The organism is Flagellimonas amoyensis (assembly GCF_003058265.1).
Lineage (GTDB): Bacteria > Bacteroidota > Bacteroidia > Flavobacteriales > Flavobacteriaceae > Flagellimonas > Flagellimonas amoyensis.
Map to the genome: position 1 here is coordinate 57,672 of NZ_QBUK01000014.1, position 57,168 is coordinate 114,839.

The window sequence follows — 57,168 nt, forward strand, 5'->3', positions numbered from 1 at the left end:
GGATTGCCACCATTGTGGGGAATTCCGAGGCCAAAAACCTTTGGATGGGTACATTCCACTCCGTTTTTGCCAAATTGCTCCGATTTGACGGGGACAAACTGGGCTTCCCCAGCAATTTTACGATCTACGATACCCAGGACTCCCAACGCTTGATCGCTTCCATCATCAAGGAAATGGGGCTGGACAAGGATATTTACAAGTACAAGCAGGTCCAGAACCGGATATCTTCCTACAAGAACAGTTTGATCACCGTCAAGGCCTATCTGCAAAACCCTGAACTGGTGGAGGCGGATGCCATGGCCAAACGACCACGGATGGGGGAAATCTACCAAAACTACGTGGACCGCTGTTTCAAGGCCGGGGCCATGGATTTTGACGACCTGCTGCTGCGTACCAACGAACTGCTGACCCGTTTTCCGGATGTGTTGATGAAGTATCAGGACAGGTTTCGATATATTTTGGTGGATGAGTACCAGGATACCAACCATTCGCAATACCTAATTGTAAAAGCGCTGTCCGATCGGTACCAGAACATTTGTGTGGTGGGTGACGATGCGCAGAGTATTTATTCGTTCCGGGGAGCCAACATCAGCAATATCCTGAATTTTCAACGGGATTATGACGATGTGGCCGTGTATCGTTTGGAGCAGAACTATCGATCAACCAAAAATATCGTGAACGCTGCCAATTCCATCATTGCCAACAACAAGAACCAGTTGGAAAAAAATGTATGGACCTCCAATGACGATGGGGGACAGATCATTATACACCGAAGTGTGACCGATGCGGAGGAGGGAAGGTATGTGGCGGGTTCCATTTTTGAGAACAAGATGCAGCACCAACTCCAAAACGGGGATTTTGCCGTGCTCTATCGCACCAATTCACAGTCAAGGGCCATTGAAGATGCCCTGCGGAAGCGGGACATTCCCTATCGGATCTATGGTGGACTCTCTTTTTATCAGCGTAAAGAGATCAAAGATGTGTTGGCCTATCTGCGGTTGGTGATCAATCCAAAGGATGAGGAAGCATTGAAGAGGGTCATCAATTTTCCTGCACGGGGCATTGGACAGACCACTATTGACAGGCTCGTTGTGGCGGCCAACCAATACGGACGTTCCGTTTTTGAGGTGATGGAGCATTTGGACAAACTCAACCTCAGCATCAATGCAGGGACCAAACGCAAGTTGGATGACTTTGTCACCATGATCAAGAGTTTCCAGATCATGAACGAAGGGGTGGATGCCTTCACGCTTTCGGAGCATGTGGCCAAGAAAACAGGGCTGTTACTGGAGTTCAAAAAAGATGGTACGCCCGAGGGCATTGCCAAAATGGAGAACATTGAGGAACTCTTGAACGGAATCAAGGATTTTGTGGAAGGCCAAAAGGAACTTGCGGATGCCACGGGAAGTCTTACCGAATTCTTGGAAGATGTGGCCCTGGCCACGGATATGGACAAGGAGGTGGGCGATGATGACCGTGTGGCTTTGATGACCATCCATTTGGCAAAGGGTTTGGAGTTTCCGTATGTATATGTGGTGGGGATGGAAGAAGATTTGTTCCCATCTGCCATGAGCATGAACACCCGTAGCGAGCTGGAAGAGGAGCGAAGATTGTTCTATGTGGCCCTTACCCGTGCCGAGAAACAGGCCTACCTTACCTACACGCAAAACCGCTACCGATGGGGCAAGCTCATTGATGCCGAACCGAGCCGTTTTTTGGAGGAAATCGATGAAAAATACGTGGAAAACCTCACTCCGGTCAATGACGGGTATCGGTACAAGTCCATGATCAATGTTGATATTTTCGGAGATGTGGACAAGAGCAAGCTACGCCAGGTGAAGCCCCAAAATGGGACACCGCCGTCCGTCCAACGACCCAATGAAAACCAGCTGCGAAAGCTACGAAAGTTAAAACCCGAACTTTCCGCCCCAACAAAAAGCGGGAGCGACATAGACCCGGGACTGGTAGAGGGCACCTTGGTGAACCACACTCGGTTTGGAAGGGGCAAAATACTCAACATCGAAGGCATGGGCAGTGACAAAAAGGCTGAAATCCTATTTGAGCAAGGTGGCGTAAAGAAATTATTGCTTCGTTTCGCCAAGTTGGAAGTATTGGGAGATTAGTTCTTCTTCGGTTCGGGCAAATATTTTTTTCCATTAAATGCAAGGGAGTGTCCGGCTCTAGGGACATCCTGTATTTCAGGCAACAGTATCCGAATTCCATTCATTTCCACCTTAAATCCAAGAGAATTGGACAACTCAGGGTTGTTGGAGATTTGGGCAAAGGACAGGGAACTTTCACTATTGGGGAAAATGGGAGCCTCTTCCATGTAACCATTTCTCAGGGTATATGCATTCAGGCGGAAATAATGACTGTCCCCAGAATTCAAATGTCCATGTAGAATATATAAATCTTTGCCTTTGTGTGATTTCACTTGATGTATTTTTTCATAGGTAATGGGCGTGTCATACAGAGAGGTGGGTTCAATGTCATTTCCATTATTATAGAGCGCAATGTTTTTGATCCTATTTCCTGTGGCATCCATTTTGGTGTGCCAAGAAAACACCCCTATTTTTTGGTCTTCGGAGAGGGTAAAAGTGAAAGCATGCTTCTGATACGCATAAATTTCAGCGATTTCAGTCAATAGATGGGGAGTGCGAATGCTTTCGACAGTCCTGCGCATATCCTCATTTACTTGGATCACTTCTTCCGAACCAATGGGTGATTTATTTGCAGACAATCTGTACGAAAGACTGTCCAAGGTGGCCAGTACGTCTTCCCCTGTTATGGTGGTATTTGTTTTTTCGGGAGCCATGTTTTCACAACCAATGATGGCCGACCCTAGTATGAAGATGGTCAAAAGGGAATATTTGAAAATCATTTTGGGGGCTTTTGATGTGTTTTTATAGGACAAAATTGAAAGTTTTAAATTTGATTTTTCAGAGCAATTCACGAATGGCCTTTTTGGATTGACCAATGGGCCATTTCAAGCAATAGATGCGGCAAAGGAGTCGTGGTTGGGTCTATTAAAGAATATTTAACGTACCACGACAGTTTACCATAATATTTGTTAATTTGTTGGGAGGAGGCATACGGCCTTCCATATGTGACATGGCGGAACTTATACGACTTTACGAAGAAAACCCTAACCCACGGCAGGTGGAAAAGATAGTGGAGGTGCTCAGAAGGGGCGGCCTTGTGATCTATCCCACCGATACCGTATATGGTTTAGGGTGTGATATTACCAATTCCAAGGCCCTGCAGCGCATTGCCCGCATAAAGGGAATCAAGTTGGAAAAGGCCAACTGGTCCTTCGTGTGTGCAGATTTGAGCAACCTGTCCGATTATGTTCGGCAGATAGATTCCTCGACCTTCAAAATCTTGAAAAGGACATTGCCCGGACCTTACACCTTTATCCTTCCGGGAAACAACAACCTCCCCAAGGATTTTAAAAAGAAAAAAACAGTGGGTATCCGGGTTCCCGATAATGCAATAGCACAGGCCTTGGTGAACGGATTGGGCAATCCCATTGTTTCCACGTCCATTCGGGATGATGACGATATTTTGGAATATACCACGGATCCCGAGCTCATTTTTGAAAAATGGCAGAACTTGGTGGACATTGTCATTGATGGGGGGTACGGGGGCAATGTCGCTTCTACGGTGATAGACCTTTCGGAAGGCGAGCCCTTGGTCGTCAGGGAAGGAAAGGGAAGTTTGGAAATATTATAGAACAAAAAAAGCGGCCTTTTGGGCCGCTTTTCTTATCTATGTTTTACTGGATTATTTGCCAGTACCTCCTATGGATGGATCTTTCATTCCTTCCTCGATCATGTTATAGAACTGGTCGATTTTTGGAAGTACAACGATACGGGTCCTTCTGTTCTTGGCCCTGTTGGCAGATGTGTCATTGTCAACAAGGGGGATGTAGTAGCTACGTCCGGCAGCAGTCATCCTAGCAGGATTCACGCCGAAGTCATTTTGAAGGATTCTAACCACAGCGGTAGCTCTCTTCACACTCAAGTCCCAGTTGTCTGCAAGTTCAGAAGTTTTGATCGGCACGTTGTCCGTGTGTCCTTCTACCATGAATTCAAAATCAGGCTTGTTGTTTACCACTTTGGCCACTTTGCCCAATACTTCTTTTGCAGCGTTGGTCACATTGTAGCTTCCGCTTCTGAACAATAGTTTGTCGGAAATGGAAACAAATACAACTCCTTTTTCCACGCTGATTTCGATGTCCTCATCATCCAAGTTTCCAAGCACACCTTTCAAGCTCTGTACCAAAGAAAGGTTTACAGAGTCCCTACGGGTAACGGCATCTTGCAATTTTCTGATGGTAAGGTCTTTTTCTTTAAGACTCTCCAACGATTTTTCAAGGTTTTCAGCACCTTTGGTGGTAAGGGTTGTCAAGTTGCCCATGTTGTTGATGAGCTCTTGGTTGTTGGCTTTCAAGAAAGCATTTTGGTCTTCAAGGGTCTTCAACCTTGAACTTGCGGTCGCTTTTTCTTCCAGACAGTCGTTAAGTTTTACTGTAGCTGAATTCAATAGGTCTTGAGTTTCTTTGTGTTTGGCCTCCAGTTCAGCATATTTTTTTTGTGATACACATGAAGACAATAGAATTGTCAGTGCCAATGTTCCTAGAAAAGCTTTTTTCATAGTTCTGATTATAATTTAAGGATTGTTAGATATGTCAATGTAAATCAATGTTGGCCAAAATTAGATAAAAAGCAAGGTTTCCATATTTCGGCTTCGTTAATCTTTTACTAAAATGTTAAAATTCTTTACTTGATGTACGAAATAGGACCAAACTATGGATGTCACCACATGGTACTTTAATATAAAATTAGCTTTTTCGCGCTTTCTGTACATCTTCCTAAAGTTACCATAAAAACTGATATGGGCATGTAGAATGGCCAGGCAATGGTTGATTTTCAGTTGGAAAACAAACCTTGCAGCGGCTATGCCATCTAGTATCAGACGTAAAAAGACAATGGGCAAAGCTTTTTTACGGGGAAGGTTCTTGGTGATGGAATACAGGGAGTTCCTAAAGTTCAGGAAGGTCTTCTTTGGGTTCATGTTGGATAGGGTGGAACCTCCCAAGTGGAATATGTGGCTCTTCCCCACATAATACACTTTATGTCCGGCATTTTGTGCCCGCCAACAAAGGTCTATCTCCTCTTGATGGGCAAAGTAGTCCTCATCAAAACCGCCCAGTGCCCAAAAAGTTTCGCTTTTGATGAACATACACGCGCCCGTGGCCCAGAATATTTCCCTAACATCATCGTATTGGCCCTTGTCCTTTTCGATGGACTGAAAAATCCTTCCCCGGCAGAATGGATAGCCCAATGCATCCAAGAATCCGCCTGCAGCACCTGCATATTCAAAATGATCCCGTTGTTTCAAATCCAAAATCTTGGGCTGTATGATAGAAACTCCGGAGATGGTTTCAAAACCTTCCTTGATGGGACCTAACCAGTTAGGCGTGACCTCCACGTCGGAGTTCAAAAGGCAGTAGATGTCGGCTTCGATGTGCTTCAGGCCATCGTTATAGCCTTTGGCGAAACCTCCGTTGGACGTGTTGCGCACAATACCGATAGTGGGGTAATTTGCTTCCAAAAAGGCAACAGATCCATCGGTACTGGCATTGTCCACCACATAGATATCGGCACCTTCGGAATGTTCCATGACGGTGGGCAGGAACCTTTTGAGCAAGGCTTCCCCGTTCCAGTTGAGTATGACTACGGCGACTTTCAAAACGGTGGCAAATTAACGGCTAAAATCAGGAATTTCCTTTAAAAACCTATATTTTTCATTCTCATGGTCCATTTCGCAACAGTAGTGCTCCAAACCATTGGTCACCATCAGGTATGCTGATTTCAATTGGTAGTTGTAGCGTGCGATCTGGTCAAAAACGGCTTGCTCCACCTTCACTTCCGGGGCCTTGCATTCCACCAAAAGAAAAATGGTGCCATCAGGATTGAAGACCACCACATCGTAACGTCTTTTCAACCCGTTCACCATCAATTGTTTCTCTACGTTGATGAGGCTTTTGGGGAAATTTTTCGTAAAGACCAAGTAATGCAGCACGTGTTGCCTGACCCATTCCTCCGGCTGCAGCACTACAAATTTTTTACGGATGCCATCAAAGATGTACTGTCTATTTTGGCTATTTTTGATTCGGAAGGTATAGTTGGGAAAGTTCAATGCTTGCATTCCACAAAATTGATGATTTTTTCTGAATGGACAGGGTAAAAGAGATTGTATCGGAAATAAACAAAGGGGCGCCCAAGCCCATCTACTTCTTGATGGGGGAGGAACCTTATTATATTGATAAGATTTCCCAATACATTGCAGAAAATGTGCTGACGGAAGATGAAAAGGGCTTCAACCAAATGGTGCTCTATGGAAAGGACACCAGTGTGGAAGAAGTGGTCTCCAACGCCAAAAGGTATCCTATGATGGCCAACCATCAGGTGGTTATCGTGAAGGAGGCCCAACATCTGTCCCGCAACATCGAAAACTTTCTTTCTTACGCCGAGAACCCACAACCCACCACAATACTGGTCATCTGTTTCAAATACAAGAAACTGGACAAGCGAAAGAAACTCTACAAGGCCATCCAGAAAACCGGAGTGCTTTTTGAAAGCAACAAGTTGTACGACAACCAAGTGGCGGATTGGGTGCGAAGGACCTTGGCTGGAAAAAATTATAACATATCGCCCAAATCCTGCGTAATGCTCGTGGAATTTTTGGGGACCGACCTGAGCAAAATCAGCAATGAACTGGACAAATTGGCCCTAGTGGTGCCGCCTACGGAGGAGATTACGCCTGAGCTGATTGAAAAGCACATAGGAATCAGCAAGGACTTCAATAATTTTGAGTTGAAGAAAGCAATTGGGGAAAGGGATGTGAAAAAGGCCTCCCGGATCATCGATTATTTTTCGCAGAACCCGAAGGACAACCCTTTTGTGGTGACAGTCACGCTCTTGAACACCTTCTTCACCCAACTATTGCAATATCACGGCCTCAACGACCATTCTCCAGGCAATGTGGCCAAGGTACTGGGCGTCAACCCTTACTTTGTAAGCGAGTTTTCCGTAGCCGCAAAAAATTATCCTATGAAAAGGGTGAGCGGTATCATTTCAAGCCTTAGGAGCTTGGATCTAAAAGGAAAAGGGGTCGGGGCCAATAATATGGACCAATCCGATTTACTGAAGGAACTGCTGGCGGAAATTATTTGAACTAGCTTTTGTCCACGCTATATTTTCCGGGTCCCAATAGCATGACCACTACAAAAACGGTCAAATAGAGCAAGGCCATTTCCTTTGTTCCAAAAGGGTCGGAACCGTGTATCATGAATCCGGCGACCAACATGGTAATTGCAGGCGGTATGGCGGCCCATCTCGTCTTGAATCCGATAATGATCAAAAGGGGACAAATAAATTCACCAACAACGGCCAAAAACAGGGTAGGAGCCGGTCCAATACCAAAAGGATCGGCAAATTCGGTTTTTCCGTTGATAAGGTTCATGAGTTTTGGATAGCCATGGCTCAGCATGAATGCAGAAGGAACAATTCTTAAAAGTGCCAAGCCCAAATGTACCAAGGTATTGTTTTTCATTCACAGGGGATTTAGTTGTCGTGAAATTAAAAATTAAGTTCCGAATAACACAACATTAATTGACGAAATGCGGTTCTGAATTGACGGATAAGGGAAAACTACCTTAACTGTGGGTAGGATTCTGGGTCTGCCTCGTGCATGATGCCGTACACTTTTTCAAAAATATCCTCTGCGTTGGGTTTGGAGAAATAGTCCCCGTCCGATGCATAAGCAGGTCGATGTGCCTTTGCAGTCAAGGTTTGTGGTGCACTGTCCAAATATTGGTATCCACCTTGCTTTTCCATGATTTCTTGAAGTAGGTAGGCTGAACATCCACCTGGGACATCCTCATCTATGATGAGCAGTCTGTTCGTTTTTTGAAGGCTCTTCACCACATCGTGCTCCAAATCGAAGGGTAATAAGGACTGTGCATCGATGACTTCGGCATCGATCCCAACTTCCAAAAGTTCCTGGGCCACCCTTTCCACGATACGCAGGGTAGAGCCATAGGACAGCAAAGTAATGTCCGTTCCTTCCTTCAGGGTCTCCACTTTTCCGATAGGGGTATGGAACTCGCCAAGGTTGGAAGGTTTCTTTTCCTTTAATCGATATCCGTTCAAGCTTTCGATGACCAACGCCGGTTCATCGCTCTTCATCAAAGTATTGTAGAAGCCGGCTGCCTGTGTCATGTTTCTTGGGGTCAAGATGTACATTCCACGTAACAAATGGATAAGTCCGCCCATCGGTGATCCGGAATGCCAGATGCCTTCCAACCGATGGCCCCGTGTACGGACAATAAGGGGTGCTTTTTGCTTGCCGACGGTCCGGTAGGTCAAGGTGGCCAAATCGTCGCTCAAGGTCTGGATGGCATATAGAATGTAATCCAAGTATTGTATCTCGGCAATGGGCCTTAGTCCCCGAAGGGCCATCCCAATACCTTGTCCTATGATGGTGGTTTCCCGGATTCCTGTGTCGGCAATCCGTAGTTCACCGTATTTTTTCTGGAGACCCTCCAATCCTTGGTTCACATCGCCGATGTTCCCGGTGTCCTCGCCAAAGATCAATGCTTCTGGATATTTCTCAAAGAGCACATCAAAATTGTCCCTCAGAATGATCCTGCCATCCACTTCCTCTGCATCATTGGAATAGGAGGGGGGCACGGCTTTTATGTTGGTAGCCTTATTATCCAGTTCGCTGTAGAGATGGGAACTGAATTTATATTCGCTATCGTCCAAAAACCGGTTGATCCATGCCTGCAGTTCTTTTTTCTCGGCGGAAGCCTCCCCGATCAGAAACCTGAGCGCTTGGCGGGACTTGGCGGCCAAATCCTTTTTCAAAGGTTCTTCAATGGCAATCAGGTCATTTTTGATCTTTAGGATAAAATTGCGGTTGGGACTGCTGTTCGCTGCCTTATCAAGCAATTGCACAAGCTGCTTCTTCGCTTCCAAATGGGGTTTGAGAAACTCGGCCCATGCTTCTTTTTTGGCGGACCTGACCTTATGTTTTATCTCCCTGTCGAGTTTTTTGAGGTCTTCTTCCGTGGTGATGCCATTTTCCAAGATCCATTCCCTGAACCTTTTGTTGCAGTCGTTCTCGCGTTCCCACTCCAAACGTTCGGCAGATTTGTAACGCTCGTGGGAGCCGGAAGTGGAATGTCCCTGCGGTTGGGTAAGTTCCGTTACGTGGATAAGTACGGGTACGTGGCCCTCACGCGCAATATCCGATGCATTTTCGAAGGTATGTATAAGGGCGGTGTAATCCCATCCCTTTACTTTCAGGATTTCATAACCGTCATTTTCCCTGTCCCGTTGCAGTCCACTGAGTGCTTCCGAGATGTCACCTTTGGTGGTATGGTATTCGGCAGGGACCGAAATTCCGTATTCATCGTCCCAAACACAGATCACCATGGGCACTTGCATGACCCCGGCGGCATTTATGGTTTCAAAGAAATGTCCCTCACTGGTGCTGGCATTGCCAATAGTGCCCCAAGCGACTTCATTCCCATTGTTGGAAAAGTTGGTCTGGTCCAGTCCCTCTACATTCCTATATATTTTGGAAGCCTGTGCCAATCCCAACAAACGGGGCATTTGTCCTGCGGTACAGGAGATATCGGCACTGCTGTTTTTTTGTTCAGTAAGGTTTTTCCATGTACCGTCCTCGTTCAGGCTATGGGTGATAAAATGTCCGCCCATTTGCCTTCCGGCACTCATGGGTTCCTTTTCCACGTCGGTGGTGGCGTAGAGTCCATGGAAAAATTCCTTCGGGCTCAAAAAGCCAAGGGCCATCATAAAGGTCTGGTCCCTGTAATAGCCGCTCCTGAAATCCCCATCCTGAAAAGCTCTGGCCATGGCCAGTTGGGGAAGTTCCTTTCCGTCGCCGAAAATCCCGAATTTTGCCTTTCCCGAGAGTACTTCGCGTCTCCCAAGGAGACTACATTCCCTGCTCATCACGGCAATTTCATAGTCTTGGAGGATCTGCGCTCTGAAATCTTCAAAAGAAATGTCGTTGCTTGTACTTGGGTCGGGTTTCATGTGCCGTTGCAGGTTTTTGCGAAAATACTAAAATACAATCAAATCAGCAATAGCAATACAAGTTAATAAACCAACAATTTGATAAAAAATAAATCAAATTATAGAATATTAGTCAAATGTTTATGCTTTTTGAATTCGGTTATTGTGAATTTGATAAAATCAGAACCATTTCCTGGTGAATAGCCCGGTAAGTGTCTTGGGGCTTATGGTGACCACAAACCGAATCCGTTGGCTGTAATTGTCCTGTGCAATCTCCCAACCCCTATTGGAATATACGGGAAAGTAAAGTTCAAAATAGTCGGTGACCAAATTGAGACGAACCCCGGAATCATATACAAAACGGGCGTCTTCCCCTTTGCTCTTGATGAACCCTAGGTCCCCATACGCTTCCACCCATCTCCAGATATTGGTGCTGGCATTGGTGGTGGCGATCCAATCGTTGGCAAAGGGATTTTCCAATTTGGATTTGAAACCTCCTTCGGAAATGATGATCTGCTGGCTGTAGATCCCGGAACTTTCCGATCGGCCCAAATAGGAAAGATCATACATGTAGTCGGTGGGTCGGTCCAGGGCGAAGCTGAAAAAATCGGATTCCGTCTTGTTTCTCAAAAACTTTCCGGCATAGAACCTAAGGTTGAACTGTCGGTTACTGTGGAACAATTTTCTATACTCCATTTCAAAGGCCAGTTTGGTGAAATCGCTGGAATGCTGTGCATCCACAAACCACGAGGTATAATTGAGAATGTTATTGTCCACATCCACAAAGCGGACGTTCATTACGTTATAATCCGGGTCTGTGTCTATTTCACCCACCAAGTTGTCATCGATGTTCCTGAAAACGTTTCTGTACCGGAAGGTCAAGTACTGTCTGCGGTTGGACAAAAGGTCATTTGGGCGCCATCCAAAACTGACGGCAGGGGTAAGGGTAGAAAAGCGCGAACTCTTTTGGAAATGGGAGGTAGACCCCGAAATGGAGTAGTCGGTGTAGAACAGCCCGGTCTTTTGGTGGTATTTGCGGTACTTGAAACTGGCCTTGCCCACCAAGGTACGTTCCAAAAAGGAGTAGGTGGGGGAAATGTCATATTGGAAAGGGCGTTCCAGAAAGGTCTTGTTGTAAAGGCGCATTCCCGGCGTCACCCCGTCATAAATATTGAAATTGGCAATAGGCACATAGAAAACCTGATTGTAATAAGGGTCTTCGGTATCCTTGAAAAATTGGAACTTCAACTTTTTGTTACTGGAGAAGAAGCCGTTCAGGGTCTTCCAGTTGTCCCTTTGGTTGAATTCAGGGATTTTCTGGTCATAGTTGAGCACCAATCGGTCCTCGCCATTTCGGGGTATGGTGACGGTTTTAGTGGTGTCAATGTCGGTGAACCAATAATGGGAGACCACCGTGTCGTTCTGGAGACCAAAGAGGGATATGGGCACATTGGTCCCTTTTTTGTTCTTCAATACCAGGGTGATGGAATCATCGGTCTTTTGTAATTTTTTGATCTTGAAATCAATCTTTTTGTCCGTGGAGACATATTCATCAAAGAACCAACTGATGTCCTTGTCGGCATATTTCTCTACAGTTTCCCGAAAATCATGAGAGGTCACTTTTTCCTTCAACCTATGGTTCGCATAAAAATCAAGGATACTGCTGTCCACTTTTTTCTCATCCAAATAGGCTGCCAAATAGGACATCCCTAGTCCAGCTTTGTACCCATTGGCTATTTTTTCATTGAACTTGATCAGGGAATCGTTGCGAGTGGTCAAAGGTTGGTCGATGTTCTTGCGGGCGGAGAGCATACTGAAGAGGGCATATTGCTCATTGAAGTCCATTTGCGCCAAATGGAAGTTTTTGATGCCCCAGACCCGGGAGAGTTTACCTGCCAGTTTCTGGTCGGGATAGTGTTCCTCCACATATTTGATCATCAGATAGTACCCAATGGCATCGTTGACCCATCGTTCCTGTCTGGGGTCGAGAAACAGGGTTTCCTCCAGATAATTGCGGATGGCCGTTTTAAGGAACTTCATCTCAAATTGGAACTGTTCTTCATAGGGCCGTATGAATGAAGGAAGCTGTCCTATGCCATAGAGTGGCGACCTGTTGTAGTCAAAATCGCTTACCAGAAGGTTTTCATGTGGATATTTCCCCAAATTCTCTTGGAGGAAGTGGGCTATTTTGTCAATGGATATTCCTTGGGATATTTTATCGTATTTGTTGGATTCAATATCGGTGATCACGGTCAGGGGGGCGGTAACGTGTTTGGTGAAAGTTTCTTCGACGGTGAGTATGATCTCACAGCTTTTTCTGTTGTCGCCAAAGAGCTGCGTATGCTGTCCTCCCGGAAACCGGGCCACGCTGGATTGTCTGTAATTGGTGGCCAGGAACAACTTTTCAGGATAGGTAAGGTTGATGGTGGTCTGGACAACATCGGTGTAGATGTCGTCCAGGTTCATATTGTCATACAGTCTCCAATCCTCCCCATCAAAAACGGCCGGGGTGAGGTACCAATCCTTCAGATTATAGCCTCCATTCGTCGTGGCCCCATAGGATGTAAACCTTGCGGAAGGAAGTTTTACGGTATAGGTAAAGAACAATTGTATGGATTCGCCCGGCTTTAAGATCTCGTTCAAGCTAACAGAAATAATATCCCTGTTCTCGACCCTTTTCCAATCCAGTCCCCCATATTTGTCATCCACCAGGGTCTTGATGGTAGTATGGCCCCTTTCCCTGTCCTTGGCCAAATGGAGCCCCCTGTTGAACTCTTCGGCAAAACGTTTGGCCAGTGCCGTGTTCTTGTTGGAATAGGCATGGTTCCAATCGTTGAAAAAGAGCGTGGCAAGTCCTTTGTCGGAACGGTTCACATAAGTGAAATGCTGACGTATCCTGATTTGCTGTGTCCGGCCATCCAAAGTGGCCACGACCTCATTTTTGTACTGTCCCCAAACAGGGGCGCACAGTATCAGCAACAGCAATGGAAATCGCAAAAAGAACCGTTGGACTATCAAATAAGTATGGATTAAAAGTTGGGGCTGAGATTACGGCCTTTGTAGAAGGCATCGATGATCTCCACCACTTCGTCCTCGGTGTCCACCAATTGGATCAAGTCCAGGTCTCGTGGACTGATGTTCCCAGCTTCCAGCATGGTATTCTTGATCCAGTCGAGGAGCCCTTTCCAAAAATCGGTGCCCACCAATATGATGGGGAAGGTATGTATTTTATGGGTCTGGATCAGGGTAATGGCCTCAAAAAGTTCATCCAGCGTACCAAAGCCACCGGGCATCACCACAAAACCTTGTGAATATTTGACGAACATGACCTTGCGGACAAAGAAATAATCAAAATCCAGACTCTTGTCCTCATCGATATAAGGGTTGTCATGCTGTTCAAAAGGAAGGTCTATGTTCAGTCCCACCGATGTTCCCCCGGCAAGATTGGCCCCTTTGTTACCGGCCTCCATGATTCCGGGCCCGCCACCGGTGATGACACCATAACCCGCTTCGGCAATTCGTTGGGCAATCTTTACCGCCAGGTCATAGTAGTGGTTTCCTTCCCGTACCCGTGCCGATCCAAAAATGGATACACAGGGACCTATGACACTCATTTTTTCAAATCCGTTGACGAACTCGCCCATGATCTTGAATATGGCCCACGAATCGTTCGTCTTGATCTCATTCCACCCCTTGGAGTGCTGTTCTTTTCTCATTTGTTCAAATTATATGTTTCAGATGGCCTTGGCAATCTTTTCTTTGGTATGTTCCAGTTCTTTTTTCAAAAACTTGGCGGTATAACTTTTTTGGTCTTTGGCCACTTCTTCGGGCGTTCCTAGGGCAACCACCATGCCGCCGCCACGGCCACCTTCGTAACCAATGTCTATGATGTGGTCCATCATTTTGATGACGTCCATGTTGTGTTCTATCACCAAGATGGTATTTCCCTTGTCCACTAGTTGGTTGAGTACTTCCATCAGCACTCGGATGTCTTCAAAGTGCAAGCCAGTGGTAGGCTCGTCCAAGATGTAGAAGGTGTTTCCGGTATCACGCTTGGAAAGCTCTGTGGCCAGTTTCACCCGCTGCGCCTCACCGCCGGAAAGGGTAGTGGACTGCTGTCCCAAAGAGATGTAACCCAATCCCACATCTTTGATGGTCTTCAGTTTTCGATGGATCTTGGGAATGTTCTCAAAGAAATCCACCGCTTCGTTGATGGTCATTTCCAATACGTCCGAAATAGACTTGCCCTTATAGCGGATTTCCAAGGTTTCCCTGTTGAACCGCTTGCCGTTGCAGGTCTCACATTCTACATACACATCGGGAAGAAAGTTCATTTCGATGACCTTCAACCCGCCGCCTTGGCAGGTTTCGCAACGCCCTCCTGCCACATTGAAGCTGAAACGTCCCGGTTTGTATCCGCGGATGGTTGCTTCGGTGGTCTTGGCAAACAAGGTCCGGATCTCGCTGAAAACCCCGGTATAGGTCGCCGGATTGGATCGCGGTGTGCGCCCGATGGGCGATTGGTTGATGTCGATGACCTTGTCGATATGCTGTAACCCGGTGATTTTTTTGTAGGGCATTGGTTTTTTCACCCCGTTGAAGTAATGGGCGTTCATGATAGGGTAGAGGGTCTCGTTCACCAAGGTGGACTTTCCACTGCCCGATACACCCGTGACGCCGATGAGTTTTCCCAAAGGGAATTCTACCGTGACATCCTTCAGGTTGTTTCCCGTACAGCCAGAAAGCACAATTTTTTTGCCCGTTCCCTTTCTTCTTTCACTTGGAACAGGAATTTCCAGTTCGCCGGTAATGTATTGGGCGGTCAGGGTATGATGGTCCTTCAGTTCGGATGGTTTTCCTTCGGAAATGATTTCCCCACCATGTTTTCCTGCTTTTGGACCGATGTCGATCACGTGGTCGGCACGTTCGATCATATCCCGATCATGCTCCACAACGATCACGGAATTCCCAATGTCCCTGAGCGATTCCAAAGAATGGATCAAGCGTTCGTTGTCCCGTTGGTGCAGACCGATGCTGGGTTCGTCCAAAATATAGAGCACCCCCACCAGTTGGGAACCTATCTGGGTGGCCAAACGGATACGCTGCGCCTCGCCCCCGGACAGGGATTTGGAGCTCCGGTTCAGGGAAAGGTAGTCCAATCCCACATCAAGCAAAAACCCGATACGGGCCTTGATTTCCTTGATGATTTCCTCCGCGATTATCTTTTGGTTGCCCTCAAGGGTCTCTTCCAAATTCTTGAAAAAAGTGGCCAGTTCGGCAATGTCCATTTGGGCCAGTTCGGCAATGTTCTTTTCGCCCACCTTAAAATAAAGGGATTCCTTGCGTAAGCGGGCACCTTCGCAGGTGGGACATTTTATTTTGTCCATGTAATCCTTCGCCCATCGTTTTATGGACGTGGAATTGGCATCTTCAAATTGGGTCCTGATGAAGTTTGAAATGCCCTCATAATCAATTTTGTACTGCCTTTTTACACCGAGGGATTTGGAATCGACCTCAAAACTTTCCTTTCCCCCGTTAAGGATAACGTCCATGGCCTCCTCGGGGATTTTTTCGATGGCGTCCGAAAGGTCAAAACCATACCGCTGCCCAATGGTCTCCAACTGTTTGAAGGCCCAGGATTTCTTGTATTCGCCCAACGGGGCAAGTCCACCCGCCTTGATGGACAGTTTGGGGTTTGGAATGATCTTTCGTTCGTTCACTTCGTAAATATGCCCCAGACCACTGCAATCGGGGCACATGCCCTTGGGCGAGTTGAACGAAAAGGTGTTGGGTTCCGGCGTGGGGTACGAAATGCCCGTGGAAGGACACATCAGGTCCCGGCTGAAATAGCGGGGCACGGTCTCGCCCTCTTCCAATACCATCAGAACGTTGTCGCCACTGTACATGGCCGTGTTGATGGTCTCCGCAAGGCGTTTGTGGAAATCCTCGGTATCGGAGACTTTTAGACGGTCTATCACGATCTCGATATCGTGGGTCTTGTAGCGGTCCACCTTCATGCCCTTGGTGATGTCCATGATCTCACCGTCCACCCGCACTTTTACAAAGCCTTGCTTTGCAATCTGTTCAAAAAGTTCGCGGTAATGGCCCTTTCTCGATTTGATCACTGGGGCCAGCACGTTTATTTTTTTATCGAGGTAGGATTCTATGATGAGTTCCTTGATCTGCTCGTCGCTATAGCTCACCATTTTCTCGCCCGTGTTGTAGCTGTAGGCATCCCCGGCACGTGCGAACAAGAGTCGGAGAAAATCGTACACCTCTGTGATGGTGCCCACGGTGGAGCGGGGCGATTTGGAAGTGGTCTTCTGTTCTATGGCGATCACAGGCGAAAGTCCATCTATCTTGTCCACATCGGGGCGTTCCAGACCGCCCAAAAACTGTCGGGCATAGGCCGAGAAGGTCTCGATGTAGCGGCGTTGGCCCTCGGCATAGATGGTATCGAAGGCCAGGGAGGATTTCCCACTGCCCGAAAGCCCGGTGATGACCACCAGCTTTTCACGGGGAATGGTGACATCGATGTCCTTCAGGTTGTGCACCCGGGCACCCTTCACCTCAATATGTTCTTCGTAATGGATCATAAATTCATAGCAAAGCTTCAAAAATAGCGATTTGGCTTGTAAAAAAGAAAGGGGTTGGATTTTCGTTATTGTTAATTGATGGCTTATTTTTGACATAGTATCATTTATCACTTCGAGCTGTCATCCTGAGCAGAGTTGAAGGAACGGTCGAGAAGTGATTTGGAAGAATTGAATCCGATGGCACTCGACCTGACATTATAAATTGAAAACTATGAAACTACTGGGCATTGGCTCTCGAATAGACCATCCTGAACACGGAAAAGGGGTGGTGACCAACGTATCATCCAAGTATTATTGGGTCACTTTTTTGGAAAGCGGACTGGAAACCATTGACCTTGATGCCGATTTTGAGGTGATCGAGGCGGTGGAGGACGAAGTGGACACCGTCAGCTTTTTTGAAGTGGAACGTTCCTTGGTCAAGATTTTGGAGAAATGGAGCGATACCCACGAAAAAGTGGCCATTGCCGATAAGTGGAAGGGCGGTAAACTGATCCTGGATCCCGGGGATGCCACCCAGAACAAGGAAATGCCCATCGATACCTTTTTTCACAAGATCGTGATGGTGCGCGACCGTATCCGTGTGATGGAACAAAAGATCAACAGCAGTAATCTGGACGATCAGGATAAAATTGACCTACAGCAATACATCACCCGTATTTATGGCAGTTTGACCAGTTTTAATGTGCTCTTTAAAAACAAGAGCGACCATTTTGTGGGGGAGAAGGGGAAGTAGCTAAGCTATCAACCTGTAGTTTGGCATTTGATCGTATGTACGTCCATTGAGCAAACGTCCACTTTTTTTCTTATTAGTGCCGCCCCATTGCTTGAAAAAGAAAGCAACGTTTACTTTTTCACATTGGTTTTTTATGTCCTTTACCCATTCGGCTTTAATTGGTCTAGGTTTTCTGCCGCTTTCACCGCCGACAATTACCCAGCTAATCTCTTTGAGATTTAAATTAGGAAGAGGTCCAATTAAGGGTTCTAGGGATAAAAACTTAACCTTCGCATTGGTTTTTCTGAGATAATCAATGCGATGCTCAACTTCTTGATTTTCAACAGATACTCCCATCCATATATTTGGAGTCCAGTTGAGTTTATCATGTAACTCCAACAATCGGTCATGTCTTTTAGTCAAAACTTGAAAAATGTGTTGTTGATTATCGTTCATGACTTCAAAAACCTTTTGGATAAAGAAAAATGGAACTTCTGGGTGGAACAAATCGCTCATGGAGTTCACAAAAACCATTTTAGGTTTTTTCCATGAGTACGGAGTACTCAATTCCGATTCATGGATTCGGACTTTAAAATTATCCTTATATTTCTCTATTCCCATGGCTTGAAGCCTTTTGGACATGACTTCGGCATAACAGAATTTACAACCCTGGCTAATTTTAGTGCAACCTGTTGTTGGGTTCCATGTCATTTCTGTCCATTCGATACTTGATTGTGCCATGTGTTGTATTTATTTATTATTTCATTAGCAATTTTCACCGCATTTTCATTGTTTGAAACCATAAAGAAATGAAACATTGTCGAATTCGAGCTATTTTTTAAAATATATGGCTTGGTCACATATTTGAATAATTCGTTTAATCTATTTTTATACAGTTCTGCTGATTTCTCAATTGTCTTTTCTTTTTTAGTAGTGATTCTTTCTTCGCCAAACAAGGTAATTACCTCAGTTTGATTGTAAAATTCATTCAAAATATCAATTTGACTCATTCCAAGAAAGGTTTCGAGCCTTTCAATCCATGCCTCAGAAATTCTTCCGTCATTTTTCAGCAATCTATTTACACCCATTCCTGTAGGAACTAATATCCATGCGTCAACATTTGATTCTTTCAAGGATTTAAGTGAATTCCAATTTAATTGCATTCCACAAGGATCAATGTAGGCTAGAACTCTTCGATTTTTTCCTTTTGTAGATTTTAAAAACTCACCCATAGAATGAATTTTGGTATTGCAATCTTCATTCACAACATATACTTTTTTTGTTGTTGTAGAGATTGAATCTTTTAATTCTTGTGCATTGTGAGTATCTTTTTCGACAAAGTAATATTCGTCAAAAGAGCGGGGTATGTTTAATTCCAAAATACGTTTTGCTGCTCCAAGAATTACCTTCTTGTTTTCATCGCTACCTTTGGTAATATAACCACTGCCTGCAAAACCATCAAAATAAAGAAGATTCCAACCAAACCGATTAGCATATTTGTTCATTATTGTTAAGTAGGCACTGGCGTACTCAACTAAAATTTCAATTTTTGCTTCAGTCCATTTCCCCCCAAATTCATTCATATATTATAATTTTGTGTTTAATGGGGGAATGCTACATAACAATATTAACAAAAAAAGCTTTTCAATCTAAACCACTCCTTTTTCTTACTCACCCTTCGACTTCGCTCAGGACTCCCTATTGCATATCTAGGCAAAAGGTTTGCCACATTGGGGTTACCTTACCTAACTTGCTTTTTTTTCAGAAAGGTACTTCCAATACCGTTTGGGCACATGCTGCGTATGCAATTTAGGGTTGATGCGGGACTTGATGCCCGTGCTTTTGAAATAATCGTTCCAGAGGGTCTGGTAATCGTATTCCTCGCTCAGGAAAGCATCACTTTTATGGACTTTGTTGAAATGCACCTCCCGTAGGTTCAGGGACACCATTTCCACATGGTCCAGGTTGTAATAGATCCCGTATTTGCGTTTCACGTCATAAATGAGCCATTGCTGGTCCGCATAGCGGTCCCGAAAATGTTTGGAAATCAGGGGCAGCACATCAAAATCGGGCTCTATGTTCGCAAAATAGATGTTGTCCTTCGTCAACTGGAACCGTACAAAGGCCTCCATGCGGTGTTTTTCCCGACCCACCTTCCGTGCCAACTGGCTGATGTGGAGCACCGTACTGTCCGAATAGTCCAGATACTTGCCGGTCTGGGTACGCATCAGTTTTTGGATGTAGGTGTACAGCATCATTTCCACCCCTTCGGCTTCGCTCAAAAAAGCAAAATACACATTGGAAATGGCATTGTGGCTTTTGCCCTTGATGCCGTTCCAGACCCGTTGAGCCTTTTCCACATGGGTGAAAATGGTCTCGGTGTCCGAAAACAGCCCATTTTGGCACTGACCATTTCTTTGGATGTCGGCCACATTGATCTTTTCGTCAAAAGCAACAAACACAGCTGTGAGAAACCCGTTGAAGCTGCCGTCATAAATTAAGGTTATTGAAGCATTCATAACGCTCTCTTTTAATTTATTTTGTTTTTTAATTCCAATATGTCATTCTCGTTAGCTCCTTCGACTGGCCCTTCGACTACGCTCAGGATGACAGCTCAGGATGACATCTCGAACTTAACCCTTCATTGCTAATTGTTAATTGAACAATGACAATTGGTTACTATACTGGTTCCTGAACTTGCCGGACGAAGTCTGCAAGATCATCCCCTTGATTTTCTCCGCATCCAGATCACGGCGTTCCCAGTGGCGGGAATCACATACCATGAAATACTGGGCACGGTTGAGGGCCACTCCGATTTTTTTGAGATGGTCCCAGTTCAACCTTCGAAATTTTCGAGCTTTCATTATTTTCTCCACGGATTGCATACCGATGCCGGGTATGCGGGCCAAGAGACGCTTGTCCGCCGTGTTCACATCCACCGGAAAATGGTGCAGGTTGCGCAACGCCCACGAAAGCTTGGGGTCCACGTCCATATCCAGATTGGGGTACTCCTTGTTCAAAATCTCGTTCACGGCAAAGCCGTAGAAACGCAAGAGCCAATCGGTCTGGTAGAGCCTGTTCTCCCGGAGCATGGGCACCTGCGAACCAATGGCCGGCAATCGGGCATCATCCGCAACTGGCACATAACCAGAATAATATACCCGTTTCATTTGGTAGGTTTTGTAATAATAGGTAGCGGAATACATGATGTCCTTGTCCGTTTCCCCGGAAGCGCCCACAATCATTTGGGTGCTCTGCCCGGCCGGGGCATATTTGGGGGTGCTTTTGATGATTTTTCGTTCGGTTTGGAAGCGCACGATCTCATTTTTCACCTTGAGCATGGGTTTGGTGAAGTCCTCATGCTTTTTATCGGGGGCCAAGAGTTTCAGGCCAGAAACTGTGGGCACTTCAATGTTCACGGAAAGACGGTCCGCGTATAATCCGGCTTCGTACATAAGTTCATCGCTGGCCCCAGGTATGGATTTCAGGTGGATATACCCATTGAAATTTTCCTCTTCCCGGAGTTTCTTCGCCACTGCAACCAAGCGTTCCATAGTATAATCCGCATTTTTGAATATCCCGGAACTCAGGAACAATCCCTCGATATAGTTTCTTCGATAAAAATTGATGGTCAGGTCCACCACTTCTTGGATCTTGAAGGCCGCTCTTTGGACGTCGTTGCTTTTACGGGTGACGCAATAGGCACAGTCATAGATGCAATGGTTGGTTAGCAGGATTTTCAACAAGGAAATACAACGTCCGTCCTCGGTGTAGCTATGGCAAATACCCATTTTTGAAGCATTGCCCAGCCCCTTTGTTTTATTGGTCCTGTCACTGCCACTACTGGCGCACGACACGTCGTATTTGGCCGCATCGGCCAGAATGTTCAGTTTTTCCCGTATTCTATCAAAACCCATAACTTGGAAATATTCCAATCAAAAATATGGAAATAATCCAATAAATGGAAATATTCCATAAAAAGTTTTGGAAATAATCCAAATTACCTATATTTGAATAGAGATATTAGGTAGAGATCTAATTTGTGGTGAAGGTCAATGCCTTCTCGAAAGCTCCTTCGACTGCGCTCAGGATGACAGTACGAAGTGATACAAAAATACAGAAATGGAAAACGAACTGACACTGAAACGATTTACGGACATCCGAAGGGAGCTGGGCCATACACAGGCCGAGTTTGCGGAACTGTTGGGTGTGAAGAACACCACGGCCGATATTGAACGGGGGAGGACCAAACTATCAGGCAAAGTGGTATCGGAGTTATTGAAACAGTTCAAGATCAACCCCATGTGGCTGTTCGGGGAGAGTGACCAGAAGTACTTGGATACCTCCAGAACCAGTGTGATCCCCAAGGTGGTCACCGTGGACAATTCCGATCAGGACAACATGGTATTGGTGAACGCCAAGGCCGCTGCGGGCTATCCACAGAACATTTCCGATACGAGTTGGTACCAACAGTTGCCTGCCTTTGACATGCCCATTCCCGAATTCCGAAATGCCACGTACAGGGGATTTCAGGTGGAAGGGGACAGCATGTTGCCGAATCTAAGGCCCAACGATTGGGTGTTGGCGCGTGCCATTGAACATATTGACCATGTGAGCCCCAACAAAATGTACGTTGTGGTGCTCCAAGATTCCGTAATGGTCAAGAAAATAGAGCGACGGCCCAATTCCAACAACATTACTTTGGTTTCTTTGAACGAGACTTATCCTCCCTACGAGATCAAACCATTCCAGATCCAGGAAATTTGGGAGGTAAGTAGCAAATTGACTTTCAATGTGGATGCCACGACAGAAACCGGACTATTGAAACAGTTGCAACAGTCCATGGAAGAATTGAAGCGGCAGATTACCAGATAGCATTTTAGAAACCGTTCCCCACCGTTTTGGTTTGGATCCGCATCAGGAAGCTATGTGCAGTCATATAGAGCACGGAGCCATCGTTGCCCCATGCGCAGTTGGCCGTCCGTTGTCCTGTTTCAATGCGTCCCAAAAGTTTTCCTTCGGGGGTAATGATTAACACTCCACCTGGCCCTGTGGAAAAAATAGTGCCATCATTGGCCACTTTAAGACCATCCAAAGAGCCAACCAATCCTTCTTTCCGTAGTTCAGTGGCATCAAAGAATATAGTCCCCTCATCCAATGACCCATCATCCTGGACGTTGTATGCCGTAATATAAGGTGCGTTGCCATCCGATTGGTTCACATACAGTATTTTTTCGTCAGGGGAAAGCGCAAGCCCATTTGGGCGTGAAAGATTGCCGACCACCATGTCAACTTTGCCCTCAACATCGACTTTGAAGACGCCAAATGCATCAATTTCCCGCGATTTGGAATTTTCCTGCTCTGGCAGTCCATAGGGAGGGTCTGTAAAATAATAGATGCCTTTGGAGGTCTGTACAATGTCATTTGGGCTATTGAAACGCTTTCCATTCCATTTGTCGGCCACCGTTACTTTTCCGCCAAAGGATAATGGCATCCGGGATATTCTTCGGTCGCCATGTTCGCAGGCCACCAACTCCCCATTATTGTTGATGAGAAGTCCATTGCTGCCGGGCTCCTTGCTGTATGGCAGTATTCCGGTGTAACCAGAAGGTTCTAAAAATTGTGTGATCCCTTCATTTTCATCCCATTTAAAAATAGTGTTCTGTGGGGCATCCGAAAATAGGAGGAACCCACCTTCCTTGACCCAAACGGGTCCTTCGGACCACATAAAATCCTCGGCGAGCACTTCTATTTTTGCTTCTTTATCCACGTAATCGTAAAAAGCATCATCCAGCGCAACTAGTTGGCCAGTGGTTTTCTGTTGGGCAGTGCACCCTAAGCCAATGCTTAACAATAGGAGGGTTAAATTTTTCATTTTGAGATAGTTAAAGTTATGTGTCGTATTAATGGTCTAGATTTTGGCGGACAAACAGTGGTCCTTTATGGTCTTGGCCAATTTTTGTGCTGCTGATGGATTACGCCGGAACCATAATTCGGGCTCAAAGATCTCCAATTCGGCCAGGGCCCAATTTCCTTCGTTGTCCCGAAATAGATCTACCCGTGCATAAACGGGAAGTTCGGGAGCTGCCGCGACCACTTTTTTGGCAAAAGCTATCTGCTCCTTGGATGGGTCATATTCGTGGACGCTACCGCCAAAATCGTCCTGTACCCGAAAATCGCCAGGTTTGGCAATTTTGAGCACGGCATGGGTGAACTCCCCATGGAAAAGCATCATTGAAATTTCCCCTTCAGAAACGATGTTTTCCTGAAATTCCTGAAGCATCATCGCCTCTTCGGAAATCAATTGTCCAAACAGCGCTTCGTGCTTTGGAATCTCCGTTGTATGGATTTTGTAGGTATGTCGGGCCGCCCCGGATATGCAGGGTTTCAACACAAATTGTTCTTTCTTGAACCCATGGCCTTGCACCGCAGTGGAAAAAAGGGCCTGCAATGTGGTTTGGGTCCCTTTTTCCACAAAAATAGTCTTGGGAATGTTGACGCCCGCCCTGGAAAGGTCTTGGAGGTAGTGTTTGTCCATGTTCCATGTGATCAATTCTTTGGAATTGATGAACTGGGTCAGTTTGGAGGTGTTTTCAAACCATGTTGAGAACTCCGAAAATCGGTCAAAATAGTCCCAAGTGGTACGGAAAAGGGCCAATTTTGCGGTGGACCAATCAAAATGGGGGTCATCCCACGATTTTCGGACGACCTTCAAACCTTCTGCCTGCAAGGCCTCCACGACCAAACGGTCTTCCAGGAGTACGTTGTCTATGTAAGGGCTCCTTTTTTCAGGGGAGACATATCTTCGGTCTGTCAGCACAACAATATCAAATAGCATAGAGAAAGATTAAAAACCGACCGCTTTGTCATCACCCCGTTTGTCGGCCCCACCTTCCAGTTTGCCATCGGGCAGCACGCGGATGGCATCCACTTTGCCAATAATGGGGGTGCGTTCCTCGTTGATGATGTATCCTTTGGATTTCAGTTCGGAGATGAGCTCCTCCGAAAACCCTTCGGGCTCAAAAACGACCGCATCGGGCAACCATTGGTGATGGAAACGGGGCGCATTCACGGCATCCTGCATGCTCAGGTTGAATTCGTATACGTTCAAAATGGTCTGGGCCACCGCTGTCATGATGGTGGAACCGCCTGGGGTACCCACGACCATATAGAGTTTTCCTTCTTTTACGACAATGGTGGGCGTCATGCTGCTCAGCATCCGTTTCTCTGGGGCAATACTGTTCGCTTCGGCACCGACCAGCCCAAACATATTGGGCACGCCGGGTTTGGCGCTGAAATCGTCCATTTCATTGTTCAAAAAGAATCCCAGTTCGGCACAATAGAGCTTGGAGCCGAAGCCACCGTTCAAGGTTGTGGTGGCGGAAATGGCATTGCCCTCGCTGTCCACGATGGAGTAGTGGGTGGTTTCGGAACTTTCGATGATCTCCACTTCACCGTGACTCACATCGGAAGACAACGTTGCTTTGTCGAAGGAGAAATCGGCCATACGTCTTTGCAAATAAGCATCATCTAGAAGGACATCATAGGGAATATCGACAAAGTCGGGGTCGCCCAAAAAGTAATTTCGGTCGGCATAGGCACGACGGGATGCCTCGGTGAACAACTGGATGGTCTTGGCAGAGTTATGTCCATATTTGGACACTTTGTAAGGCTCCATCATCTTGAAAATCTGGTTGATGGTGACACCTCCGCTACTGGGGGGACTCATGGATATCACGTGAAGATCCTTGTAATCGAACTCGATGGGGTCTCTCCACTTGGCTTCATATCGTGAAAGATCCTCCTCGGTGATGTAGCCACCATTTTCCTGCACAAAGGCGGCCAGTTTTTGGGCCACTTCTCCTTTGTAGAACCCATCTTTTCCTTTTTCCATGATGATCTCCAAGGTTTGGGCCAATTCAGGATATTTTATGGTGTCCCCGGTTTTGAACGGGCCTGCAAATTTGGTACTGTCCCCGTTCGCCTTGATGAAACTTTCCCGATAGCCTTCCAGTCGTTTCGCCTGTTTTTCCGTGACGACCACTCCCTTTTTGGCCAAGGCAATGACGGGTTCCATGATTTCGGATAGGGGCAGGGAACCAAACTTTTTGTGCACTTCCATGACACCGGCCACCGTGCCGGGTACCCCAATAGCGGTGCCGCCGGATGTGCTCATATCGGGGATGACATTGCCCAGCGAATCCAGGTACATGTCCTTATGGGCCGCCATGGGCGCTTTCTCCCGATAATCGATGCCCCCGACCTCGCCATTGCTCTTTCGGTAGACCATAAAGCCCCCACCGCCCAAATTTCCGGCAAAAGGAAAGGAGACGGCCAAGGCCAGTTCTGTGGCCACCATGGCATCGAAGACATTGCCCCCTTTTTTCATGATGTCCACCCCAATTTGGGAAGCTTCTTCACGGGCAGAGACCACCATGGCCTTTTCCGTGACAAGTCCGGTTGGTTCGGCGGGCTTTTGTTTGCAATGGATGAAGAGGACCAAGGGCAGGAGCAGTATCAGTCTTCGCATAGGGAGTTGAATTTTTGACGGGAAAAGGTAATCAATTCTTCAAAAAAAGCGGTGAACTCGTTTTCAAAATCCGTGTAGTGTTCTTCAAGATCCAAAATGGCAAAATTCATCTTGGACTTGTTCTGGGTCCTTCGGTTCATCCCGTTGAGCACCCTGCCGATACCGTCAAGGTTGGCATAGTCCAAAAGCCAGTTGTCCGCAATCATATAGGGCATCATCCCTTTGGTGGCGACGGGGAGCAGCTCGTAGTTTTCTTCCAAAAGGTCATAGAACCTCTCTACATAAGTTTCAAGGGGAACATTGGAATAGTCGCTCCAGTTCTTGGCCAGGAAATGGTCGTAAAAGATGTCCACGATCACCATGCTGTAATGGCTGTAGTTCTTGTGCAGCCTTTTACTGCTCTGTCTCGTGATGGGGTGGCCATCCGTAAAGGTGTCTATTTCCCGATGCAGCAAGATGCCCTTTTGGATTTTGTCCGGTAAATGTTTGTAGCGGTTCCCACGGATGTGGTCGGCAAAAAAATTGCCCAAAGTGATCTCCTTGTCATCAAAGGAAAGGTAAATATGTGCCAAGAAGTTCATCGGGGCAAAATCCTTTTGTGTCGAAATTTACAAATTCAAAACATGGAATAGGGGATGCTGGGTTATATTTGCACAAACTTTTTTAACAATTATGACACTGATCAAATCTATTTCTGGAATTCGAGGAACCATAGGCGGAAAAACAAATGATAACCTGACCCCACTGGACGCTGTGAAGTTTGCGGCAGCATATGGGAGCTGGTTGAAGGACTATTCCAAGAAAGAGAAATTGACCGTTGTCATAGGCAGGGATGCCCGTTTGTCGGGCGAGATGATCCAAAATTTGGTAGTGTCCACCTTGGTGGGACTGGGGATCGATGTAGTGGACCTAGGATTGTCCACCACCCCTACAGTGGAGATTGCCGTTCCTTTGGAAAAGGCCGATGGAGGCATTATCCTGACCGCCAGTCACAATCCAAAACAATGGAATGCCCTAAAATTGCTCAATGAGCGCGGGGAGTTTTTGGATGCGGCCCAAGGAGCCAAGATTCTGGAACTTGCCGAAAAAGAGGATTTTGATTTTGCCGAAGTGGATGATTTAGGGGAAATCACTAAAAATGACTCCTACATCGATATCCATATTGATGAAGTATTGGAGCTTCCCTTGGTAGATGCCGATGTGATCAGGGGCAAGGGATTCAGGGTGGTCGTGGACGGGGTCAATTCCACAGGAGGTGTTGCAATTCCCAAATTGTTGCAAGAGCTTGGGGTGGAAGTGGTGAAGCTCTACTGTGATCCCACGGGCCATTTTCCACACAATCCAGAACCTTTGAAGGAACATTTGGGGGACATCTGCAAGAAAGTGGTGGAAGAAAAGGCCGATTTTGGTATTGTGGTGGACCCGGATGTGGATCGTTTGGCATTTATCAGCAATGATGGGGAAATGTTCGGTGAGGAATATACCTTGGTGGCCTGTGCGGATTACGTATTGGGCAAGACCAAGGGCAACACGGTGTCCAACCTGTCTTCTTCACGTGCCCTTCGTGACATTACCGAAAAGCATGGAGGCACTTATGAGGCTGCAGCTGTAGGCGAGGTGAACATGGTCGCCAAAATGAAGGCGAGCAATGCCATTATTGGAGGTGAGGGCAATGGGGGCATCATTTATCCAGAGAGTCACTATGGTCGCGATGCTTTGGTGGGCACGGCCCTTTTCTTGATGTTGATGGCTGAACGTGGCGGAACCGTGGCCGAACTACGGGCAAGTTATCCCAGTTATTTTATGGGCAAAAAGAAGATAGAACTTACTCCCGGACTGGATGTGGATGCCCTACTTGAGGCCATGCACGATAAATATAAAGGGGAGCAGGTCTCCACCATTGACGGGGTGAAAATCGATTTCCCTGAAAATTGGGTGCATCTTCGCAAATCCAACACAGAACCCATTATCCGAATCTATACCGAGGCCAAATCACAGAACGAAGCGGATGCTTTGGCCGACCGTATCATTGGTGAAATCAAGGAAGTGGCAGGATTGAGCTAGTTCCCGATCAGTTCATAAACGATTTTTTGGGAATTGAATTCCTCATGGGAAATGGGAGCGTGCTTGTCCGAGTCCAGCCAAATTTTCCATGAGCCGTTCTCTTTGCGCAACCCTACATTGAACTCACCATAACCCCTTATCACAAGGTCAGCATCGTTTTCGCCTTTTGAGCTGAAACGGTAATATCCATTTTGGTAGGCCATCTCACCATTGGGGTCCACCGAAGTGGATAGGATGGCAAAAGCGATACCGACCCGATTGGTGGCGACAAAATCCGCAAAATTTTCCAGATAGCTTTCGCCGGTCTGGATTTCACCTTGCTGCATGATGACCCGGATAATGTCCTTGGTGTGGATGGATTTTAATTTTTCAGGGTCCGATTCGTCATAGGCTTCCATAAAAGGCAGCCATATGTCTTTTTTGATCTCTTCACGGATTTCGTCCGTGGTCTGTCCGAAGGAAAATAAGCTAAGGAAGCATAAAACTGCTGTGAGGATGGACTGTTTCATTTTTCTGATTGTTGATACGGATGAAGGTATGAATTAACTTCAAACACACTGTGGGTCCATCAAAAAATATTGTGGATTCAGATGGACTCCAAATAGCTTTTCCGAACCACTTTGGCGGTCTTGTGTTCGCCGGTATGGCTCCATCCGGGAGGCATTACGAGGTAGCGGAACTTGTTGGCAAGCCCAGGGGCCTTCCATACATCTTTGGCCAAGGCCGCGATTTCCCCAAAATACACATCCATGAAATTTCCCGAATCCATTTCCCGAGTTATGCCGTATTCAATGGTAATGTCGTCCTGTTCTTCCTGATAGGTTTTGAACGCATGGTCCCAAATGTTGAGCAGGTTGCAAAAATTGGTGTCCATGTAAAGGGGATTCTTGGCGTGGTGCACCCGATGGTGGGAAGGAGTGAGGATGATCTTGTTCAAAAAGCCCAGCCGACCGTTTTTCAACAGATTTTCCCCAATATGGATAAACGCACCATAGGTGCCATCAATGAACATGATCAAAAACAGCAGCTCTGGGTGTACGCCCAAAAGGATGCAGATGGTGGTCCGGATGGTATCGGCATAGGGTGCTTCCAAGAAGAAATGGGCATGGGTCACGGACAGGTTCATGTTTTCAGGGGCATGATGGGTGGAGTGCAGGCACCAGAACAGACGCACCTTGTGCCCCAAGTAATGATAGACAAAATGCCCAAGTTCCCATACCACGTACCCATAAACGATCCAATACCACTTCATTGTGGTCTGGAAGGGAGCGTATTGCTGGAAAAGGCCAATGCACAGGGCAACCATGGCAATGGCGATAAAGCGACCCACAAACCGATTGAAAACATAGATCAAAAAATTCACCTTATACACCTTGGTGTGTGGCTTTTTATAGATCAGTCCCAAAATCAGTTCAAGGATGATGAGCAACGGAATGATGGGGTAGATCAAGGAGACGATGCCCTCATAGGTGGTAAAGGAAGTGTAATCACCGGACCGAAGGATTTCGAGGGCCTGGGATATGCCCAAAAAGCCTATGACCTCATTGTAAAGCGTTTGTAAAAATTCCATCCCGATTGGTTTAGCTCAAAAAATACAATAACCAGAAGGGAATATACTACAATTTCGACCAATGACAATTTGTGGGCTGTTTATGTATGGTGCTGTACCATAACACGATGAGTGGTAAATTACTTGGGTGCCTTATCCTTGTGTTTCCACCTTTTGTGGGTCCAGAAATAATATTCCGGGGCTTCAAGAATGGATTTTTCCGTTTCCCGCAGAAAAGCGTCCGTAATCTTATAATCCTCGACCATTTTAGGGTTTTCCGTAAGTATTTTGAAGGACCCCTCGTAGTATCCCCTTTTCTTTTTTTGGACTTTTAAATAGACAGGGACAATGTTGTTGGCCTTACATATTTCCTCACCACCCACATGCACCGGCACTTTGATTCCCATAAACTCGGTCCAGTATTTTGCCTTTCCCACCATGGGGGATTGGTCGCTGATGATCCCTACCATGAACAATTCCTTGCTTTTCTTTGCGTCTTTCAGGATTTTTCGGCTTTCCCTTGTTGAAATCAGGGTGGTGTTGAACTTACTCCGGATTTTTCGCACCAATCCGTCAAAATATTTGTTCTGTATTTTTTGATAGATGCCATACCCTTTGGATCGTATCTGAAGGTTTAGGGACAGCACCCATTCCCAGCTGGCATAATGCGGGAGCATGAGCATGGTGTTTATCCCTTTTTCTTCAAGGTCGTTGATAAGATCTATGTTGGTGACCGTAAAACGCTTTTGAATCTCATCTTTACTGATGCCCAAGGTTTTGATCATCTCCAGAAAGATGTCGCACATGTGGCGAAAGAATTCTTTTTCGATGGCCAAGCGTTCTGCCTTTGATTTTTCAGGAAAAACAAGTGCCAAGTTGTTGCGTACCACTTTTTTGCGGTATCCAATAACATAGTACAGCAAAAGGTAGACACCATCGGAGATTGTGTACAAAATTCTGAAAGGGAGTCTGGAGACCAACCAGAGCAATGGATAAACCAGGATATATACGGCCAACTGCATAAGCGATTCTTGTGTGCAAATATAGCTATATTTGAAACCAAACTTTTATTGCATGTACAATTTACATATTGCCACCATCGCCATAATAGCCATCAATGTCATAGTGTCCCTTCGGGGATTCAACGATACCGCTTTTTTTGATAGATATAAATTCAGCATAGGGGGTATACAGGCAGGGCAACGGGAACGGATGGCCACATCAGGGTTTTTGCACGTGGATCTCTCCCATCTTTTTTTCAATATGTTCACCCTGTATTTTTTTGCCAATGTGGTCATCAGTTGGTTTGGCCCGGGCAAATTTTTGATCATCTATTTTGTCAGTTTGCTCGGAGGGAGCCTTTTGGCCCTGTTTTTTCATAAGGATGAACCTTTTTATAGTGCAGTAGGGGCCAGTGGAGCCGTAACAGGTATTTTGTATGCTGCCATTTTATTGAATCCCGATATGCAATTGGGCATTATGTTCATTCCTATTCCATTGCCGGCCTACGTGTTGGGCATTGGATATCTTTTGTATTCCATTTATGGGATGAAGAGCCGATTGGGGAATATTGGGCACACGGCGCATTTTGGTGGAGCCATTGGCGGATATGCCACTACCTTGTTGTTCAAGCCGGAACTGTTCATTACGGACACACTGATCGTTGTGCTGTTGGCCATTCCCATCGTTATCCTATTTGTATTGGAGAAAATGGGCAAGATTTAAAAAGAAAAATAGAATCATAAAAAAAGCCCGGCATTTCGTCCGGGCTTTTTTTATGATTTTATAAGTAGACCTAGTTCAGCAGTTCGGCCACTTTTTGTTCAAGAGCCGGTCCCCTTAGGTCCTTGGCCACGATCACCCCGTTCTCATCCAACAAAAAAGCGGCTGGTATGGCATTGATGTTGTACAATCTGGCAATGGGGTCCTGGAAACGCTGAAGGTTGGAAATGTGGTTCCAAGCAAGCCCATCGGCCTCTATGGCTCCTGTCCAGTCCTCTGCACGGGTATCCAAGGAAACTCCTATAATATTGAATCCTTTGTCCTTGTACTTTTCATAAACGGAGACAATGTTTGGGTTTTCGGCACGACAAGGTCTGCACCAAGCGGCCCAAAAATCAACCAGTGTAAGTTTGGATTTGTCCGTTACTTGGCTCAAGGCCAATAGGTCCCCAGTTGGTGTCGGTGCAGAAAAATCAGGAGCTGTGGAACCAATTTCGGTGGATTTCATGGTATCCAGTTGTTCTTTGATTTTTTTTCCGGGCTCAGTGGCCTTCATTTCGGGAGTAAGTGCTTCAAAAAGGGCTTTCACTTCATCCAAGGGCAGGGCCTTGCTCGCCATCAGGTTTCCGATGATCAATACAGAGATCAATGCATTGGGATTTTCCTTTGCATAATTCACGTTGAAGTTCTTGGCTTCTTCCTGAAATTCCATAAACTCTTCGCGTAGGGAGCTAACGGTCGCCGTGTCCATTTTCTGTGCTGCGTCGCGCATATCGTTCTGCATGGACATGGCCCTTTCGGAAAGTTTTCTCGATTCGTCCAAAAAGTCCATGAAAAGTTCGTTCTGCTCGGTCCCTTTCAATTTGGCATAGTTGAGGCTATCCTTTTGAAACTCCATTTCAATGGTGCCATTTTCCAATACCACAGGAATGTTGCCGCGGTTGGACTCCATGAAGATGTAGTGCAATTTGGGCTCGATTTGGTTTCCTGTAAAGATGAACTTCCCGTTTTCCACGATTGCGGTATCCACTTCCACCAATTGGTTCAGGGTGTCGGTGGTTTTTAGAAATACCTTGATGCCATTCTCAGGTTCTCCATTGATCGTGCCGTTCAAGGTGTATCCTTTGGGGTCTGAGTTACAAGCTGCCAAAAACAGTATCCCAAGGGCGATTGCCAATATTTTTTTCATTTCTTGCGGTTTAAGCTGCTAAGGTATTCATTCCTTAGGTCAAAAAAAAACCCTTGGCACTTCTATCAAGTACCAAGGGTCTATAATTGTTTTGAAACTGACGTATCAGAACTGGTATCGAATACCTAGGGCAATATCAAAATCAAAGTCGTTGTCAAACCCATCGTAGCCCACTAGGCCCAATTCAGGTCTGAAATCCAGGGATAGGAGTAGGGGAATGTCAAAATTGTATTCAATACCGATGTTACCGGCGGCAAATACAAACAGACCATCATTGTCATCATCAAAATCTGGATCTGGATGGTCAAAATCCACACTTCCCAATCCACCACCTACGCCATAGTACCAGTTAAAGTTTCCATCCAATGGACGCACCCACTGATACACGCCGGTCAATTTGAACGCATCAAAATGGCGGCTATCTCGCCAGCCAAGGTCAAATTCCGCACGATTGGAAGTGCCTAGGGCTGTTTGATAGGAGATTTCCGCACCAAAACCGTCGCTGTCACCCAACCGGAGACCTAGGGCATTTTGGGAAATTTCCTGTGCACTCATAGATGCTGTTACAAATAGAAAAAGCGCTGCAAATAATGTGGTAATCTTCATGTGTTTCTCTTTTAAGTTAAAAATTAGAGATAGTTTTGTAGTTACATTTACGTTTGAAAAACTGATTTAGTTCCCGAAAAGCATTCCAAATTGAATAAAAAAATGTTAAAAGACCTTGCCGATAGGTTGCAGGGTGACCTCTTGACCGATGATTTAAGCAGGGCCCTATATGCGACCGACGCCTCTGTTTATCGCAAATTGCCCATTGCGGTGGCCTATCCTAAAAATGTTGCGGACATCAAGTTGCTGATCACTTTTGCCAATGAAAATAAATGGGGACTTATACCACGAACGGCCGGAACATCTTTGGCGGGCCAATGTGTAGGTGAGGGTATCGTTGTGGATGTCAGTCGTCAGTTTACGGAGATCATTGCATTTGACAAAGAGAAGAAACAAGTGACCGTTCAGCCAGGTGTGGTCCGGGACGAACTGAACCAATACCTGAAACCCCATGGGCTGTTTTTTGGACCCAATACCTCAACATCCAATCGATGTATGATCGGTGGGATGGTGGGCAACAACTCTTCGGGCACCACATCCATACAATATGGTGTCACACGGGACAAGGTCGTGTCCATGCGCTGTGTGTTGTCGGATGGGAGCGAAGCTTTCTTTGGTGCTGTTTCAAAGTCAGAATTCGAAAAGAAGAAATCGGAACCCACCTTGGAAGGAAAGATCTACGCAACCCTGTTCGAGGAACTTTCCAACGAAACGACCCAAAAGAACATAGAAACGGAGTTTCCCAAACCCAGCATACACCGAAGGAATACAGGATATGCCGTGGACGAACTCCTGAATAACGATATATTTGGAAATGGGCAGGAAAACTTCAACCTGTGCAAACTGTTATCAGGGAGTGAAGGCACTTTGGCCTTCACCACGGAGGTGACCTTGCAACTGGATGAGCTGCCTCCTTCCTTTTCGGCCATGGTCGCCACACATTATAGAACATTGGAAGATTGTCTTTTGGATGTGGCCCCGGTGATGCAGCACAATCTCCATACCTGTGAGATGATGGACAAGGTGATCCTGGACTGCACCAAGAACAATAGGGCACAATTGGCCAACCGTTTTTTTGTGGACGCAGATCCCGCAGCCATTTTGATGCTGGAGGTACGGTCCCATTCCGAAGAAGACCTTCGGAAACAGTTGGAAGGATTGTTGGTCACCATAGAAAAGTCAGGGTTGAGCTATGCCAACCCCGTGCTTTACGGAGATGATATCAATAAGGCCATAGAACTGCGCAAAGCAGGATTGGGGCTCTTGGGCAACATGGTCGGGGACCGAAAGGCCGTGGCCTGTATCGAGGACACTGCGGTGGCCTTGGAAGACCTGAAGGATTTTATCGGGGAGTTTTCCCAGATCATGAAGGGATACCATCAAGATGCGGTGTACTATGCCCATGCCGGGGCGGGGGAGCTGCATTTGCGTCCCATCCTCAACCTCAAAAAGGCGGAAGATGTGGTCCTGTTCCGTTCCATTACTACCGATGTGGCCAAACTCACTAAAAAATACAATGGAAGTTTCAGTGGCGAACATGGTGACGGTATTGTCCGGGCCGAGTTTATCCCGTTGATAATCGGAGAGGAGAATTATGCCTTGTTGAAAAGGGTGAAGGCCCTTTTTGACCCCAATTACATCTTCAATCCTGGAAAAATAGTGGATGCCTTCCCGATGGACGAATCCTTGCGATACGTTGTGGACCGAAAAGAGCCCGAGATCAAGACCCTGATGGATTTTTCGGACAGTGAGGGTATCCTGAAAGCGGCCGAGAAATGCAACGGAAGTGGGGACTGTAGAAAGAGCCACCACATGAACGGCGCGATGTGTCCCAGCTATCAGGCCACCAAAAATGAAAAGGATACCACAAGGGGTAGGGCCAATGCACTTCGGGAGTTTTTGACCCATTCCGAAAAAGCCAATCAGTTTGACCATCAGGAACTCAAGCAGGTCTTTGACCTCTGCCTCAGCTGTAAGGCCTGTGCCAGTGAATGCCCCAGCAATGTGGACATCGCGGCACTGAAAGCGGAATTCCTCTACCAATACCAAGAGACGAACGGATACCCGCTTCGGAGCAAATTGTTTGCGCATAATACCCGTTTGAATGCCATGGGAAGCAAAATTTCGTGGTTGACCAATTCCGTGTATGATTCAGGTGTGTTGGGTGGATTGGTAAAGAAAATGGCCGGTGTGGCCCCGGAAAGAAGCTTGCCCAAAGTGTACCGGTTTAATTTTGAAAACCATTTGAACAAGTTCAAGGGGCAACCGACTAAAAAGAAGGTGGTGCTCTATGTGGACGAGTTTGTAAAATATTTGGATGTGGAAGTGGGCAAGGACGCCATAGAACTGCTCTGTAAATTGGGTTATGATGTGGAACTGTTCTATGCCGAAAGTGGTAGGGCCTATCTGTCCAAGGGATTTTTGAAAGAAGCGAAAAGATTGGTGGACAAGAATATGGAAAAACTAAAACCGCTTCTAGAAGATGGTGTTGTCCTATTAGGACTCGAACCTTCGGCCATCCTTTCGTTTAGGGATGAGTATCAGCGTTTGCACGATGACAAGGAGCTGTTGAAAAAATTGGCTGTCAACTCGCTGTTGATCGAAGAGTTTCTGGCTTTGGAAATTGCAGGAGGACATATCTCGGCGGATAGTTTCACAGAAGAAGCCCGCACGGTCAAGATCCATAACCATTGCCATCAGAAGGCATTGAGCAACCAAAAAGTGACTTTTGACGTATTGAATTTGCCCAAAAACTACAAGGTATCCATCATTGCATCAGGCTGTTGCGGTATGGCGGGGTCGTTCGGATATGAAAAGGAGCATTACGAGACCAGCATGCAGGTAGGCAACTTGAAATTGTTCCCAGCGGTGGCCAAAAGCACCGAGGATACCATCATTGCGGCCAACGGTACCAGTTGCAGGCATCAGATCAAGGATGGCACCAAAAGGGAAGCACAACATCCGGTTTCAATCCTGAGAGAGGCCTTGGTTGTCTAAGGTCTTCGTGTTTGGAGTTTCCTCCGCATCGTCAAGATAGTCTTCGCTGACATCTTCCACATCCACGTCCTTGTCGGTAATAGAGGCGATGAGTTCGTTCATGTCCATTTCCTTGAGGTCTTCGTCCACAAAGAAAGGGGAGAGCCTATCGTGGTTGTAGTGGTAAATTTTCCAACGTTTGAAGGAATACTCCAGCGCGGTCAGGTTTTCCACCCAATCCCCAGAGTTCAGGTAAGTGCAACTACCGTTCTTGTTTTCGTAGATCTCTTTTTTGGGTTGATGGATGTGGCCACAGATGACATAGTCATATCCATTTTCGATGGCGAGGTCCGCAGCGGTCTTCTCAAAGTTGTTGATGTATTTCACCGCGCTTTTCACGCTGTTCTTGATGCGTTTGGACAAGGAATATTTTTCCCTTCCCATTTTCACCAACCACCAGTTCACGAAGCTGTTGATCACGATGAGCAAATCGTAGCCATACCCACCCAGCTTGGCGAGCCACTTGGCATTTTGGATGGACACATCGAACACGTCCCCGTGGAAAATCCATGCTTTTTTTCCATCCAGATTGAGGACCAATTTGTTGGAAATCTTAAAGTTGCCCATTGAAGTATCACTGAACTTACGGAGCATTTCATCGTGATTTCCAGTGATATAGTACACTTCAGTGCCCCTTGAGGCCATCCCGATGATCTTTCGGAGCACTTTAAGGTGGGAAGGTGGGAAATACCGTTTGCTGAACTGCCAAATATCAATGATGTCCCCGTTCAAAATGAGTTTTTTGGGCTGGATGCTGTTGAGATACGCAATGAGTTCGTCGGCGTGACAACCGTATGTTCCTAGGTGGACATCGGAAATCACGGCCAATTCTATCTTCCTTTTTTTCAATCGTATAAGGTTTGACTGCAAATTAAAACAGTAGGTATAAACTTAAAATCAAATCCAAATCATCAATACATAACATTATTGTTAAAAAATCATCAATCGACATGGCAAAATGTTACAATAACATTAAGTGTCCCCGTTGTTTTTGATTTCCAGCGATATCATCTACCTTTGGAGTTCGTACAATTTTATACCGAATGGCAGGAAATTCTTTTGGACAACTTTTTAGGCTCACCACCTTTGGTGAATCGCACGGAAGGGCACTTGGGGGCGTAATCGATGGTTGTCCTGCCGGGATACCATTGGATGTACAGCAGATCCAAGCGGAACTGGATAGAAGGAAACCTGGGCAGTCTGCCATCGTCACCCAACGCAAGGAACCCGATACCGTGGAGATCTACTCCGGTATCTTTGAAGGAAAGACGACGGGAACCCCCATCGGTTTTGCCATCCACAACACCAACCAAAAATCCCAGGACTATTCCCATATCAAGGACTCATACCGCCCGTCACATGCCGATTACGTATATGATCAAAAATACGGCTTCCGTGATTACCGCGGAGGAGGTAGGAGTTCGGCCAGGGAAACGGCGAGCAGGGTAGTGGCAGGGGCCATTGCAAAGCAATTCTTGGGCAATGTTTCTATCCACGCCTTTGTGACACAGGTAGGGGAAATGAAATTGGACAAACCTTATCAAGAACTTGATTTTTCACAGATCGAATCCAATCCCGTCCGTTGTCCCGACCCTGAAATGGCCCAGCAGATGGAAGAATACATCAAGGCCATAAAGAAGGAAGGGGATACCATTGGCGGGGTGATCACCTGCGTGATCCAAAATGTACCGGTCGGTCTTGGAGAACCCGTTTTTGACAAGCTCCATGCCCGTTTGGGAGAGGCCATGCTGTCCATCAATGCCGTGAAGGGGTTTGAGTATGGCAGTGGTTTTGAAGGGGTAAAAATGAAGGGCAGTCAACACAACGATGCCTACAACACGGATGGGACCACCCAAACCAATCGGAGCGGGGGAATCCAAGGAGGCATCAGCAATGGTATGGACATCTATTTCAATGTGGCCTTCAAGCCAGTAGCGACCGTGCTCCAATCCTATGAGACCATCAACAAGGAAGGGGAGAAGGTAACGGCTCAAGGCAAGGGCAGGCACGATCCCTGTGTGGTGCCAAGGGCGGTGCCCATTGTGGAAGCCATGGCGGCATTGGTGCTTGCCGATTACGCCCTTTTGGCACGTACCAACAAAATCTGAGGGCATTTTAGGGAGTTTCCGATCAAAATAGTATCTTCCTCTCCTAAAAATCACTTATGCGTAAATTAGAATTACACTGGCAAATCCTTATCGGGATGCTTTTGGGTATTCTCTTCGGTTTTGCAATGACCTACGTGGATTGGGGCAAGGATTTTGTTTCCGATTGGGTTCAGCCACTGGGCACCATCTTCGTGAAATTGCTCAAACTGATTGCCATTCCCCTTATCGTGGCATCCCTAGTAAAAGGCATTTCCGACCTCAAGGACATTTCAAAATTCAGGAATATAGGGCTGCGTACCATCGGCATCTATATCATCACTACCGTTTTTGCCATAACCATTGGTCTTGTACTGGTCAATTTGATGCAGCCGGGCAATGGAATCTCGCAGGAAACGGTACAAAAATTGACCGACACCTACGCGGGTGATGCGGGCGTTACTTCAAAGATAGCTGAAGCTTCGCGACAGCAGAACAGTGGTCCTTTACAATTTATAGAGGACATGGTGCCCGATAATGCCTTTGCCGCTTTGAGTGACAATGGTTTAATGCTCCAAGTCATCTTTTTCACCATCTTTTTGGGCATTTCCATGTTGCTGATCGGTGAGGAAAAAGCAAAACCGTTGAAGGACTTCTTTGACTCCATGAACGAAGTGGTGCTGAAAATGGTGGACCTCATCATGCTCACCGCGCCATATGCCGTTTTTGCCCTTTTGGCCGGTGTTGTGGTCTCTTCAAGTGATCCCGATCTTTTGTTGGCCTTGTTGAAGTATGCCCTTGTCGTGGTGCTTGGCTTGGCGTTGATGATCGTTTTTTACGGTATCATGGTGTCCGTTTTCACCAAGAAGAACCCATTTTGGTTCTTGAAGCAGATGAGTCCGGCCCAATTGTTGGCCTTTTCCACAAGTTCCAGTGCGGCAACGCTGCCCGTGACCATGGAAAGGGTGGAAGAGCACATCGGTGTGGACAAGGAAGTATCCAGTTTTGTGTTGCCCGTTGGGGCGACCATCAACATGGACGGTACTAGTCTCTACCAAGGTGTGGCCGCTGTCTTCATTTCGCAGGCATTGGGCTTTGATCTTACTTTTGCCGACCAATTGACCATAGTGCTTACCGCATTATTGGCTTCCATAGGATCGGCAGCCGTGCCTGGTGCAGGGATGGTGATGTTGGTCATTGTGTTGGAATCCATTGGGTTTCCTGCGGACAAACTCGCCATTGGTCTGGCATTGATCTTTGCAGTGGACCGACCTTTGGATATGTGCAGGACCATCGTGAACGTTACGGGCGATGCCACAGTTTCCATGATGGTGGCCAAATCCGTAGGCAAGCTGGGAGATCCAAAGGTGAAGAACTGGGACGATAACCTGAAAAAATAGCAAAGCCTTTGGCATCTATGTTTGGAGGAGCACAAAGGGTTTGTTCCCAAAAAGCTATGCGTATTTGAAAAAGAAAAGCTATGATCGGTGAAAAACAAGCGGAGGAACTACTGCGGCAATACCCCTATGTCTTCCAAATAGATGCCAACCTGGACCGGTTGGTGGGGAAGATAGAATTGCTGAGCTACATTAACCCACAGAACATTGAAAAGGAAAAGCAGCGGTTTTTTGCTTCAAAATACACCGTGGAGCCGGAGTTCAAGTATCCCAAACTCAAGTTCGACCCTTATAAGCTACACCGTCTCTTCTTTTCCCAGCGTTTGGAACGGATACGGGACGATAGCCTTCGCAAACTTTACCAAGATGTCATTTACTACTACGCCAACATGGTGCAGTGTATCGAGACCATAGGCAAGAGTAGGAATTTCTATTACAATTCGCTTCGGGTCTATGGTACCCCTACTGAAAAAGACGTACAGAATGCCCGTTTCATTCTTCATTTTGCCGATGAGCCAATGGTTCCCGACATGGAAAAGGTATTTTCGGCCGAAGAGGCCCGTAGCTATTTTGAGGACTTTGTGCAGCAGTACAATTTCCCGCTGAACATCAGATATTCCACCAGTATCGCCGCAGAGGCCATGGTGAGCAATAGTACCCAATCGCTGTTGATCAAAAAGAACACCAAGTTCAGCAAGAACCAATTGCTCACCCTTGCCAACCACGAGATCGGCGTGCATTTGGTGACCACGTACAATGGCCTGCAACAACCCCTGAAGATTTTTTCCAACGGCTTGCCCAAAAATGTGGAGACCCAGGAAGGATTGGCGGTTTTTAGTGAGTATATGGGTGGTGCTCTGACGCTGAAACGCCTTAAGGAGATTGCTTATCGGGTATTGGCGGCCGATAGTTTGATCAAAGGCTACTCTTTTGTCGATACGTTCGACCTGATCCACGGGCAGTACAAGCTGAACCGGGACGATGCCTTTACCATTACGCTACGTGTGCACCGGGGAGGTGGTTTCACAAAGGACCGCCTGTACCTGAGCGGACTGCGAAAGATCTACAAGCGTTACCAAAAGGGGGAATCCATGGATACCTTGTTAACGGGCAAGGTGGCCTTGGAATACGAGGAAACCATCAACAACCTGCAAGGGTTGGGATTGGCACACCCCATCACCCATAAAAGTTATTCGTTCGACCAGAAATTGAACACCAACAAGACCTTGGATTTTATCTTGAACAATCTGAAGTAAAGATTTACCCCAAAAACTTGGCCCTCAACTCAGGCGTGGGTACCATGCAGGCATCTTTCTTGCCATACCATTTGTAGCGGTTGCGTGCCACAAAGTCGTACACCACATCCCGGACGGATTTCGGGATCCACGTAAAGACCGCGGACAGTTTCCAAAGGCCGCCCAAGTGTTGCGCAATTTCGAGGGCTGCATCGGATTTGGTGAAATAGGCCACGCCGGGCTCAATAAGGATGATGGAATCCACTTGGCTGGTGTCGATGCCCCGCTCACGGACCAGTTGTTGGCCCACCTCGCTTTGCAGCGAAGCATAGCGGAACAGGTCTTTTTTGTCCCGTTTGATCACAAACAAAACGCTGTTGTTGCAGAGGTTGCAGACCCCATCGAAAAGAATGATTTTTTTGCCGTTTTCCACCATAGTGTTTTAGGACCATTTCAAGAATGGACACTGCAAAGATACGGGAGTTTGGGATTGTAGGGAAGGGGATTCGATATCGGTTTTTTATATGAAATGGAGCAAATTTACGCACTAACTTTGCGGTTTTACTGTCATTTCTGATTTATTAATTATCTTTCATTTAGTTGCTCAAACGTCTATTTTTATATACGTTGTTTACCGTGCTGCTTTTTCCTGAATATGTTTTGTCTAATTCTTTGGCTATTCCGATTGCTTCTTTCACAACTTCTTTTGGATAACCATTAATTTCAAGTATTCTGATGGCATTTCTGTTTTTTAACTTTCCTTCTTTCAGTTTATAATCAAAACCTATGTTGTTCTCATTTACTGTTTCACTAAAATGATACGATTCGTATTCGTCCGAGAGCATATCGGTTAATTCAATGTCGTGGGTTGAAACCAATATTTTATTGTTATTCTTTGTTAAAGCGGATAAAATGGATTTTCCGGCAGAAATTCGCTCTACGGTATTGGTGCCTTTAAATATTTCATCTAAAAGAAAGAGGTTTTTATTTCCGTTTGCGCTTTCTTTCAGCATTTCCTTGATGGTCAATACTTCTTCAAAGTAATAACTTTTGTCGTTCATCAAATCATCACTTATTCGGATTGCCGAAAACACTTTTAACAAAGGAAAATTCATTGAAGCTGCAAAACAGGTATTAATGGTAAGTCCAGTAATTACATTCAGCCCAATAGCGCGAATAAAAGAAGTTTTTCCAGACATGTTTGAGCCAGTAAGAAGTATTGATTTTTCTGTTATTTCAATACTGTTGGTTGTGCAATTAAAAATTAAGGGATGGCTTATGTCTTTGGCAATAATTTTGTTTCCATCATTAATAATTGGTAAACAAAATGTTTCAAGCCCGTTTCGTAAAGATGCTATGGAAATTAGCATATCTATATGTCCAACAAACTCAAAAACGCTTTCTATATCGCCTCTTTTTGTGTTTAGTTTTTTTAAAACACCAAATAATAATAATGACTCAAGCAGAAACATTGTTTTAAAAATCTCGAATACAAACCAAGCTATGATTTCAAATTCCCCCTGAAGTTTGGCTTCAAGTGAAAAAAAGGACATTCTACTTTTAACTTCATTTATTAATTTGATCGACTTTGGTAATTTGGGATTTAATTTTTTGAATAATGGATTTGTAAATAGATTTGAAGCAACATTATTAAGTCTTAAAAGCTGAGGAATTGAACCTACATACTGCATTAAATTATTTTTATTCCAATAATGAAGCACAAAATTCACGCAGAAAATTCCTAACAGAACGATGAAAAATATAGGATTGAAAAAGCCTAAAACCAATGACATCAAACTGGCAAACGACAATAATCTTATTACAAAGAACCATTTTGGCGGATGAAGATGCTCTTCTTGAAACAATGAAGATATATAGTGTGCTTCATTATGCCTCAATTTTTTAAGCTTTTTCTGAACCGAAATTCTTAATTCAGGATTTTCCGATAATTCGGTTATGATCTCTTCGTTGAGCTTGGTTTTCTTTTCATTTACTTGTATCGTACGAAGATGATTGTATAGGTATTGTTGACCAACTTTTGAATCAGTTCTATCAAGAAACATAAACAAATCATTAAAATCAAGGTCGTTACAAGTTTTGTCCGATAATACTTGATCAGCCTTTGAATTGTCTTTTTTTCTGAAGTATTTTTCAATGCTATCAAAGTCAAAAGAGTCATCTTTCAGTTTTCCGAATGATTCTTTCAGCCGTTGATCTAACTCTTTTTTTCTATTGAATTTTATTTGAGAAAAAGTGTATTTAATTTGAAACAGTAGGTCTTTAATCATTGAATGATTAGTGTAGAATTTCTATTTAATGTTACAAAAAATGCTCAGTTTTATTCTTCATCCAGTGAATTTTAATGAGGTGCTTTTATAGTACTGGCAACGTTAAGATAAGATTCGTTTTAATGAATTGTATCGACCTATGATGAAGTTCGAGGGATTCTTGTCTTATGATCCACCGAACAAGTAAACGGTTAATGCCTTTTATCAGCACTAAAGTGTTGGTAAATATATGGTTACGGTTGATGCTCCTTCCAAAACCCGCATAAGGCAGATTTTCCGTTATTTTGTAATCCAACAAAACACACACCTATGGAATCACCCAACTGGCAGACCGCCATGGAATTTGAGGACATCACCTATAAAAAATGCAACGGCGTGGCCCGTATCGCCTTTAACCGCCCCGATATACGCAATGCCTTCCGGCCCAAGACCACCAGCGAGCTGTACAAGGCCTTTTATGATGCGCAGGAGGACACCAGCATCGGCGTGGTGTTGCTGTCCGGCGAGGGACCTTCGTCCAAGGACGGCAAATGGGCCTTCTGTAGCGGAGGCGACCAAAAAGCTCGTGGACACCAAGGCTATGTGGGGGAGGATGGCTATCACCGCCTGAACATCCTGGAAGTGCAGCGCCTTATCCGTTTTATGCCCAAAGTGGTGATTGCCGTGGTGCCCGGTTGGGCCGTCGGGGGAGGGCACAGCCTTCATGTGGTCTGCGACATGACCCTGGCCAGTAAGGAACACGCCATTTTTAAGCAGACCGATGCCGATGTCACCAGTTTTGATGGGGGGTACGGTTCGGCCTATCTCGCCAAGATGGTAGGACAGAAAAAGGCCCGTGAGATTTTCTTTTTGGGCCGAAACTATTCCGCGCAGGAAGCTTATGAAATGGGCATGGTGAACGCCGTGATCCCACATGACGAATTGGAGGACACCGCCTACCAATGGGCACAGGAGATCCTGGAGAAGTCACCGACGTCCATCAAAATGCTGAAGTTCGCCATGAACCTAACCGACGATGGGATGGTGGGGCAACAGGTATTTGCAGGGGAAGCGACCCGTTTGGCCTACATGACCGACGAGGCCAAGGAAGGCCGCAATGCCTTTTTGGAAAAGCGCAAGCCCGATTTCGGCAAGGACAAGTGGATTCCGTAGTTCAATTATCAATGACCAATGAGCAGTTATCAGTTGAGCATTGTTAATTGATAATTGTGTACTGCCTATTGGAAGTGTACAAAACCAAAAAGAGCCTTGCCGCGTGGGTCAAGACTCTTTTACGAGAACACTATATGAAAATGAAAAAATTACTTTCAGAATTAATTACATCGTAAATGTACCACCGATATACCCACAAATGAAATTATTGTTGTGAAGTTCCTCGGAATTGTGGTCATTCCGTGTTTTTGTGAAATCCATCCCGTTTTTTTCTGATTTTGAATCCACAGGGAGGAGATGCTTCGCTCTGCTCAGAATGACAAACAATATTCAATGAACAGTTTCCAGTGAGCAATAAACATTTGTACATTGATGACTGTTAATTGTTCATTGGCCAATGGTCCATTGGTCCAAAACCAAAAAGAGCCTTGCCACGTGGGTCAAGACTCTTTTACGAGAACACTATATGAAAATGAAAAAATTACTTTCAGAATTAATTACATGGTAAATGTACCACCCATGTTCCCGCAAATGAAATTATTGTTGTGAACTGTCCCGTAGTTGTGGTTAGGCTCCATTTTTATATTATCAGCTCGATTTACGGTACGGCTTTCACGATGTTTGACAGGATGCCGTTCACATCAAAATAGGGTTCTTCGGCCAATCCGGTCCGCACCACCACCAAATCCTTGGACGGGATCATGAACACATGCTGCCCTTCATACCCATTGCAACTAAAGAGGTCTTTGGGCACATCGGGGTATTTCCCTTCGGCGTTCAACCAAAAGTGGGCCCCATAAGTGCCATTTGAATGGATGGTGGGCGTAGTGATGTAGTCCACCCATTCCGGGGCGAAGACCTGTTCACCGTTCCAGTTCCCTTTATTGAGGTATAATTGTCCAAAACGGGCCCAATCGCGCGTACTCGCCCAGGCGTAGGAGGAGCCCACATAATTCCCGGCGATGTCGGCCTCGAGGACCATGGACTGCATCCCGATCCTATCGATTAGGGCCGCGTAGGGAAAATCCAGATATTCCTGATGGCTCCTGAACTGTTGCCGGAGGATTCCCGAAAGCAAGTTGGAAGTGCCCGAAGAATAGTTCCAGATTTCCGTGGGTTCAGCTATGGCTTTTTTATCCTTTTGGGCTTTTGTCATGTCGCTGTCCAGGAACAGCATTCGGGTCACATCGGAAATGGTGCTGTAGTCCTCGTCCCATTCCAGTCCGCTCTGCATGCGGAGCAGGTGGTCCAAGGTGATGTTCTTTCGTTCATCATTCTTCCATTCGGCAATGGGGGCAGGCCAATCCATTTCCAGTTTCCCTTGGTGTTCCAGAATCCCGAAACAAGTGGCCAATACACTCTTCGTCATGGACCAACCCAAAATAGGGGTATCCTTATCAAACCCATCGATGTACCGCTCCGCAATCAAATGGCCTTTGTACAATACAAGAAAGGTTCGGGTTTTCTGCGTTTCCGGGTCGGCAAAGGCCATGGCCACCGCTTTGTTGATGAGATCCATGTCCACTTCTGGCAAAATGGTGTCCAAGGGGTCCGCCTGTCCATAAGGGTAGGGGATAGTGTCCATAGTTTTGCTTCGGTTGGGTCGAATGGTGAGTTTTGTTGGGTCATAATCGTCATTCACCAACACGGTTCCAAGGCCATCACGGTAGACCGCGGTGCGTTTCATCAGGCCATAGACCGTGGCAGAGGCCGCTTCCTTGCTCTCGTCCAGTTCGGTGGAGGCCAGCTCTATCAAAGGGGCCTTGTTGTCAAATTGGTTCATGCTTGCCGCGGAACGGTGGGCCACATAGACCCCCGAAGCCACATTTTTGGCCGCATAACCAGAAATAATGTTCAGTTTGGGGTAGTTCAGATAAACGACCACTCCTATGATCAGGACAAGGAGCAGTAAAACACGCTTCAGTAGTTTCATGGTTTTGGATGTATTTGTAACTTTCTGCTCCTAAATATAAACATTATACATATGTCCAACATCGGGTTGATCATCGAAGAACGCAGTAGGGATATCGGTGACTTTTTGGTAGGGCGCCTCATCCCATTTCGAAAAAAACGGATGATAGGCCCTTTCATCTTTATAGATCATATGGGTCCAACGCAACTGGGTCCCTCAAAATACATGGATGTGGACCAGCATCCGCACATGGGGCTGTCCACCCTGACCTTTATGCTGGAGGGCGAGATCATGCATGAAGATGGTCTGGGCACCCATCAGCGCATAAGCCCAGGGTCCGTCAATTGGATGACGGCAGGAAAAGGGGTGACCCATACCGAGCGGACACCACCTGACCTGAGAAACGGTAAGACATTCACCGCCCATGGCTACCAGATTTGGGTGGCCCTGCCCAAGGAATTGGAGGATATGGAACCCCAATTCCATCATATTGAGGGGAAAGACCTTCCCAAATGGACCGAAGCCAGTGCAACATTCACCTTGATCGCCGGGGATGGATATGGAAAAAAATCCCCCGTTCCCGTGCATTCTGATCTTTTTATGGTCGAGATAAAAAATACCGCCGAATATACCTTGAACGTCAACGGCAACCTGAAAGGGGAAATAGGCATCTGCATTGTGGAGGGAAGCATCAAGGCTTGTGGCGAAACGGTGGAAAAAGGGAACATTTTGGTCTCCAAAGTAGAGGATACCTGCAACATCATCTTGGAACCGAATACCCATTTGTTGTTGTTTGGCGGAGAGGCCTTCCCGGAAGAGCGATTCATTTATTGGAACTTTGTGTCATCCAGCCAAGAGAAGATCGAGCAGGCCAAAAGGGCATGGGCGGACAAAACATTTCCCATGATGGAAAATGATGACACCTATGTGCCGCTTCCGTCCTAAAGCACAATAATATGTACCTTTAGGTACAAGACCGAACCTATTGAAAAAAATACTCCTCAGTTGTATGATCATCGTTTCCTGTGCCAAAGCGCCGGAAACCCCGCAGCCGGCCTCGCACCAATGGTATGGGCACCAGGTCACGGCTTCGGCATACAACTCCGTATTCTGGCAAACGGACAGCATCAATCCTTCCGTGGCCGCTTGGGGCGATACCCTAAGACCGGGAATGAAGAGTATTGCCGTGTCAAGGGACCTCATCAAACTGGGGTTGACGCACAACACCATGGTGAAAATCGATACTTTTCCGGATACGTTCTATGTCAAGGACAAAATGCATTGGCGATGGCGGAACCGAATAGATATTTACATGGGAAAGGATATACAAAAAGCTAGGGAATGGGGCAGAAAAAAACTGATGATCTGCTATGCCGTTCCCTTGGATACAACCACTATTACTTTAAACACTTTTGAATGAAAAAAACTGGATTGATTGTTTTATCAACATTGCTATTCGGGGCCTGCGGCACCCAAAAAAACATCGTGGACATCCCCATCATTTTTGATGACCAACGCATTGAACTTACAGAGGAATATATGGCCCAACGCTATGGACTGGAAAATGATTCTACCCAGATAGTTCCCAAAATGGTGGTGTTGCACTGGACCTCGATTCCCACACTGGAGAAATCCTTCCGGGCGTTCAACAGGTCCACATTGCCCACTTGGCGGCCCGATCTGGAAAATGTGAGCGGTCTCAATGTCTCTTCCCATTTTTTGGTGGACCGGGACGGGACCATTTACCGATTGATGCCCGAAACTACCATGGCACGGCACACCATTGGTCTGAACCACTGCGCCATAGGTGTTGAAAATGTGGGCGGGGGAGAAAAACTTCCATTGACCAAGAAACAAGTGAAGGCCAATATTTTCCTTGTGGAATACCTGGCTTCCAAATACAATATCGAATATGTCATCGGACATCAGGAATATACCCAGTTTGAAGGACATCCGCTCTGGCTGGAAGTGGACGATGCATACCGCACCACAAAGACCGACCCAGGGATGGATTTCATGGAAAAAGTACGGAAAGCCACTAAAAAATATAATTTTAAACCTGTTCCAAAAAGTTAGGAAATGCAATCTAAGTATACTGGTTATTAAGTTATTGGGTTATTTAACCATATGCAACATATCAACAATCAGCAACTTAGTAACTCAATAACCTGTACTGTACATAAATTGCAGGGCTGTAATCTTTAATTTGATAACGAACTATGATCAGAAACATATTACCACTGGCACTTGCCCTCATATCCTTATCAGTTTGTGCACAAGATGAACTCACTTCCAAACTGTACGAAACCTATGCGGAGTACAAGGAACCTTCCCTTGGGAAAAGGCGTATCAAACACAGCGATATCCAACCCCTCATCCAAAAGGAGAAGGCCAATCCCAAGTTTGAGGTACAGAAAGTGGGGGAGTCCATTCAGGGGCGTGACCTGCATTTGATCAGTGTGGGAACGGGCAGTGAGAATATTTTCCTATGGTCGCAGATGCATGGGGACGAACCTACGGCGACACAGGCCATTTTTGACATCCTTCATTTTTTGGACGCACCAGAGTTCAAAGAAGAAAAGGAGGTCATCCTTTCTAAGTTGAAGCTCCATTTTTTGCCTATGGTAAATCCTGATGGGGCGGAGACCTTCCAACGAAGAAATGCCTTAGGTGTCGATATCAACAGGGATGCGCTTCGACTGCAATCGCCCGAAGGGCAGGTCCTCAAACGCATCAGGGACAGTCTCGATGCCAGCTTTGGATTCAACCTTCACGATCAGAGCAAATATTATAACGCGGAACTTACCGAAAAACCGGCCACCATTTCTTATTTGGCAACGGCCTATAACTATGAAAAGGACATCAACGAGGTGCGGGCCAATGCGATGAAGGTGATCGTGTATATGAACAAGATCATCCAGAACTATGCGCCCGGGCAGGTGGGGAGGTACAGCGACGATTTTGAACCACGGGCCTTTGGGGACAATATTGCCAAATGGGGCACCAGTCTCATCCTAATCGAATCCGGCGGCTTCACCAATGACCCCGAGAAGCAGGAAATACGTAAACTGAACTATGTGTCCATTCTATCCGCATTGTACACCATTGCCAAGGGGACCTACAAGGATATCCCTGTTGCGGATTACGAGAAAATCCCCCATAACGACCGACAATTGTTCGACCTGAAGATAGAAAATGCCACTTACGAACTTTTGGGTAAGGACTATATCATTGACCTAGGTGTTTTCAGGAACGAGGTGGACCTGAACGGGCATGATGATTTTTATTATAGGGGTTCTGTGGGTGACCAAGGAGATCTTTCCACATTTTACGGATATGAGACCTTTGATGCCACAGGATACAAAATTGTGCCCCCAAAAATGGCCAAAGTGGGCCATATTGCCAAGCCATTGGCACTGTTGAAAGAGGGCGTGGCCTATGTCAAAACTATCCTGCCCGAAAAAAAGGCCTTCACAGATGTGCCTTTGATCTTGGTGGACGAGGATTTTGAGTTGCGTCCATTTGGACTTTGGCCCGGAGCAAACCCGACCTTCTTTTTGGAAAAGGATGGGAAACTCACCCATGCAGTAATCAATGGTTCCTTATTGGATTTGTCCAAGCCCATTGAAGAACAGAATTTCGGGAATGGGTTGATCTTTCGCTAGTACCCATAATGGAAGGTGATGGTTGACCCAAATAAGATCAATAAGGTCAACATGACCAACAAAGTGCAGACAATGGCAACGAAAAAGGCGGCCACTATGGCTTTGCCGCTGTTGGGAAGTGGCCCTATGGCACTGTTCTGAATGATTTCTTTTACAACATCCATGACATTTTAAAGTTGGACCGTGAGAGGTCGTTAAGGGGAATTGAATCGTTGTTGGTGCATATGGAACAACCGTTGGGCTAAAAACCCTAAATTTTTAATTGTTTTCTAAGGATTTACATAACTTACACTTCCTTAATCAATCTATTCTTATGAAAAAAGTGATCTTATCTGCAATTGTATCTGTTATGGCCTTTCAATCTGGATGGGCGCAGACTCCAACAAAAGACCTGTTCAATGGTGAAAATTTGGACGGTTGGGTCATTCATGGCGATGAAAAATGGTTTGTTGAAAATGGCGAACTGATCTGTGAAAGTGGCCCAAAGGCCGAATATGGTTACTTATCCACCAAAGATTTCTATAAAGATTTTGAAGTTTCCTTGGAATTTAAACAAGAAGCCGATGGCAATAGCGGGGTTTTTATCCGTTCCACTTTTGAAGGGACCAAGGTAAGTGGCTGGCAAGTGGAAGTAGCCCCACCAGGGCTACACACGGGCGGCATTTATGAATCCTACGGTCGAGGTTGGCTTATCAAACCTGAACCGGAAAAGGAAAAAGTATTGAAGGAAGGGGAATGGAACACACTTAAGATCCGTGTGAACGGTCCTGATGTGATCACTTGGCTGAACGGGGTGGAAATGGTACACCTCACCGATGAGAAAATAGGACAAGGACAAGGTGCCATTGCCCTTCAGATACACGATGGTGGCGGCATCCGGGTGAAATGGAGAAACATCAAGATCAAACCTGCGGAAGTCCAATAAAAAAACAAAGCCCGATACTTTAGTATCGGGCTTTTGCTTGATAACAGTTTCGTTTTATTTTTTTCTGGGAGTCACCACAAAGCTTCTGTACTCAATGGGCCCATGGTCTCCTTGGATCATGAACGGTCCGGGTTCCCCTTCCTTACTGTCCAATGCTCCTCCCGTTATTCCAGGAATGGTAGCGTCAGTGATCACGGTCTTGCCGTTCAGGGTCACAGTGACCCTTCTACCAATAAGGGTAATGTCGTAAGTCTGCCATTCTCCGGCGTCTTTGGCCGCATTCTCATTGGGCTCCAAGAAACCGTACACGCCACCAATATAGATGTCCATAGGGTCCAACCCCTTGTCGTCCTCTATTTGAAGCTCATATCGGCCGCGAAGGTAGATACCGCTATTGCTCCCTTTGGGATAACGGAATTCCACATGCAGTTTGAAATCCTCAAATTTTTCGTCCGTGATAAGGTTGGAACCGGATTCAGGGCTGGTCAAGATACCATCCTTTACGACCCATTGGTTCTTTTCGCCATCCACATGCCATCCGCTGAGGTCCTTTCCATTGAAGACATTGATGGGCTTGTCCCACTTCGGATTTTCCGTGTAGGCCAATTTAGGCGCCTTCACACCGGTCCAGTTGAGAACGGAACCGTCGGTGTAGACCATAGTCCCTTTCAATTTTCCGTCTGCCAATTCACCATGAAAGATCATATCACTTCCCTTGGGCTCCCATTGGTTGGGAATGCTAAAGGTAAACTTGTTGTCCCCATAGGTTTTGACCTCCGATATGGGCCTTGCGCTTCCAAACGCAAATACAAAACGACCGATCAAGGTTGCGTTGCCCGAATGTCTTATTTCCAGCCATGATGGAGCGGCTTTTCCCATAAAGTCCATTTCCAAGTCCCATCTGCCTTCCAAAGGATATGATTTCTGGGAATGAAGGCCAAGTGTTACGCCCATAAAAAGGATGCATATGAAAATACGCATAGCATTGTTCAAAAATGTCATAGTTTGTTCAGTTTAATGGATGCCCAAGATAAGGATTTATCCAAAGAAACAAACGCATGAAAAATGGACTATTCGCATCCTCCGGTAAAGCCCTTGGCATTGAACTTGGTCTGTACGGCTCCTTGCTGACTACCATCCGTAAGTTGGATGACAAGGTTACTTTCCCCACTGCCGTCCCTTTTGGGCGTGCAGTATTCGAACAGGTAGAAACTGTTGGCCTGCTCGGCCACGCGTTGGGATATCTGGTTGAAGGTGATTTCCAGTTCTTCCTTGTTGGCGGCGAATACACTGGCGGTCTTCCCGATTTCGGTCAGTACTTCCGTGTCGATTTCCGCACCAAGACCAATGGTGAAATAGGAAATGTTCCTATCAGCTTCCCTAACGGCTTTTAGGGCATCGGATTCACGGTATCGGGACGCTTGGTCCGTTCCATCTGTAAAGAGGACCACCGAAGAGGCTCCGATCACATCCGAATTTTGATTGAGCAATTCCTTTGCCTTTTGGGTGGATTTGATGACGGCACCGTAGAGGTCCGTGGAGGGGTCGTTGCTGATGTCCGCTGTAATCCCTTCGATGGAAGCCGTTAGTTCCTCTGCAGAAAAGGATAGGGGATTCAACAGGTGCAGTTCATCCTCACCATCAAACCAATAAATGGCCATTTGGAAGGATTCTGTCGCAGGTGAAGGCATCACATTGTTGATGAAACTGATGGACGCGGCCTTCAATTCATCCAGACTGCTTTCGAGAACGCTGTTGCTCAAATCCAGTACCAAAAGGGTATTGTTGTTGAACACTTGGGAGTTTGGGGAAATCCGTGCCTGGGATTCCGAGGCGGAAATCAGATTGAAGCAATCATCGTTCCGGCCTTGTTCATAGATGGTGAACTGGTCTGCTGTCAATCCGGAAATTGGATTTCCCTGAAGGTCGGAAACCTTGAACAGGATGGAAACCTTGCCCGGTAGGGTAGTGAATTCATCTTGGATGGACAAAAGGAGTTCATTATCGTCAAAGCCCAAACAATCGTCCGGTTCCTTGCCAATGCCCAGTTCGTTGTCATTGAAGTCAAAACTTACATCATCATCGGCATTGCCACAAGAGAAAAGAACAAGCGTAAGGGAAAATAGCAAGAAATATTGAAGTGTGTGTTTCATTTTCATAAGAAGTTAAGGTTCTTCATGCACAACGCTCAATTTTATCGAAAAGTATGTTGGCATCGCTGATTTGAATTAAAGAAAAGTTAAAAATATACCGTTCCTGTTAAAATGGGAAGGCCCACTATAATTTTTGGTAATTTCAACCCATCAAATGAACATGCCATACCAACCTATCTAACCAAAGACCACTAACAGAAAATAGGTTGATATTATGACAATACTTTTGTTCGGAATCGTAAAGGACATTGTGGGAAGTCCCACGCTATCTGTCCCCACATCCAGCATAACGGGAAAAAAAATTCCCAAGACCGTTGGGGAATTGAAGATTTTTTTATCGGGAACTTACCCGGAACTCAATAGGATATCCTCCATGGCCGTGGCGGTGAACCACAATTATGCAGAAGACCATGAAATCATAAACTCTTATGATGAAATTGCACTTATTCCTCCTGTGAGCGGAAGATAATGGGAGGGAACAGAATGGTCTATGGGGCTCAGGCCACAGAAAAAAAGGAGTCTTAGTCCTTGTTTTCCACCTTCTTCAGATCCTTGTCAACGTTCTCCAAATCTTGGAAAATACCACAGGAAATCTGCTTTTTCACCAAGGAGCCGGATTTTTTCCGCTTGACCATCGCTTCGATCTGTTTGTTCAGGTATTGCATGGGAATCAATTTTTTCCAGAACGAAATTACCTCATTTTTATTTTGACAATCAGAACATTATGGTAAAATTAACCTTTCATCGATTTCTATGCGTCACCTGCACTAAAATAGGGCTCTTTGCCGTTTGGACAACCGTAAACACTTAACTAAAGTTATCCATGAACAGAATTGCACAAAAAATCCAAGCCATTGCCTATATGGGTATGGCCCTTATTGCTTTTCAATCCTGTAGTGAGGACGGTATGTCCGGCGATGGTGAAACAATGACCTCCGCAGAACTACAGACCATTTTAATGACAGACGACATTGCGGGGGCCGCCGATAGTGCCCTTGCGGAGCTGTACATGGGCGATACCGCCAAATCCTTCACGGCAAGGGAGAACGATTGTTATACCGCCGAATACTCCGAAACCGGGTTTGTGGCCACTTTTAACAATTGTGTGCTCAATGGCACCGAGAATGTGAACGGTACCGTTTCCGTGGCTTATGCAGTGGGAGAGGGGAGTGCCTCCTTCACGGCGACCTACACGGATTTCTATGTGGGCACCATCAAGATCAACGGTACACGGACCTTTGTGGTGAACACTGCTACCGACCAAAATTCGGTTTCGTTCACCGTGACGAGCGATATGTCCGTGGAACTGGAAGACGGCAGCACCATCAGTGAGACCGGGGAAAAAACCTTTGGCATTGCATTCAGCGAAGACCTGAGCAGCGTCACTTTCACGCTTTCCGGTGACTGGACGGTACAAATCGATGCGGATGTTTATGCAGTGGAAACCTTGGAAGACCTTCAGATGACCTCGCCCTGTGAATATGTGAGCAGCGGCAGCATGGTGGTTGCCAAGAACGGATTGGCCGTGACCGTGGACTTTGGCAATGGCGAGTGTGATGACAAGGCCACGCTGATCTATCCCAACGGGGCCAGCGAGGTCATAACCTTGGAATAGTTCGTTGTGACAAAACCGTCAGTTCGAGTGAAATTCTAGGGGAATTTTATATCGAGAACCGGTTTTGGACTTGAAATCCTGGTTCTCGATACAATTTTTCTTTCGAAAAATCACTCGAACTGACAGATTTCAATCGAGACCCATCACAAATCTAAATAACACAAAAGCACCGATTTTATATCGGTGCTTTTCTTTTGTGGCGGTTTCGTTTATATTTAAGGGAATCTAAGAACCGCTTATGATCCAGCAGTTGGTCCAGTCCCAGAACGCCTTTTTTGCCACCCAGCAGACGAAGGATATCCAGTTTCGAAAAGAAGCCCTGAAACGGTTGCGGCAGGAAATCTTGGCACAGGAAGATGCTATTTGTGATGCCATTTATGCCGATTTCAAAAAACCGCGGTTCGAGAGCCTGGCCACGGAAACGCAGTTGGTGCTTGCCGAACTGAAACATGCCATCCAAAACGTGGAGGAGTGGGGCCGACCAACTCCAGTGGCGCCTTCTTGGACCAATTTTCCCTCCAGCGAATGGATCCAGCCCGAACCCTACGGAAAGACATTGATCATGGCCCCATGGAACTATCCCTTCATGCTCACCATTGCCCCCTTGGTCGGGGCCTTGGCCGCTGGCAACACCGCCGTGTTGAAACCGTCCGAACTCAGTCCCCATACATCCGCGATTATCGCATCCATCATCCAAAAGGTGTTTCCTTCGGAATATGTGGCCGTGGTGGAAGGGGGAGTGGAGGTGTCCACCCAGCTCTTGGCCGAAAAATGGGAGTATATCTTTTTCACGGGCAGCACACAGGTGGGCAAGATTGTCTATAAAGCCGCAGCGGAACACCTGACCCCGGTCACCTTGGAACTTGGTGGAAAAAACCCCTGTATCGTGGATGGTTCGGCCAACGTGTCCCTCGCCGCAAAACGGATAGCGTGGGGCAAGTTCATCAATGCGGGGCAGACCTGCATCGCTCCCGATTATATCCTGGTCCACAAGACCCAAAAAGATGCCTTGGTGGTGGCCTTGAAGGCTCAAATCACTGCATTTTACGGGCAGAACATCAAGCAATCCACTGATTTTGCACGCATTACCACAGCAAAACACTATCAGGGACTTAAAGCAATGCTTGAAGGACAGCAGCTTCTTTTTGGGGGTGCCTGTGATGATGGGGAACGCTATGTGGAGCCCACTTTGGTGGACGAACCCGATTGGGGGAGCCCTGTGATGCAAGGGGAGATCTTTGGGCCCATTCTGCCCATCATTTCCTATGAAACCGAAGAGGAACTGCACCGAAACCTGTCCCGATATGACAAACCGTTGGCATTTTATGTGTTCTCCAGCAACAAAAAGTTCCAAAAGCAACTCATGGCGCAATATCCCTTCGGCGGCGGGACCATCAACGACACGGTGGTGCACATCAGCAACAAGGACCTGCCGTTTGGCGGTGTCGGCAGTTCCGGCATAGGCGGGTATCACGGCAAGCATTCCTTTGACCTGTTTTCCCACAGCAAATCCGTGGTGAGGCGGGGCACATGGCTGGATGTGCCGTTACGCTACGCCCCGTACCGGATTCCCATCCGTTGGGTGAAGAAATTCAAGCATCTTTTCTAAGGAAAAACTGCGCCTTTCCCAATTTGGGTGCCCAGATTTTGACAAGTCCGCATTTTTCTGTCAACAAAACGTTAAATAGCTGATTGTTAATGGATTTGATGCTAACTTATGGAGTGAAATCCCTAACATGAACGCTATGGAGACGCCACAAAACACCCCGGATTACCGTGTTTCCGTTTTATTGGACCTGATGGACAACCCAGAGTTGGTGCTGTACAATGCGGTGCAACTCACCAAGCGGCTGGGCGGCACTTTGGAGGTGTTCCATGTGAAATCCGCTGGGCAGTCCACAGCGGATGCGCTAGCGGAGATCGAAACACTGATTGCACAGTACCAGAAGCACAGGGAACACATACCCATGGGCCACAGACTGGAATACGGCAATGTGAGGCACCGTATCCGGGATTATCTGGCCCTGGTGAAGCCCGATGTGCTGGTGATGGGCAAGCGGCGGAACAGAATGGGCATTTTGGGGGAAAGCATCACCGAATTTGTGATCGACCAGACGAATGCCACCAACATCTTTGTTTTTGGCGAAGGCCAACGATTGGGCTCGTTTGATGAGCTGCATTTGGGGGTCTTTGGCCAAAACCTGAACGAAAAGGGGAAACATATCATCATGGACTTGAAGAAGGACAGCCAGAGCGCCGTGCGTTTGTTCGACATTAACCCGCAGACCGGGCAAACGGAACAGCCGGCATACCCGTGGCAACGGACCATTCCGTATGTGTTTACCCAAAGTGTGACGGCCTTGGATGCGCTGATCAGTTATGTGAACCGGACGCAGACGCAACTGCTGTGCATGCCCAAGGGACCAAGCCGAACGTTTGCGTTCCAAACGAATGCGGTGCGGGAAGTGCTGCACAAAGCCAAGATTCCGTTGATGATTTTAGCGTAGCGCATGGTGAGGGATAGTGGGTTTTCTGATTTACTATTTTACATAATGTAAATTATAGTACAAGTTGTGACATATAACGTCCTACGTGATTTTTTGGTGTTCCGATAAAATATGTGGGAAAA

At 46.3% G+C, this 57,168-nt stretch carries 51 protein-coding genes (1 of these 51 cut by a window edge); 21 read left to right on the forward strand and 30 right to left on the reverse strand.

The features are described from left to right. On the forward strand, positions 1-2,123 hold the 3' portion of the coding sequence (locus DB398_RS17035; RefSeq protein ID WP_108425665.1) for an ATP-dependent helicase. The gene continues 208 nt to the left of window position 1, outside the view; 2,123 of the gene's 2,331 nt are visible here — the last part of the coding sequence; its start codon lies beyond the left edge, outside the window; it ends in the stop codon at positions 2,121-2,123. Here DB398_RS17035 and DB398_RS17040 read toward each other — a convergent pair. Next, positions 2,120-2,881, reverse strand: coding sequence for a hypothetical protein (locus DB398_RS17040; protein ID WP_108425666.1), 762 nt, complete (start codon positions 2,879-2,881; stop codon positions 2,120-2,122). The genes DB398_RS17035 and DB398_RS17040 overlap by 4 nt on opposite strands. A 230-nt stretch (positions 2,882-3,111) precedes the next feature. Between DB398_RS17040 and DB398_RS17045 the strand changes: the two genes are divergently transcribed. Next, positions 3,112-3,732 carry an L-threonylcarbamoyladenylate synthase gene (locus DB398_RS17045; protein ID WP_108425667.1) on the forward strand — a complete coding sequence of 207 codons (621 nt, stop codon included), beginning with the start codon at positions 3,112-3,114 and terminating at the stop codon, positions 3,730-3,732. Positions 3,733-3,783: 51 nt separating this feature from the next. Here the strand turns inward: DB398_RS17045 and DB398_RS17050 are convergent, their stop codons facing one another. From DB398_RS17050 to DB398_RS17060, 3 genes are all read right to left on the reverse strand, one after another. Next, positions 3,784-4,656, reverse strand: a complete 873-nt coding sequence (locus DB398_RS17050; RefSeq protein ID WP_108425668.1) for an OmpA family protein — start codon at positions 4,654-4,656, stop codon at positions 3,784-3,786. Between the two features lie 96 nt (positions 4,657-4,752). Beyond that, the gene (locus DB398_RS17055; protein WP_108425669.1) at positions 4,753-5,754 is read right to left on the reverse strand and encodes a glycosyltransferase family 2 protein; all 1,002 of its coding nucleotides are present in this window, start codon (positions 5,752-5,754) and stop codon (positions 4,753-4,755) included. A gap of 12 nt (positions 5,755-5,766) precedes the next feature. After that, a complete protein-coding gene (locus DB398_RS17060; protein WP_108425670.1) occupies positions 5,767-6,213 on the reverse strand; it encodes a type I restriction enzyme HsdR N-terminal domain-containing protein in 447 nt (148 codons plus the stop codon). 26 nt (positions 6,214-6,239) lie between these two features. Between DB398_RS17060 and holA the strand changes: the two genes are divergently transcribed. Next, complete coding sequence (gene holA, locus DB398_RS17065) at positions 6,240-7,241, forward strand: DNA polymerase III subunit delta (RefSeq protein ID WP_108425671.1); 1,002 nt, start codon at positions 6,240-6,242, stop codon at positions 7,239-7,241. 1 nt (position 7,242) lies between these two features. On the opposite strand, the gene DB398_RS17070 is transcribed toward holA, so the two are convergent. The 5 genes from DB398_RS17070 to uvrA all read right to left on the reverse strand — a co-directional run bounded on the left by DB398_RS17070 (position 7,243) and on the right by uvrA (position 16,705). After that, the gene (locus DB398_RS17070) at positions 7,243-7,620 is read right to left on the reverse strand and encodes a DoxX family protein (RefSeq protein WP_108425672.1); all 378 of its coding nucleotides are present in this window, start codon (positions 7,618-7,620) and stop codon (positions 7,243-7,245) included. Between the two features lie 98 nt (positions 7,621-7,718). Continuing rightward, entirely contained in the window at positions 7,719-10,130 is a 2,412-nt protein-coding gene (locus tag DB398_RS17075; protein WP_108425673.1) for an alpha-ketoacid dehydrogenase subunit alpha/beta, read from the reverse strand. A gap of 159 nt (positions 10,131-10,289) precedes the next feature. Continuing rightward, on the reverse strand, positions 10,290-13,106 hold the full coding sequence (locus DB398_RS17080) for a gluzincin family metallopeptidase (protein WP_234416363.1): 2,817 nt from the start codon (positions 13,104-13,106) through the stop codon (positions 10,290-10,292). Positions 13,107-13,138: 32 nt separating this feature from the next. Further along, the gene (locus DB398_RS17085; RefSeq protein WP_108425674.1) at positions 13,139-13,825 is read right to left on the reverse strand and encodes an LOG family protein; all 687 of its coding nucleotides are present in this window, start codon (positions 13,823-13,825) and stop codon (positions 13,139-13,141) included. 18 nt (positions 13,826-13,843) lie between these two features. After that, a complete protein-coding gene (uvrA, locus tag DB398_RS17090; RefSeq protein ID WP_108425675.1) occupies positions 13,844-16,705 on the reverse strand; it encodes an excinuclease ABC subunit UvrA in 2,862 nt (953 codons plus the stop codon). 211 nt (positions 16,706-16,916) lie between these two features. Between uvrA and DB398_RS17095 the strand changes: the two genes are divergently transcribed. Further along, a complete protein-coding gene (locus DB398_RS17095) occupies positions 16,917-17,438 on the forward strand; it encodes a hypothetical protein (protein ID WP_108425676.1) in 522 nt (173 codons plus the stop codon). Here DB398_RS17095 and DB398_RS17100 read toward each other — a convergent pair whose 3' ends face one another. The 4 genes from DB398_RS17100 to DB398_RS17115 form a co-directional block, all read right to left on the reverse strand. After that, positions 17,439-18,158 carry a DUF5131 family protein gene (locus DB398_RS17100; RefSeq protein ID WP_108425677.1) on the reverse strand — a complete coding sequence of 240 codons (720 nt, stop codon included), beginning with the start codon at positions 18,156-18,158 and terminating at the stop codon, positions 17,439-17,441. Continuing rightward, entirely contained in the window at positions 18,125-19,000 is an 876-nt protein-coding gene (tcmP, locus tag DB398_RS17105) for a three-Cys-motif partner protein TcmP (protein ID WP_108425678.1), read from the reverse strand. Before tcmP ends, DB398_RS17100 begins: the two co-directional genes overlap by 34 nt. 162 nt (positions 19,001-19,162) lie before the next feature. Then, the gene (locus DB398_RS17110) at positions 19,163-19,936 is read right to left on the reverse strand and encodes a TIGR03915 family putative DNA repair protein (RefSeq protein ID WP_108425679.1); all 774 of its coding nucleotides are present in this window, start codon (positions 19,934-19,936) and stop codon (positions 19,163-19,165) included. A 135-nt stretch (positions 19,937-20,071) separates the two neighbouring features. Continuing rightward, positions 20,072-21,334 carry a putative DNA modification/repair radical SAM protein gene (locus tag DB398_RS17115; RefSeq protein WP_108425680.1) on the reverse strand — a complete coding sequence of 421 codons (1,263 nt, stop codon included), beginning with the start codon at positions 21,332-21,334 and terminating at the stop codon, positions 20,072-20,074. Between the two features lie 205 nt (positions 21,335-21,539). Between DB398_RS17115 and DB398_RS17120 the strand changes: the two genes are divergently transcribed. Then, the gene (locus DB398_RS17120) at positions 21,540-22,292 is read left to right on the forward strand and encodes an XRE family transcriptional regulator (protein ID WP_108425681.1); all 753 of its coding nucleotides are present in this window, start codon (positions 21,540-21,542) and stop codon (positions 22,290-22,292) included. A gap of 4 nt (positions 22,293-22,296) precedes the next feature. On the opposite strand, the gene DB398_RS17125 is transcribed toward DB398_RS17120, so the two are convergent. From DB398_RS17125 to DB398_RS17140, 4 genes are read right to left on the reverse strand one after another with little or no spacing between them, the layout of a single operon-like run. Beyond that, positions 22,297-23,292 carry an SMP-30/gluconolactonase/LRE family protein gene (locus tag DB398_RS17125; protein ID WP_108425682.1) on the reverse strand — a complete coding sequence of 332 codons (996 nt, stop codon included), beginning with the start codon at positions 23,290-23,292 and terminating at the stop codon, positions 22,297-22,299. Positions 23,293-23,328: 36 nt separating this feature from the next. Next, positions 23,329-24,255: an ATP-grasp domain-containing protein gene (locus DB398_RS17130; protein ID WP_108425683.1), complete on the reverse strand. Its 927-nt coding sequence runs from the start codon at positions 24,253-24,255 to the stop codon at positions 23,329-23,331. 9 nt (positions 24,256-24,264) lie between these two features. Next, positions 24,265-25,947 (reverse strand): gamma-glutamyltransferase, encoded by a 1,683-nt coding sequence (gene ggt, locus DB398_RS17135; protein WP_108425684.1) that lies wholly within the window; start codon positions 25,945-25,947, stop codon positions 24,265-24,267. Further along, the gene (locus DB398_RS17140; RefSeq protein WP_108425685.1) at positions 25,935-26,528 is read right to left on the reverse strand and encodes an acyl carrier protein phosphodiesterase; all 594 of its coding nucleotides are present in this window, start codon (positions 26,526-26,528) and stop codon (positions 25,935-25,937) included. Before DB398_RS17140 ends, ggt begins: the two co-directional genes overlap by 13 nt. Positions 26,529-26,619: 91 nt before the next feature. Between DB398_RS17140 and glmM the strand changes: the two genes are divergently transcribed. Then, the gene (glmM, locus tag DB398_RS17145) at positions 26,620-28,011 is read left to right on the forward strand and encodes a phosphoglucosamine mutase (RefSeq protein WP_108425686.1); all 1,392 of its coding nucleotides are present in this window, start codon (positions 26,620-26,622) and stop codon (positions 28,009-28,011) included. Here the strand turns inward: glmM and DB398_RS17150 are convergent. The 3 genes from DB398_RS17150 to DB398_RS17160 all read right to left on the reverse strand — a co-directional run bounded on the left by DB398_RS17150 (position 28,008) and on the right by DB398_RS17160 (position 30,582). Next, complete coding sequence (locus DB398_RS17150) at positions 28,008-28,520, reverse strand: YybH family protein (RefSeq protein ID WP_108425687.1); 513 nt, start codon at positions 28,518-28,520, stop codon at positions 28,008-28,010. The two genes, glmM and DB398_RS17150, sit on opposite strands and share 4 nt — an antisense overlap. 77 nt (positions 28,521-28,597) lie before the next feature. Next, on the reverse strand, positions 28,598-29,581 hold the full coding sequence (locus DB398_RS17155) for a sterol desaturase family protein (RefSeq protein ID WP_108425688.1): 984 nt from the start codon (positions 29,579-29,581) through the stop codon (positions 28,598-28,600). Positions 29,582-29,700: 119 nt separating this feature from the next. Beyond that, entirely contained in the window at positions 29,701-30,582 is an 882-nt protein-coding gene (locus DB398_RS17160) for a lysophospholipid acyltransferase family protein (RefSeq protein WP_108425689.1), read from the reverse strand. Between the two features lie 52 nt (positions 30,583-30,634). Between DB398_RS17160 and DB398_RS17165 the strand changes: the two genes are divergently transcribed. Further along, a complete protein-coding gene (locus DB398_RS17165) occupies positions 30,635-31,285 on the forward strand; it encodes a rhomboid family intramembrane serine protease (RefSeq protein ID WP_108425690.1) in 651 nt (216 codons plus the stop codon). Positions 31,286-31,355: 70 nt separating this feature from the next. Here the strand turns inward: DB398_RS17165 and DB398_RS17170 are convergent, their stop codons facing one another. Then, positions 31,356-32,471, reverse strand: coding sequence for a DUF4369 domain-containing protein (locus DB398_RS17170; RefSeq protein WP_108425691.1), 1,116 nt, complete (start codon positions 32,469-32,471; stop codon positions 31,356-31,358). A 105-nt stretch (positions 32,472-32,576) separates the two neighbouring features. Beyond that, on the reverse strand, positions 32,577-33,077 hold the full coding sequence (locus DB398_RS17175; RefSeq protein WP_108425692.1) for a hypothetical protein: 501 nt from the start codon (positions 33,075-33,077) through the stop codon (positions 32,577-32,579). A gap of 102 nt (positions 33,078-33,179) precedes the next feature. On the opposite strand from DB398_RS17175, the gene DB398_RS17180 reads away from it, so the two are divergent. Continuing rightward, entirely contained in the window at positions 33,180-36,074 is a 2,895-nt protein-coding gene (locus DB398_RS17180) for an FAD-binding and (Fe-S)-binding domain-containing protein (protein WP_234416364.1), read from the forward strand. Here the strand turns inward: DB398_RS17180 and DB398_RS17185 are convergent. After that, positions 36,045-36,962: a UDP-2,3-diacylglucosamine diphosphatase gene (locus DB398_RS17185; RefSeq protein WP_108425694.1), complete on the reverse strand. Its 918-nt coding sequence runs from the start codon at positions 36,960-36,962 to the stop codon at positions 36,045-36,047. The genes DB398_RS17180 and DB398_RS17185 overlap by 30 nt on opposite strands. A gap of 194 nt (positions 36,963-37,156) precedes the next feature. Between DB398_RS17185 and aroC the strand changes: the two genes are divergently transcribed. The 3 genes from aroC (at position 37,157) to DB398_RS17200 (ending at position 40,850) form a co-directional block, all read left to right on the forward strand. After that, positions 37,157-38,221, forward strand: coding sequence for a chorismate synthase (gene aroC, locus DB398_RS17190; protein ID WP_108425695.1), 1,065 nt, complete (start codon positions 37,157-37,159; stop codon positions 38,219-38,221). A gap of 56 nt (positions 38,222-38,277) precedes the next feature. After that, positions 38,278-39,597: a dicarboxylate/amino acid:cation symporter gene (locus DB398_RS17195; protein ID WP_108425696.1), complete on the forward strand. Its 1,320-nt coding sequence runs from the start codon at positions 38,278-38,280 to the stop codon at positions 39,595-39,597. 80 nt (positions 39,598-39,677) lie between these two features. Then, positions 39,678-40,850: a flavohemoglobin expression-modulating QEGLA motif protein gene (locus tag DB398_RS17200; protein ID WP_108425697.1), complete on the forward strand. Its 1,173-nt coding sequence runs from the start codon at positions 39,678-39,680 to the stop codon at positions 40,848-40,850. A 4-nt stretch (positions 40,851-40,854) separates the two neighbouring features. Here the strand turns inward: DB398_RS17200 and DB398_RS17205 are convergent, their stop codons facing one another. After that, entirely contained in the window at positions 40,855-41,265 is a 411-nt protein-coding gene (locus tag DB398_RS17205; RefSeq protein WP_108425698.1) for a thiol-disulfide oxidoreductase DCC family protein, read from the reverse strand. Between the two features lie 160 nt (positions 41,266-41,425). Beyond that, complete coding sequence (locus DB398_RS17210) at positions 41,426-43,117, reverse strand: MutS-related protein (RefSeq protein ID WP_108425699.1); 1,692 nt, start codon at positions 43,115-43,117, stop codon at positions 41,426-41,428. 309 nt (positions 43,118-43,426) lie between these two features. Between DB398_RS17210 and DB398_RS17215 the strand changes: the two genes are divergently transcribed. After that, positions 43,427-44,269 (forward strand): 1,4-dihydroxy-2-naphthoyl-CoA synthase, encoded by an 843-nt coding sequence (locus DB398_RS17215; protein WP_108425700.1) that lies wholly within the window; start codon positions 43,427-43,429, stop codon positions 44,267-44,269. Positions 44,270-44,867: 598 nt separating this feature from the next. On the opposite strand, the gene DB398_RS17220 is transcribed toward DB398_RS17215, so the two are convergent. Beyond that, a complete protein-coding gene (locus DB398_RS17220) occupies positions 44,868-46,202 on the reverse strand; it encodes a serine hydrolase domain-containing protein (protein ID WP_108425701.1) in 1,335 nt (444 codons plus the stop codon). Between the two features lie 51 nt (positions 46,203-46,253). Between DB398_RS17220 and DB398_RS17225 the strand changes: the two genes are divergently transcribed. The 4 genes from DB398_RS17225 (at position 46,254) to DB398_RS17240 (ending at position 49,846) form a co-directional block, all read left to right on the forward strand. After that, positions 46,254-47,126, forward strand: a complete 873-nt coding sequence (locus DB398_RS17225) for a pirin family protein (protein WP_108425702.1) — start codon at positions 46,254-46,256, stop codon at positions 47,124-47,126. Positions 47,127-47,166: 40 nt separating this feature from the next. Further along, on the forward strand, positions 47,167-47,601 hold the full coding sequence (locus DB398_RS17230; RefSeq protein WP_234416365.1) for a 3D domain-containing protein: 435 nt from the start codon (positions 47,167-47,169) through the stop codon (positions 47,599-47,601). Beyond that, on the forward strand, positions 47,598-48,257 hold the full coding sequence (locus DB398_RS17235) for a peptidoglycan recognition protein family protein (protein ID WP_108425704.1): 660 nt from the start codon (positions 47,598-47,600) through the stop codon (positions 48,255-48,257). Before DB398_RS17230 ends, DB398_RS17235 begins: the two co-directional genes overlap by 4 nt. A 143-nt stretch (positions 48,258-48,400) precedes the next feature. Next, positions 48,401-49,846 carry a M14 family zinc carboxypeptidase gene (locus DB398_RS17240; RefSeq protein ID WP_108425705.1) on the forward strand — a complete coding sequence of 482 codons (1,446 nt, stop codon included), beginning with the start codon at positions 48,401-48,403 and terminating at the stop codon, positions 49,844-49,846. Here the strand turns inward: DB398_RS17240 and DB398_RS18390 are convergent. Beyond that, entirely contained in the window at positions 49,843-50,010 is a 168-nt protein-coding gene (locus tag DB398_RS18390) for a hypothetical protein (protein ID WP_159076483.1), read from the reverse strand. The two genes, DB398_RS17240 and DB398_RS18390, sit on opposite strands and share 4 nt — an antisense overlap. Positions 50,011-50,159: 149 nt before the next feature. Between DB398_RS18390 and DB398_RS17245 the strand changes: the two genes are divergently transcribed. Continuing rightward, positions 50,160-50,771, forward strand: coding sequence for a 3-keto-disaccharide hydrolase (locus DB398_RS17245; protein WP_108425706.1), 612 nt, complete (start codon positions 50,160-50,162; stop codon positions 50,769-50,771). A gap of 54 nt (positions 50,772-50,825) precedes the next feature. On the opposite strand, the gene DB398_RS17250 is transcribed toward DB398_RS17245, so the two are convergent. Both DB398_RS17250 and DB398_RS17255 read right to left on the reverse strand, forming a co-directional pair. Next, on the reverse strand, positions 50,826-51,773 hold the full coding sequence (locus DB398_RS17250; RefSeq protein WP_234416366.1) for a 3-keto-disaccharide hydrolase: 948 nt from the start codon (positions 51,771-51,773) through the stop codon (positions 50,826-50,828). Between the two features lie 68 nt (positions 51,774-51,841). Continuing rightward, the gene (locus DB398_RS17255; RefSeq protein WP_108425708.1) at positions 51,842-52,930 is read right to left on the reverse strand and encodes a vWA domain-containing protein; all 1,089 of its coding nucleotides are present in this window, start codon (positions 52,928-52,930) and stop codon (positions 51,842-51,844) included. A 208-nt stretch (positions 52,931-53,138) separates the two neighbouring features. On the opposite strand from DB398_RS17255, the gene DB398_RS17260 reads away from it, so the two are divergent. Further along, positions 53,139-53,393 (forward strand): MoaD/ThiS family protein, encoded by a 255-nt coding sequence (locus tag DB398_RS17260; protein WP_108425709.1) that lies wholly within the window; start codon positions 53,139-53,141, stop codon positions 53,391-53,393. Positions 53,394-53,445: 52 nt separating this feature from the next. Here DB398_RS17260 and DB398_RS18495 read toward each other — a convergent pair whose 3' ends face one another. Then, the gene (locus DB398_RS18495) at positions 53,446-53,589 is read right to left on the reverse strand and encodes a hypothetical protein (protein WP_199913433.1); all 144 of its coding nucleotides are present in this window, start codon (positions 53,587-53,589) and stop codon (positions 53,446-53,448) included. 158 nt (positions 53,590-53,747) lie between these two features. Between DB398_RS18495 and DB398_RS17265 the strand changes: the two genes are divergently transcribed. The 3 genes from DB398_RS17265 (at position 53,748) to DB398_RS17275 (ending at position 57,046) form a co-directional block, all read left to right on the forward strand. After that, positions 53,748-54,539 carry a hypothetical protein gene (locus DB398_RS17265; RefSeq protein ID WP_108425710.1) on the forward strand — a complete coding sequence of 264 codons (792 nt, stop codon included), beginning with the start codon at positions 53,748-53,750 and terminating at the stop codon, positions 54,537-54,539. A 238-nt stretch (positions 54,540-54,777) separates the two neighbouring features. Beyond that, positions 54,778-56,148: an aldehyde dehydrogenase gene (locus tag DB398_RS17270; protein ID WP_108425711.1), complete on the forward strand. Its 1,371-nt coding sequence runs from the start codon at positions 54,778-54,780 to the stop codon at positions 56,146-56,148. Between the two features lie 136 nt (positions 56,149-56,284). Then, positions 56,285-57,046 carry a universal stress protein gene (locus DB398_RS17275; RefSeq protein WP_159076484.1) on the forward strand — a complete coding sequence of 254 codons (762 nt, stop codon included), beginning with the start codon at positions 56,285-56,287 and terminating at the stop codon, positions 57,044-57,046. Positions 57,047-57,168 lie beyond the last annotated feature (122 nt).

Excerpts from the sequence above, each read along its gene's own strand:
- DB398_RS17040 (WP_108425666.1), bottom strand. The coding sequence starts at position 2,881 with ATGATTTTCAAATATTCCCTTTTGACCATCTTCATACTAGGGTCGGCC.
- DB398_RS17045 (WP_108425667.1), top strand. The coding sequence starts at position 3,112 with ATGGCGGAACTTATACGACTTTACGAAGAAAACCCTAACCCACGGCAG.
- DB398_RS17050 (WP_108425668.1), bottom strand. The coding sequence starts at position 4,656 with ATGAAAAAAGCTTTTCTAGGAACATTGGCACTGACAATTCTATTGTCT.
- DB398_RS17060 (WP_108425670.1), bottom strand. The coding sequence starts at position 6,213 with ATGCAAGCATTGAACTTTCCCAACTATACCTTCCGAATCAAAAATAGC.
- holA (WP_108425671.1), top strand. The coding sequence starts at position 6,240 with ATGGACAGGGTAAAAGAGATTGTATCGGAAATAAACAAAGGGGCGCCC.
- DB398_RS17070 (WP_108425672.1), bottom strand. The coding sequence starts at position 7,620 with ATGAAAAACAATACCTTGGTACATTTGGGCTTGGCACTTTTAAGAATT.
- DB398_RS17075 (WP_108425673.1), bottom strand. The coding sequence starts at position 10,130 with ATGAAACCCGACCCAAGTACAAGCAACGACATTTCTTTTGAAGATTTC.
- DB398_RS17085 (WP_108425674.1), bottom strand. The coding sequence starts at position 13,825 with ATGAGAAAAGAACAGCACTCCAAGGGGTGGAATGAGATCAAGACGAAC.
- uvrA (WP_108425675.1), bottom strand. The coding sequence starts at position 16,705 with ATGATCCATTACGAAGAACATATTGAGGTGAAGGGTGCCCGGGTGCAC.
- DB398_RS17095 (WP_108425676.1), top strand. The coding sequence starts at position 16,917 with ATGAAACTACTGGGCATTGGCTCTCGAATAGACCATCCTGAACACGGA.
- DB398_RS17100 (WP_108425677.1), bottom strand. The coding sequence starts at position 18,158 with ATGGCACAATCAAGTATCGAATGGACAGAAATGACATGGAACCCAACA.
- tcmP (WP_108425678.1), bottom strand. The coding sequence starts at position 19,000 with ATGAATGAATTTGGGGGGAAATGGACTGAAGCAAAAATTGAAATTTTA.
- DB398_RS17110 (WP_108425679.1), bottom strand. The coding sequence starts at position 19,936 with ATGAATGCTTCAATAACCTTAATTTATGACGGCAGCTTCAACGGGTTT.
- DB398_RS17115 (WP_108425680.1), bottom strand. The coding sequence starts at position 21,334 with ATGGGTTTTGATAGAATACGGGAAAAACTGAACATTCTGGCCGATGCG.
- DB398_RS17120 (WP_108425681.1), top strand. The coding sequence starts at position 21,540 with ATGGAAAACGAACTGACACTGAAACGATTTACGGACATCCGAAGGGAG.
- DB398_RS17125 (WP_108425682.1), bottom strand. The coding sequence starts at position 23,292 with ATGAAAAATTTAACCCTCCTATTGTTAAGCATTGGCTTAGGGTGCACT.
- DB398_RS17130 (WP_108425683.1), bottom strand. The coding sequence starts at position 24,255 with ATGCTATTTGATATTGTTGTGCTGACAGACCGAAGATATGTCTCCCCT.
- ggt (WP_108425684.1), bottom strand. The coding sequence starts at position 25,947 with ATGCGAAGACTGATACTGCTCCTGCCCTTGGTCCTCTTCATCCATTGC.
- DB398_RS17140 (WP_108425685.1), bottom strand. The coding sequence starts at position 26,528 with ATGAACTTCTTGGCACATATTTACCTTTCCTTTGATGACAAGGAGATC.
- glmM (WP_108425686.1), top strand. The coding sequence starts at position 26,620 with ATGACACTGATCAAATCTATTTCTGGAATTCGAGGAACCATAGGCGGA.
- DB398_RS17150 (WP_108425687.1), bottom strand. The coding sequence starts at position 28,520 with ATGAAACAGTCCATCCTCACAGCAGTTTTATGCTTCCTTAGCTTATTT.
- DB398_RS17155 (WP_108425688.1), bottom strand. The coding sequence starts at position 29,581 with ATGGAATTTTTACAAACGCTTTACAATGAGGTCATAGGCTTTTTGGGC.
- DB398_RS17160 (WP_108425689.1), bottom strand. The coding sequence starts at position 30,582 with ATGCAGTTGGCCGTATATATCCTGGTTTATCCATTGCTCTGGTTGGTC.
- DB398_RS17165 (WP_108425690.1), top strand. The coding sequence starts at position 30,635 with ATGTACAATTTACATATTGCCACCATCGCCATAATAGCCATCAATGTC.
- DB398_RS17170 (WP_108425691.1), bottom strand. The coding sequence starts at position 32,471 with ATGAAAAAAATATTGGCAATCGCCCTTGGGATACTGTTTTTGGCAGCT.
- DB398_RS17175 (WP_108425692.1), bottom strand. The coding sequence starts at position 33,077 with ATGAAGATTACCACATTATTTGCAGCGCTTTTTCTATTTGTAACAGCA.
- DB398_RS17180 (WP_234416364.1), top strand. The coding sequence starts at position 33,180 with ATGTTAAAAGACCTTGCCGATAGGTTGCAGGGTGACCTCTTGACCGAT.
- aroC (WP_108425695.1), top strand. The coding sequence starts at position 37,157 with ATGGCAGGAAATTCTTTTGGACAACTTTTTAGGCTCACCACCTTTGGT.
- DB398_RS17195 (WP_108425696.1), top strand. The coding sequence starts at position 38,278 with ATGCGTAAATTAGAATTACACTGGCAAATCCTTATCGGGATGCTTTTG.
- DB398_RS17200 (WP_108425697.1), top strand. The coding sequence starts at position 39,678 with ATGATCGGTGAAAAACAAGCGGAGGAACTACTGCGGCAATACCCCTAT.
- DB398_RS17205 (WP_108425698.1), bottom strand. The coding sequence starts at position 41,265 with ATGGTGGAAAACGGCAAAAAAATCATTCTTTTCGATGGGGTCTGCAAC.
- DB398_RS17210 (WP_108425699.1), bottom strand. The coding sequence starts at position 43,117 with ATGATTAAAGACCTACTGTTTCAAATTAAATACACTTTTTCTCAAATA.
- DB398_RS17215 (WP_108425700.1), top strand. The coding sequence starts at position 43,427 with ATGGAATCACCCAACTGGCAGACCGCCATGGAATTTGAGGACATCACC.
- DB398_RS17220 (WP_108425701.1), bottom strand. The coding sequence starts at position 46,202 with ATGAAACTACTGAAGCGTGTTTTACTGCTCCTTGTCCTGATCATAGGA.
- DB398_RS17225 (WP_108425702.1), top strand. The coding sequence starts at position 46,254 with ATGTCCAACATCGGGTTGATCATCGAAGAACGCAGTAGGGATATCGGT.
- DB398_RS17235 (WP_108425704.1), top strand. The coding sequence starts at position 47,598 with ATGAAAAAAACTGGATTGATTGTTTTATCAACATTGCTATTCGGGGCC.
- DB398_RS17240 (WP_108425705.1), top strand. The coding sequence starts at position 48,401 with ATGATCAGAAACATATTACCACTGGCACTTGCCCTCATATCCTTATCA.
- DB398_RS18390 (WP_159076483.1), bottom strand. The coding sequence starts at position 50,010 with ATGGATGTTGTAAAAGAAATCATTCAGAACAGTGCCATAGGGCCACTT.
- DB398_RS17245 (WP_108425706.1), top strand. The coding sequence starts at position 50,160 with ATGAAAAAAGTGATCTTATCTGCAATTGTATCTGTTATGGCCTTTCAA.
- DB398_RS17250 (WP_234416366.1), bottom strand. The coding sequence starts at position 51,773 with ATGACATTTTTGAACAATGCTATGCGTATTTTCATATGCATCCTTTTT.
- DB398_RS17255 (WP_108425708.1), bottom strand. The coding sequence starts at position 52,930 with ATGAAAATGAAACACACACTTCAATATTTCTTGCTATTTTCCCTTACG.
- DB398_RS17260 (WP_108425709.1), top strand. The coding sequence starts at position 53,139 with ATGACAATACTTTTGTTCGGAATCGTAAAGGACATTGTGGGAAGTCCC.
- DB398_RS18495 (WP_199913433.1), bottom strand. The coding sequence starts at position 53,589 with ATGCAATACCTGAACAAACAGATCGAAGCGATGGTCAAGCGGAAAAAA.
- DB398_RS17265 (WP_108425710.1), top strand. The coding sequence starts at position 53,748 with ATGAACAGAATTGCACAAAAAATCCAAGCCATTGCCTATATGGGTATG.
- DB398_RS17270 (WP_108425711.1), top strand. The coding sequence starts at position 54,778 with ATGATCCAGCAGTTGGTCCAGTCCCAGAACGCCTTTTTTGCCACCCAG.
- DB398_RS17275 (WP_159076484.1), top strand. The coding sequence starts at position 56,285 with ATGGAGACGCCACAAAACACCCCGGATTACCGTGTTTCCGTTTTATTG.